General features: G+C 58.5%; 54 protein-coding genes and 3 pseudogenes (1 of these 57 running past the window's edge). 30 read left to right on the forward strand and 27 right to left on the reverse strand.

What is annotated here, in order from left to right; all coding sequences use genetic code 11:
* Positions 1-130 precede the first annotated feature (130 nt).
* The 4 genes from P2081_RS15915 to P2081_RS15930 all read right to left on the reverse strand — a co-directional run bounded on the left by P2081_RS15915 (position 131) and on the right by P2081_RS15930 (position 5,076).
* Complete coding sequence (locus tag P2081_RS15915; RefSeq protein ID WP_278923854.1) at positions 131-1,969, reverse strand: lysozyme inhibitor LprI family protein; 1,839 nt, start codon at positions 1,967-1,969, stop codon at positions 131-133.
* 152 nt (positions 1,970-2,121) lie between these two features.
* Complete coding sequence (locus tag P2081_RS15920; protein WP_278923855.1) at positions 2,122-2,532, reverse strand: hypothetical protein; 411 nt, start codon at positions 2,530-2,532, stop codon at positions 2,122-2,124.
* Positions 2,533-2,834: 302 nt separating this feature from the next.
* Positions 2,835-3,461: a thermonuclease family protein gene (locus tag P2081_RS15925; RefSeq protein ID WP_278923856.1), complete on the reverse strand. Its 627-nt coding sequence runs from the start codon at positions 3,459-3,461 to the stop codon at positions 2,835-2,837.
* Between the two features lie 679 nt (positions 3,462-4,140).
* On the reverse strand, positions 4,141-5,076 hold the full coding sequence (locus P2081_RS15930; RefSeq protein ID WP_278923857.1) for an SMI1/KNR4 family protein: 936 nt from the start codon (positions 5,074-5,076) through the stop codon (positions 4,141-4,143).
* 345 nt (positions 5,077-5,421) lie between these two features.
* On the opposite strand from P2081_RS15930, the gene P2081_RS15935 reads away from it, so the two are divergent.
* Complete coding sequence (locus P2081_RS15935) at positions 5,422-6,069, forward strand: hypothetical protein (RefSeq protein WP_278923858.1); 648 nt, start codon at positions 5,422-5,424, stop codon at positions 6,067-6,069.
* A gap of 276 nt (positions 6,070-6,345) precedes the next feature.
* Here the strand turns inward: P2081_RS15935 and P2081_RS15940 are convergent.
* Positions 6,346-7,712, reverse strand: a protein-coding gene (locus P2081_RS15940) for an IS3 family transposase (protein WP_278923859.1) whose coding sequence is annotated in 2 segments (ribosomal slippage) — positions 6,346-7,376 and positions 7,376-7,712 — 1,368 coding nt in all. Because the reading frame shifts where the segments join, the coding sequence is not laid out codon by codon here.
* A gap of 78 nt (positions 7,713-7,790) precedes the next feature.
* Positions 7,791-8,549: a recombinase family protein gene (locus P2081_RS15945; protein ID WP_278923860.1), complete on the reverse strand. Its 759-nt coding sequence runs from the start codon at positions 8,547-8,549 to the stop codon at positions 7,791-7,793.
* 566 nt (positions 8,550-9,115) lie between these two features.
* Here P2081_RS15945 and P2081_RS15950 point away from each other — a divergent pair.
* The 10 genes from P2081_RS15950 (at position 9,116) to P2081_RS15995 (ending at position 17,313) form a co-directional block, all read left to right on the forward strand.
* Entirely contained in the window at positions 9,116-9,823 is a 708-nt protein-coding gene (locus tag P2081_RS15950) for a hypothetical protein (RefSeq protein WP_278923861.1), read from the forward strand.
* Positions 9,824-9,858: 35 nt separating this feature from the next.
* Positions 9,859-11,031 (forward strand): TMEM43 family protein, encoded by a 1,173-nt coding sequence (locus P2081_RS15955; RefSeq protein WP_278923862.1) that lies wholly within the window; start codon positions 9,859-9,861, stop codon positions 11,029-11,031.
* A gap of 33 nt (positions 11,032-11,064) precedes the next feature.
* Positions 11,065-11,532: a hypothetical protein gene (locus tag P2081_RS15960; RefSeq protein ID WP_278923863.1), complete on the forward strand. Its 468-nt coding sequence runs from the start codon at positions 11,065-11,067 to the stop codon at positions 11,530-11,532.
* 11 nt (positions 11,533-11,543) lie between these two features.
* Positions 11,544-12,362, forward strand: coding sequence for a hypothetical protein (locus tag P2081_RS15965; RefSeq protein WP_278923864.1), 819 nt, complete (start codon positions 11,544-11,546; stop codon positions 12,360-12,362).
* Positions 12,363-12,445: 83 nt separating this feature from the next.
* Positions 12,446-12,988: a DUF4453 domain-containing protein gene (locus P2081_RS15970; RefSeq protein ID WP_278923865.1), complete on the forward strand. Its 543-nt coding sequence runs from the start codon at positions 12,446-12,448 to the stop codon at positions 12,986-12,988.
* Positions 12,989-12,996: 8 nt separating this feature from the next.
* Positions 12,997-13,413, forward strand: coding sequence for a hypothetical protein (locus tag P2081_RS15975; RefSeq protein ID WP_278923866.1), 417 nt, complete (start codon positions 12,997-12,999; stop codon positions 13,411-13,413).
* Positions 13,414-13,415: 2 nt separating this feature from the next.
* Positions 13,416-14,324 carry a hypothetical protein gene (locus P2081_RS15980; protein WP_278923867.1) on the forward strand — a complete coding sequence of 303 codons (909 nt, stop codon included), beginning with the start codon at positions 13,416-13,418 and terminating at the stop codon, positions 14,322-14,324.
* A gap of 119 nt (positions 14,325-14,443) precedes the next feature.
* The gene (locus tag P2081_RS15985) at positions 14,444-15,373 is read left to right on the forward strand and encodes a hypothetical protein (protein WP_278923868.1); all 930 of its coding nucleotides are present in this window, start codon (positions 14,444-14,446) and stop codon (positions 15,371-15,373) included.
* Positions 15,374-15,448: 75 nt separating this feature from the next.
* Positions 15,449-16,207 (forward strand): hypothetical protein, encoded by a 759-nt coding sequence (locus P2081_RS15990; protein ID WP_278923869.1) that lies wholly within the window; start codon positions 15,449-15,451, stop codon positions 16,205-16,207.
* A gap of 305 nt (positions 16,208-16,512) precedes the next feature.
* Positions 16,513-17,313 (forward strand): autoinducer binding domain-containing protein, encoded by an 801-nt coding sequence (locus tag P2081_RS15995; RefSeq protein WP_278923870.1) that lies wholly within the window; start codon positions 16,513-16,515, stop codon positions 17,311-17,313.
* Positions 17,314-17,568: 255 nt separating this feature from the next.
* On the opposite strand, the gene P2081_RS16000 is transcribed toward P2081_RS15995, so the two are convergent.
* The 3 genes from P2081_RS16000 to P2081_RS16010 all read right to left on the reverse strand — a co-directional run bounded on the left by P2081_RS16000 (position 17,569) and on the right by P2081_RS16010 (position 20,711).
* Positions 17,569-18,288: an SGNH/GDSL hydrolase family protein gene (locus P2081_RS16000; protein ID WP_278923871.1), complete on the reverse strand. Its 720-nt coding sequence runs from the start codon at positions 18,286-18,288 to the stop codon at positions 17,569-17,571.
* A 439-nt stretch (positions 18,289-18,727) separates the two neighbouring features.
* Positions 18,728-19,405 (reverse strand): MFS transporter, encoded by a 678-nt coding sequence (locus tag P2081_RS16005; protein WP_278923872.1) that lies wholly within the window; start codon positions 19,403-19,405, stop codon positions 18,728-18,730.
* A 358-nt stretch (positions 19,406-19,763) separates the two neighbouring features.
* Positions 19,764-20,711 carry an AraC-like ligand-binding domain-containing protein gene (locus tag P2081_RS16010; RefSeq protein WP_278923873.1) on the reverse strand — a complete coding sequence of 316 codons (948 nt, stop codon included), beginning with the start codon at positions 20,709-20,711 and terminating at the stop codon, positions 19,764-19,766.
* 156 nt (positions 20,712-20,867) lie between these two features.
* On the opposite strand from P2081_RS16010, the gene P2081_RS16015 reads away from it, so the two are divergent.
* On the forward strand, positions 20,868-21,893 hold the full coding sequence (locus P2081_RS16015) for a carbon-nitrogen hydrolase family protein (RefSeq protein ID WP_278923874.1): 1,026 nt from the start codon (positions 20,868-20,870) through the stop codon (positions 21,891-21,893).
* 43 nt (positions 21,894-21,936) lie between these two features.
* Here P2081_RS16015 and P2081_RS16020 read toward each other — a convergent pair whose 3' ends face one another.
* Positions 21,937-22,851 carry a GlxA family transcriptional regulator gene (locus P2081_RS16020; RefSeq protein ID WP_278923875.1) on the reverse strand — a complete coding sequence of 305 codons (915 nt, stop codon included), beginning with the start codon at positions 22,849-22,851 and terminating at the stop codon, positions 21,937-21,939.
* A gap of 135 nt (positions 22,852-22,986) precedes the next feature.
* Between P2081_RS16020 and P2081_RS16025 the strand changes: the two genes are divergently transcribed.
* The 3 genes from P2081_RS16025 (at position 22,987) to P2081_RS20975 (ending at position 24,594) form a co-directional block, all read left to right on the forward strand.
* Positions 22,987-23,757: an MBL fold metallo-hydrolase gene (locus P2081_RS16025; RefSeq protein ID WP_278923876.1), complete on the forward strand. Its 771-nt coding sequence runs from the start codon at positions 22,987-22,989 to the stop codon at positions 23,755-23,757.
* Between the two features lie 2 nt (positions 23,758-23,759).
* The gene (locus P2081_RS16030) at positions 23,760-24,161 is read left to right on the forward strand and encodes an ester cyclase (RefSeq protein ID WP_278923877.1); all 402 of its coding nucleotides are present in this window, start codon (positions 23,760-23,762) and stop codon (positions 24,159-24,161) included.
* Positions 24,162-24,267: 106 nt separating this feature from the next.
* Positions 24,268-24,594 carry an aspartate/glutamate racemase family protein gene (locus tag P2081_RS20975; RefSeq protein ID WP_369011409.1) on the forward strand — a complete coding sequence of 109 codons (327 nt, stop codon included), beginning with the start codon at positions 24,268-24,270 and terminating at the stop codon, positions 24,592-24,594.
* Between the two features lie 328 nt (positions 24,595-24,922).
* Here the strand turns inward: P2081_RS20975 and P2081_RS16035 are convergent, their stop codons facing one another.
* Complete coding sequence (locus P2081_RS16035; protein WP_278923878.1) at positions 24,923-25,939, reverse strand: LacI family DNA-binding transcriptional regulator; 1,017 nt, start codon at positions 25,937-25,939, stop codon at positions 24,923-24,925.
* Positions 25,940-26,089: 150 nt separating this feature from the next.
* Here P2081_RS16035 and P2081_RS16040 point away from each other — a divergent pair, with 150 nt between their 5' ends.
* The 6 genes from P2081_RS16040 to P2081_RS16065 are packed head-to-tail and all read left to right on the forward strand — an operon-like array spanning position 26,090 to position 31,983.
* Positions 26,090-27,103 carry a TRAP transporter substrate-binding protein gene (locus tag P2081_RS16040; protein ID WP_278923879.1) on the forward strand — a complete coding sequence of 338 codons (1,014 nt, stop codon included), beginning with the start codon at positions 26,090-26,092 and terminating at the stop codon, positions 27,101-27,103.
* An 11-nt stretch (positions 27,104-27,114) separates the two neighbouring features.
* On the forward strand, positions 27,115-27,642 hold the full coding sequence (locus P2081_RS16045; RefSeq protein WP_278923880.1) for a TRAP transporter small permease: 528 nt from the start codon (positions 27,115-27,117) through the stop codon (positions 27,640-27,642).
* On the forward strand, positions 27,639-28,916 hold the full coding sequence (locus P2081_RS16050) for a TRAP transporter large permease (protein WP_278923881.1): 1,278 nt from the start codon (positions 27,639-27,641) through the stop codon (positions 28,914-28,916). Before P2081_RS16045 ends, P2081_RS16050 begins: the two co-directional genes overlap by 4 nt.
* A gap of 7 nt (positions 28,917-28,923) precedes the next feature.
* The gene (locus P2081_RS16055) at positions 28,924-29,463 is read left to right on the forward strand and encodes a VOC family protein (protein WP_278923882.1); all 540 of its coding nucleotides are present in this window, start codon (positions 28,924-28,926) and stop codon (positions 29,461-29,463) included.
* A gap of 1 nt (position 29,464) precedes the next feature.
* Complete coding sequence (locus P2081_RS16060; RefSeq protein ID WP_278923883.1) at positions 29,465-30,727, forward strand: RuBisCO large subunit C-terminal-like domain-containing protein; 1,263 nt, start codon at positions 29,465-29,467, stop codon at positions 30,725-30,727.
* Positions 30,727-31,983, forward strand: coding sequence for a four-carbon acid sugar kinase family protein (locus P2081_RS16065; RefSeq protein WP_278923884.1), 1,257 nt, complete (start codon positions 30,727-30,729; stop codon positions 31,981-31,983). The genes P2081_RS16060 and P2081_RS16065 overlap by 1 nt, the downstream gene beginning before the upstream one ends.
* A gap of 216 nt (positions 31,984-32,199) precedes the next feature.
* On the opposite strand, the gene P2081_RS16070 is transcribed toward P2081_RS16065, so the two are convergent.
* Positions 32,200-32,556 (reverse strand): hypothetical protein, encoded by a 357-nt coding sequence (locus P2081_RS16070; RefSeq protein ID WP_278923975.1) that lies wholly within the window; start codon positions 32,554-32,556, stop codon positions 32,200-32,202.
* Between P2081_RS16070 and P2081_RS16075 the strand changes: the two are divergent.
* Together P2081_RS16075 and P2081_RS16080 are read left to right on the forward strand one after the other, a co-directional pair.
* Positions 32,536-32,709, forward strand: a pseudogene (locus P2081_RS16075) (IS481 family transposase); the annotation flags it as partial. The gene P2081_RS16070 and the pseudogene P2081_RS16075 sit on opposite strands and share 21 nt — an antisense overlap.
* Positions 32,710-33,049: 340 nt before the next feature.
* The gene (locus tag P2081_RS16080) at positions 33,050-33,718 is read left to right on the forward strand and encodes a TetR family transcriptional regulator (protein WP_278923885.1); all 669 of its coding nucleotides are present in this window, start codon (positions 33,050-33,052) and stop codon (positions 33,716-33,718) included.
* Between the two features lie 29 nt (positions 33,719-33,747).
* On the opposite strand, the gene P2081_RS16085 is transcribed toward P2081_RS16080, so the two are convergent.
* The 4 genes from P2081_RS16085 to P2081_RS16100 form a co-directional block, all read right to left on the reverse strand.
* Complete coding sequence (locus P2081_RS16085) at positions 33,748-34,527, reverse strand: ABC transporter ATP-binding protein (RefSeq protein ID WP_278923886.1); 780 nt, start codon at positions 34,525-34,527, stop codon at positions 33,748-33,750.
* The gene (locus P2081_RS16090) at positions 34,524-35,582 is read right to left on the reverse strand and encodes a dihydrodipicolinate synthase family protein (RefSeq protein WP_278923887.1); all 1,059 of its coding nucleotides are present in this window, start codon (positions 35,580-35,582) and stop codon (positions 34,524-34,526) included. The genes P2081_RS16085 and P2081_RS16090 overlap by 4 nt, the downstream gene beginning before the upstream one ends.
* Positions 35,583-35,644: 62 nt before the next feature.
* The gene (locus tag P2081_RS16095; RefSeq protein WP_278923888.1) at positions 35,645-36,682 is read right to left on the reverse strand and encodes an NAD-dependent epimerase/dehydratase family protein; all 1,038 of its coding nucleotides are present in this window, start codon (positions 36,680-36,682) and stop codon (positions 35,645-35,647) included.
* Between the two features lie 104 nt (positions 36,683-36,786).
* On the reverse strand, positions 36,787-37,602 hold the full coding sequence (locus P2081_RS16100; protein WP_278923889.1) for an ABC transporter permease: 816 nt from the start codon (positions 37,600-37,602) through the stop codon (positions 36,787-36,789).
* 248 nt (positions 37,603-37,850) lie between these two features.
* Here P2081_RS16100 and P2081_RS16105 point away from each other — a divergent pair, with 248 nt between their 5' ends.
* The 4 genes and pseudogenes from P2081_RS16105 to P2081_RS16120 form a co-directional block, all read left to right on the forward strand.
* Entirely contained in the window at positions 37,851-38,846 is a 996-nt protein-coding gene (locus P2081_RS16105; protein WP_278923890.1) for an ABC transporter substrate-binding protein, read from the forward strand.
* 509 nt (positions 38,847-39,355) lie between these two features.
* Positions 39,356-39,720: pseudogene (locus P2081_RS16110) on the forward strand (FAD:protein FMN transferase); the annotation flags it as partial.
* A gap of 5 nt (positions 39,721-39,725) precedes the next feature.
* Complete coding sequence (locus tag P2081_RS16115) at positions 39,726-41,633, forward strand: heavy metal translocating P-type ATPase (protein ID WP_278923891.1); 1,908 nt, start codon at positions 39,726-39,728, stop codon at positions 41,631-41,633.
* Positions 41,630-42,049: pseudogene (locus P2081_RS16120) on the forward strand (VIT1/CCC1 transporter family protein); the annotation flags it as partial. The gene P2081_RS16115 and the pseudogene P2081_RS16120, both read left to right, overlap by 4 nt.
* 335 nt (positions 42,050-42,384) lie before the next feature.
* On the opposite strand, the gene P2081_RS16125 reads toward P2081_RS16120, so the two are convergent.
* From P2081_RS16125 to P2081_RS16155, 7 genes are all read right to left on the reverse strand, one after another.
* Positions 42,385-43,857, reverse strand: coding sequence for an aldehyde dehydrogenase family protein (locus P2081_RS16125; RefSeq protein WP_278923892.1), 1,473 nt, complete (start codon positions 43,855-43,857; stop codon positions 42,385-42,387).
* The gene (locus P2081_RS16130; RefSeq protein ID WP_417701281.1) at positions 43,850-44,320 is read right to left on the reverse strand and encodes a GNAT family N-acetyltransferase; all 471 of its coding nucleotides are present in this window, start codon (positions 44,318-44,320) and stop codon (positions 43,850-43,852) included. Before P2081_RS16130 ends, P2081_RS16125 begins: the two co-directional genes overlap by 8 nt.
* Complete coding sequence (locus tag P2081_RS16135; protein WP_278923893.1) at positions 44,320-45,912, reverse strand: ABC transporter ATP-binding protein; 1,593 nt, start codon at positions 45,910-45,912, stop codon at positions 44,320-44,322. The genes P2081_RS16130 and P2081_RS16135 overlap by 1 nt, the downstream gene beginning before the upstream one ends.
* Positions 45,912-46,724, reverse strand: coding sequence for an ABC transporter permease (locus tag P2081_RS16140; protein ID WP_278923894.1), 813 nt, complete (start codon positions 46,722-46,724; stop codon positions 45,912-45,914). The genes P2081_RS16135 and P2081_RS16140 overlap by 1 nt, the downstream gene beginning before the upstream one ends.
* A gap of 12 nt (positions 46,725-46,736) precedes the next feature.
* Positions 46,737-47,684, reverse strand: a complete 948-nt coding sequence (locus tag P2081_RS16145; protein ID WP_278923895.1) for an ABC transporter permease — start codon at positions 47,682-47,684, stop codon at positions 46,737-46,739.
* Positions 47,685-47,689: 5 nt separating this feature from the next.
* Positions 47,690-48,103: a (R)-mandelonitrile lyase gene (locus P2081_RS16150; protein ID WP_278923968.1), complete on the reverse strand. Its 414-nt coding sequence runs from the start codon at positions 48,101-48,103 to the stop codon at positions 47,690-47,692.
* 110 nt (positions 48,104-48,213) lie between these two features.
* Positions 48,214-49,692 carry an ABC transporter substrate-binding protein gene (locus tag P2081_RS16155; RefSeq protein WP_278923896.1) on the reverse strand — a complete coding sequence of 493 codons (1,479 nt, stop codon included), beginning with the start codon at positions 49,690-49,692 and terminating at the stop codon, positions 48,214-48,216.
* Between the two features lie 162 nt (positions 49,693-49,854).
* Between P2081_RS16155 and panB the strand changes: the two genes are divergently transcribed.
* The 3 genes from panB to glpK all read left to right on the forward strand — a co-directional run bounded on the left by panB (position 49,855) and on the right by glpK (position 53,124).
* Positions 49,855-50,685, forward strand: a complete 831-nt coding sequence (panB, locus tag P2081_RS16160; protein ID WP_278923897.1) for a 3-methyl-2-oxobutanoate hydroxymethyltransferase — start codon at positions 49,855-49,857, stop codon at positions 50,683-50,685.
* An 8-nt stretch (positions 50,686-50,693) separates the two neighbouring features.
* Positions 50,694-51,545 (forward strand): pantoate--beta-alanine ligase, encoded by an 852-nt coding sequence (gene panC, locus P2081_RS16165; protein ID WP_278923898.1) that lies wholly within the window; start codon positions 50,694-50,696, stop codon positions 51,543-51,545.
* A 94-nt stretch (positions 51,546-51,639) separates the two neighbouring features.
* Positions 51,640-53,124, forward strand: coding sequence for a glycerol kinase GlpK (gene glpK, locus P2081_RS16170; RefSeq protein WP_278923899.1), 1,485 nt, complete (start codon positions 51,640-51,642; stop codon positions 53,122-53,124).
* A 353-nt stretch (positions 53,125-53,477) separates the two neighbouring features.
* Here glpK and P2081_RS16175 read toward each other — a convergent pair whose 3' ends face one another.
* The 4 genes from P2081_RS16175 to P2081_RS16190 all read right to left on the reverse strand — a co-directional run.
* Positions 53,478-54,737: a flavin-dependent oxidoreductase gene (locus tag P2081_RS16175; protein WP_278923900.1), complete on the reverse strand. Its 1,260-nt coding sequence runs from the start codon at positions 54,735-54,737 to the stop codon at positions 53,478-53,480.
* A gap of 124 nt (positions 54,738-54,861) precedes the next feature.
* Complete coding sequence (locus P2081_RS16180; RefSeq protein ID WP_278923901.1) at positions 54,862-55,404, reverse strand: isopentenyl-diphosphate Delta-isomerase; 543 nt, start codon at positions 55,402-55,404, stop codon at positions 54,862-54,864.
* A 162-nt stretch (positions 55,405-55,566) separates the two neighbouring features.
* Positions 55,567-56,028, reverse strand: a complete 462-nt coding sequence (locus P2081_RS16185) for a c-type cytochrome (RefSeq protein WP_278923902.1) — start codon at positions 56,026-56,028, stop codon at positions 55,567-55,569.
* 104 nt (positions 56,029-56,132) lie between these two features.
* Positions 56,133-56,300, reverse strand: the 3' end of a protein-coding gene (locus tag P2081_RS16190; RefSeq protein ID WP_278923969.1) for a P1 family peptidase. Its footprint extends 861 nt past the window's final position; only the last 168 of its 1,029 coding nucleotides appear in the window; its start codon lies beyond the right edge, outside the window; the stop codon is at positions 56,133-56,135.

Raw genomic sequence — 56,300 nt, forward strand, 5'->3', positions numbered from 1 at the left:
GCTGCAAAGAAAACAGGAAAGGAGACCGCAACATTGACCACATCATAAACTACAGCGCATAACTGAAGGTGGGTCAAATCTCGGTGAAAATACCGGGTCAGTTCTCAGTGACAATCAACAGGCACTCCTCTCAAAGCAGCCCACGGTCACGCAGCGCCCGCAAAACCGTCAAGTTTCCGCTTGTACGAGCTCTTTCGATGAAGTTTCGCGCACGGCTACCATACGGTTGGGCTACAGACACACCTTCATCAAGTAATAGGTTCAGGATTGCCATCGCAGCCAAAGATCTTGGGTCATCTTCCTGCCCACCTGTTGTAGGCCACTGCCAAACACTTAACGCACTATGAACGTTAGTTATCCTTCCATCTTTCCGCTGGATATGAAGCTGCTTTGCCGAGGCACCGAGCTCGATTAATTGCCGAACAGCGCTTGGGTCATTTGCAGAAATAGCGGCCCACAGCGCGGTAACTGGATCTCGTGAACTACCCACCCAATCAAAGTCGGCACCATGTCCTGCAAGGATGTCAAGGATACGAGGCAAAATGATAGACGCCTCTCCTCGAAGTGGTACTTTGTTTGCGGCACTTACGACGCAGCGGTAACCGATCTCACCTAGGATTTTTGGATCCAGGTTACTCGGATCTAAGTAAGATAACGCCCGGTCAAATCTGGAAACCAGCTCATCGGCGACAAAATCAAGACTGCGATAGCCTTGGTATTCTCTAGGAGCCAGAATGAGATCGCAAAATGAAGTATATGCCGGCCCGGAAACCCACTCAAAGAAGACGGTCTTCTTAGGAAAGGCGAAATTTGGATCATCATCCAAATAATCAAAAAAGAATGACAGTACTTCCGGTGAATATCGTCGATAACCTGTTGGCGAAAAATAAAGCTGCGAAAAGGAATACGGCTGCCGAGAGCGCAAATCCAGGCCCAATAACTCGGTAAGTTCCTTCGCCTCTGCAACCCTATCCCACTCCAATAGATCAATAACACGCCTTTCCTCTTGCGTGACCCCACTCCAAGCATTTGAAATCTCATTGGCGTCTATCAGAAATGCGGCGCGCGTATCATCGGACTCCATGACCCCATCAGGAGCGGTTTCATCGTTTGAAATGGCTTCCGTATTGTCAGCAACAAACCTGAAAGGATTGCTCGGCACTGCAACTTGGCCCACGCACTCATTTAGAGCACGGCTAGAGCCACGCAGCGCAAAGGTTGCGCTAAGCCCTTCGATTTCGACACCATGATGATTTTGCGCCTGAAACGTTACAGTACTTCCGCTGGCCAGAGAGCTCTGCGTGAACGCTGGAACCTCCATCAAATGGCCTGCATTGTTCGCGCCAGATTGAAGCCCAAGGGTGTTTTGAAGGTCTCCACCACCTGAATATACAAGGGCATTGATGAAGGAAGCGGTTTCAAATTCGTTTGTTTTACCAGCCTGCTGGAGAGTCCCCTCTCCCCTTGAGCACGCCACCGAAAACACCTGCCCTTGAAGGTTGCTCACGGATGTCCAGCCGTCTTGTACTTGCCACAGCCCCAGATCGGGCCTGACATCATTAATTTCCGGTATAGTACACCCTGAAACAGTGGCTCGGCTTGCAAGCTCAGTTGTTTTCCCCTCAACGGCTTCTAGGCGGCACAAGGCCCGCGAAAGTTGAGCGTCCAGGTGATTTCCCAAAGGTGTCGCGCAGTTCTGCTCCGTCTCAGAGATCCAAGCACGTTGCTGATCGCGCAATGCTTCTCCGTCTTCGGTTCGTTCTCGCAGACATTGATAAGATGCATTCAAAAGAAGGTCTTGTTTATCCGTTTCCGCGTAGAGGCAGTTTCGAACTGCAAACATGTCGCCTGCGCCATCGGCAGAAGATCGACAAGCCTGATAGTCACTCGAAAAACTCTGCGCATGTGCGGCAATTGGAAAAGCAAACGATAAGAAAGCGGTCAAATAGAATTGTGGTTTTGAAATCATCCCAATAGCCTCTGGAAACAGATAGAACTACACGCGAGGCGACCAAGAGACAACATCGCGCTTCCACAAAACGATACAATCGGAGGTTTTGCAAGTCACTCGCCCGCAGCGCGACACTATTTAATGCTTAATGCGTGCGTGAAATCGGAACCTCATGAGTTGGCACGCTCCAAAAACTGGTCGACCCGATCTGTTCCAGCCTGAAACTCGCCCCGGCTAGGGCGCAATCGCTGAGGATGACTGTTCCATTCTGCCCAAATGACGGCGAGCCGACTTCCCCACTCCTCAATCGTATGTTCGACCGCGTTTGAGACACCGAGAAGGTCATCTGGTGAGATCGGACCTTCCAAAAATTCAGAGTAGGTATCGATCAGCGCCTGTGCGTTTTCACGGGCATCTCCATTTAGGAGAGTGGCGAAGCCCGCTCTCAGGTTTGCATAATTAGGGAACGTGTTTTTGACAGACCACCCGGTTCTCTTCCCGACAACGCCCTTGGACGAACGGGAAAGAGCAAACTCACCTTCGACGCCATAGCGCAGGAACTCCGAAAACGCTTGATGCATCTATCCGCTCACTTTGATTTGGCGCACAACTACCTCAAATTTTCATTAACTGTCTGTAAAGCTTCCGAGCGGTGGCCAGATTGCCAAAACCCAAACGTTTCGAGCACCGGCGAAAACGACGGTTTGTGATGTTGGCATTTTCCTAATAGCTGACGTTGGCGGAGCTGCCGCGAAATGGCGCGTTGTCCCGCAATGCGGACGTTAGAGCTTTAGTAAAGCTGCAGCTACACACCAAAGTCCGCTTTGACGAAAGGGCCGCCGCACTGCGATGCTGTGACGAACGGCAGCTTCGGGCCGGTTTTTCATTTTTCTTTGCTTTCACCATTCTTTCGCGCGTCAAATTTTTCCAAAACATCTATGCGGCCTTTTTGGCGAGCGTCGGCAAGCCAAAGCTTATTACGGATGCCAGCGACCTCAAGATTGCTGTATTTACCACCTGAGAACTTTGGCCAGTCGATAGCTAGGCCTTGTTTAACTAGTTCCTCGGATAGATCACGACCATCGGGCAGGAAGCACTTTGCAACTGTACGGCCATATTCGTCTTCATCAGTGATCTCCGCGCGTATACGATGGCCCTTACACAGATGCACCATGGCCCACTTGGCCTTCTTGCCGTAGGGATGATGCAGTTCCGGTGCGTCTATTCCGTAAAGCCGTACTTGGGTCTTTTGGATCGTAATTGTGTCACCGTCTGTAACGTAAGCTCGCCCTTCCAGTACGCGTGGCAGTGTAACTGAGTGAGAGGTCGTTGCATCGAACGCATCGACCCTTTGGGACGCACTAGACTGCGGCGTTTTTGGTTGCGCCGAAGAAGCGGCAATACTGCGGCCTGCCTTATAGGCAAGCGTTTCTCTAACCGGTTTCTTGTGTGGCTTAGCCCGAGACCGATAGCTCGGCTTAAAAAGCGCTCTAAAAAGAAATTTGAACATCTCTAAATTGTATGAAGTAGTACCACTGAAAGCAAACGGATTACAGGAGCGCGCAGGGACACTTCGACCCGCGTTATCAACCCCTGCCCTAGTCTCCCTGGGTGAGCATGCCACTCCTATGCCCTACGGCAGTGTTTCTTTTTCACCACATTACCAAACGCGTCCCTATTGCTTCCACCGTGCTTCCACGGCTTTTGGATCGGAAACGCAAGAAGCGCCCCATGGGGCGCTATGCTACTGATATTATACAATATTATTGGTTGCGGGAGCAGGCAACCGCCGTATCCTACCTGCCCTCTCCGCAATCATATAAACCCATGATAGCTCGCAGCTAACGGCAAGTCTGCGCAGATAGCGACCTTTGCAAAGTCGGCGGATCTGGCGACATGGCGAGAGATCCATGCCGCAGGCGCACAAGGAATAGCTGACCTTCGCCACAGGAGCAGCCGCAGACCACCTTCGAACGGCGGGGATGCGGGACTTTTCAGACCTTCGCTGCTTCTAGGTTAATGTCCGGTTTGGCGAACCGTTCAGCTAACGACGGTTTTTGGGAGGTCGGCAAACGACCGGTCTGATCTGTGGTTTCCAGGGGTCGCCGCAACAATTTGATCTTTAGCCAAAGATGGCGTGATCAACATGAAATATCGCCACCCTAAACAGACATTGCAAAAAAGTGACCCTAAGGAACCAGTTCTTTTTTGAACAGGTCGTGCAGATGGTTTTGATCCAGAAACCGCTGCCCGCCTTCGTCAATTCTAGAAATTAACAGAGCCAAAAAACATTCCCAGTTCTCTGACAAGACGAACATATCTTCTTCGTCTCTACCAAAAACGATGATCTGTCCTTTGGTCCCTGCCGGTCCAGGGTCAAAGTCAATTCCAATAAAATTGTTGCCGCCATCGTGTATCAGTGGCAGCCATTTTCGATGGAAATACTTTCTTTTTATCGCATCTACTGGGTAGCTCGTTAAAGTCAGTTCATTTTCGAAATCATAGAATTTTCTTTCAATATTTTGATCGCCACTTCCAAAAAGCGTGACTTCCAAATTGTCCCAATTGTAACTTTCTTTTTCGAGTTCATGGAGTTGTCCAGCAAGGTCCCAAACTCTTTTCTCTTTATCAGTTGGTACCTTCAAGATTTCACGCTCTTGATCAGTCGTATAAATTCTTGGATAAAAATAGGGCCCGGCGCTAGAGCCTGGCCCGCACTCAAAGACAAGTTTGTGCCAAGGTCTTTTGAGCATCCCAAAACGTTTTTGGGTGGGTAAGATATCAAGGTAAATTTCAATAATCGACTGCAAAATCTGATTGGATTTTTCGATATCTTCCACGACGGGATTTTTAGGCTTTATCAACGTTTTGCAAAATAGAAGGTGTTGCTCGATGTCGTTTAAGCCCATGAAACTATGACCTAAAAATGAACCTAGGCCGCTGTCATTCTCACCATCGTATTTTTCATATAAGGTTTTGAGGTCGGCGGGAAGAACGTCACCCACCAAACCTTCTACCCGCTTGATCCGCTCACTTTTTTCCTGAGGCACCACCGAGCGAATGACGTCTTCGTTGACTTCGACTTGCCACTGTATGATGCGTTCGAATTTTAGTAGTGCAGTCATCAAATAGCGCCTTTCGCCTCTAGGAATTCTCGACTAATTTCTCGACAGTTGCGCATATACTGTATGATTTGCCAACGGCAACTTTTACGCAACCAACTTTCCCTCTTTCCGCACAGCGGCCCTTTGGTTGCGTTCCGCAAACCCCGTTCAAAAGCGGCCATTCGAACACGGTGCAGCATCCGTTAAAAGGGCTCCTAGCGGACATCTGGCAAGTTTGGTAGGGAAGCCCAGCGAGATTGTGGGGCCAACGGCGGCTGAGCGGACCGAAGCGGACTTTCACACCCCAACATTTCATGCTTCTTTACTCACGCGTATCCCTGATTCAAGAATTGGCAAGTTCACTTTATGGCGAAAACAATTTTCAACATCACTTGGCACCATGCAGTTGCTACCATGATTTCTTTCGCTACTGCTGTGGTATTCGCAGAGAAAGCGATTGCAGAGCCTGTCGATGACGTAATGGGCATATGTACCCGACTTGCTAACAACACGCGGGAGAGACTTGAGGAGTTCGAGGCTGCTGGATGGAAGTTATCCACCAACCTTGAAAGAGCTGCCCGCGCAATGGCGGATTCAAACGCCCTTATTCGCCTACCTTCAACCAACACAGAGGAAGATTGGACGGAGCAATTGGCCTTGCAGTTCAACCTTCAAGAACATTTGAATTGGCCCTTCGTATTAGAGCGCGGCGACAGCTTTGTATTTTTAGGCGATATCGCGCCAACCAACTATGAAAATTTCGCCACATGCGCTTTTGCGACGTCGTCCACTCAGCGGACCGCAGATATAGGCTCGGAAGCAGAAGCGCTCGGAACACTTACGTATGAAAAGGGTGTTTATCGGGGCAGGATCAGTCGAACGACGAGGTATGACGAAGAAAACGGTTGGATAACTGTTATCTTGCTTGCGGCAGTCGGACCGGACGCCAAATTACCCCGCAAAGTTGAGGCGAGCACGAGATTAACATTCGTCAATGGCCCGCTTAGAGATTAGCCTAGTGTAACTCTGGGCTCAGAGCCGCCATGCGGCGGTGCGGCAACATGTCTGCAGCGAAATCGTCAGGAAAACTGGCCGCTTGATGACCGCAGCCAGCCCTGAGCTGACATTCACCGACATGTTCGATGCAGCACTGCAGCTTTGCCAAACAGGCCCTTCGCTGCGCCCGCCAAACCAAATGAAGGGGGAAGTCACGCAGTTGTCCGTCGTCATATAAAATGGGACATCAGAGCGGCTTGAACATTGGAGGCTCTGGTTCGGTTGCGTGATTGATTATGCTGCTTGTTTTTGATGTTGCAAGCGGCGGCTTTGGATCGTCATTTTCTTGATCTTTTCCCTTTCTCTGATGATGGCTTTATCACGTCCAAAATAGACGTCAGCGGGTGTGACGTTGCTCAGGCTCTCGTGGTAGCGCTGGTTGTTGTAATAGTCGACGAAGGCCCCGATCTGGCGTTCAAGATCGCCGGGCAGGTAGTAGTTTTCCAGTAGAACCCGGTTCTTCATGGTCTGATGCCAGCGCTCGATTTTGCCCTGGGTTTGCGGATGGAACGGCGCACCGCGAACGTGATCCATTCTCTGGTCCCCCAGCCATTTGGCCAGGTCGCCGGATATGTAGCACGACCCGTTATCGCTGAGCAGGCGCGGCTTGTGCCGCACCACGGCTTGGTCGCAGCCAGACGCCGTAAGAGCCAGCTCAATGGTGTCTGTCACGTCCTCGGCCCGCATGGTCGTGCAGAGCTTCCAGGCAATGATATACCGGCTGTAATCGTCCAGGATCGTGCTGAGGTAATACCAGCCCCAGCCGATGATCTTGAAGTAGGTGAAGTCGGTCTGCCCCTTGCCCGAGAGGAGCATCTGATTGATCGCCGTGGTTTTGTCCGAGAACTCTTCGGCAGCCTTGATCACCACATACTCGGGTGCCGTGATCAGATCGGCAGCTTTCAGAATGCGGTAAGCCGATGATTCAGAGATAAAATACCGCTTCTCGTCGGTATATTTGACCGCCAACTCACGGGTGGTCAGCGCCTCATGTTCCAGCGCAAACTCAATCAGATCATCCCGTCGGCCCTGCGGAATACGGTTCCAGACCGACTTCGGCCGAGGCGCGCGGTCCGCCAATGCATCAAGGCCGCCTTCGACGTAGCGGTCATACCATCGATAAAATGTCGTGCGTGGGATACCCAGCATATCAAGGGTCGTTTTTGTGGGCAGGTGTGATCCCTCAACCGTGCGAATGATCTCAAGCTTCTCGGTTGCTGGATACCTCATTCCTCGAACTCCCCAGCCCCTGTCATGCTTTTTTTGAGTAGACGGTTCTCAAGGGTTAGGTCAGCCACGCATTCTTTCAGAGCCATGGCCTCGGATCGCAGATCCTTCACCTCAGGCGATGTCGCCTGACGCGCTGTGTCGCCGGAAAGACGACGCTTTCCAGCCTCAAGGAATTCCTTCGACCAAGTGTAATACAGGCTGTCAGAGATACCCTCGCGGCGACATAACGCCGAGATGCTTTCCTCCCCGCGCAATCCGGCCAAAACAATGCGGATCTTCTCCTCCGCCGAATAGGTCTGGCGGGTCTTGCGGCGGATGTTTTTGACCAGCTTGTCAGCTGCGTCTTTCGATGTTCCGGGCTTCTTGTTCATCTTCGCTCCTTAAAGGCTACGATGAACCAGAAACCCTCCGTTGTTCAAATCATCAAATCTGTCCCACAGGTGCTGACGTCAGACAATCAGGTTTGCGTGCCGGGACTCGAGCTGACGCAGAGCCTGGCTATGGAGCCGGAGCAAATCATCGCCTTCTTTCTCTTCAACTTTCTTGCGCGCCAGAAACTTCTCCCGAAACTTTGCATAGGCCTGGTCCTGCATCAGACCGACCTTTAGCCCAGACAGGATCGAGAGCGCGGCATCTTCTTCTTTCAGTCCGCGCATCCCAGTGCAGATGGATGCGCCTTTCTCTTTGGCGTTGGCGCAGTAGTATCGCCGCGTCTTGCCGCTGCCGGCCACGGCGAGGGTGCCGCCACACTGACCACAGGACAACAGGCCTGACAGCAGATACTTGCGCCGACGCATCCCTTGAGCCACGGAGAGGCCGTTGAGGTCGCTTGCGGCTTGTTTGGTGCGTAGCCGTTGTTGGGCTGTCTGGCGCGCCTTTGCCGCCTCCCAGACGGATTGCTCGACAATCCGGAGATCCGGGGCCTCGAACGTGATCCAATCTTCGGGCGGGTTCAGCCGCGAGACACGTTTGCCGGTCTCGAGGTGTTTGGAATAGCGCAGCCGATTCCACACGCGCCGTCCAATGTAGAGTTCGTTGTTCAGGATGCCGGTGCCGCGTTCACGATTGCCGTTGATGGTGGTCTGACGCCAGTGGCCGGAACTGTTGCCCTTGCTGCGCGGGGCAGGGATCCCGTCGGCATTGAGATCGGTGGCGATCTGGATCGGCGATTTCCCTGCGGCGTATTCCGTGAATATCCGTTCCACCACCAGCGCTTCATCGGCGTTGATGTCCTGCTCGCCCTTGATAACATCTCCGGCCGTCGTGCGGCGCGCACAATTCCCATAGGACAGGCCGCCTGCGCTTTTGCCTGCCTCGATTTTGCCGATCAGGCCGCGCCGGGTTCTGTAGGAGAGTTCGCCAGCGCGCCTGACGCGGGGTGTCTACTCTTTCTGTAACCGCATGCGTTCGCTTGTTTGCTTCTTTCAGACTGTTCCACCTGAGACATCTGAAAATGCAATCTTTTGGGAGCGTCTTTCGAATGACTGACGACAATGCGCTTGGGGACCAAGACATGGATCCTGACTGCCGGGAACATGGAGAAAAATCCATATGTTTCGTTCTCTGCCACATGTCTATCAGGAGCCGACGAAGAGTTAGATCGGTAAAATATCATGAAAGCCACGTTCGTTTTCACCGCCATCGCGCAGATGATATCAGCATCCTCCTTTACGGAAGATGCCGCACAAGCCAACACAGGGCATCAGGCGGTGCTGATGTAAGGAATTGATTTTGCAACGCATTCGGGGGGCTGTGAGGTGCGGTTATCTATCTCGTGCGTGCCGCTCAGACCACACCTGAATGCGTTGCAAAGCCTGTAACGAGTATGCCGTTTAACAGGGGGCGGAATTTCTCCGGACAGAACGGTGTTCGTCATTTGAAAAAAGTTCTTATAGTATCTGAGACCCACCATATGAAAATCGACCTGAACCAATCTGATCGTCTGATCCTGAAGGGAACAACCCGTGTAATTGCGACTGTGTTGTGCATCGTCCTTCTGGTCATCATGGGGATCAGCCTCAGCGCTGCCGTTACCGGTTTTACCGCCGGCTGGGGCGTCGCTCTGGGGGTTGTTTTCATTGGTGGGGGTATTTTGTGGCTGGTCTATCACAAGACAGAAGTTGTGTTTGATCGCGCCGGGAATCTGCTGACACTGCGTAAAACCATGCTGCACGGAACCCGCGAAGAGACAATTGCACTTGAGAATGTCAAACAGGCTGATGTTGATCTCAAACGCAATGATCGCAGCAACAACAGGCTGCATGCCAGTTATACCTACAGGCTCTGTGTGGTCACAGGTTCTGAGCAAAATAGGCATCGCGTTCCGATCTCGCATGGATACACCACAAGCAAACGCCATCTTTTGACCGCTCAGAATATCAATGACTGGCTGGGGGTCCCCGATGCGCCGATTGCGGTGGGGCCAAGCATGGCCGATGTGGCGGAAGTCATCAAAACTCTGGGTTTTGGCAAAGCCTCCTAACCCGTTCCCCTCATGTTTCCACAAAGGTTTGAAAAGTGTCTCAATTCACTGAAACGACACAGGTCGGGTTTTTCGCACGGCTGAAAAACGCCATCAAAGGTATCGGGCTCGGGATCAGCCTTGTCGGTATCGCCGTGTATTTTCTGTTTTGGAACGAAGGCAACGCCGTGCGGACCGCCCGCGCCCTGGCGGAAGGTGCCGGGCAGGTTGTGTCTGTCGACAGCGCAGCGCTGGATTCGTCACATGAGGGCCAGCTGGTCCACATAAACGGCCCGCTTACGCTTGCGGCGCCGCTGGCCGATGTGGCGTTGGGTGTGGTCGCTCCTGCACAGACCGTGCGTCTTGAACGCAAGGTGGAGCAATTTGCATGGATTGAGGACAAGCAAACCACGACGGACACAAAACTGGGCGGCTCGCAGGAAAAGACCACGCAATATACCTATCATCTGGATTGGACAGATGCGCCTGCAAGTGGGGCAGAGTTTCGGATCCCCGACGGGCATGTCAACCCGCCGATGCCAGTCTCATCGAAGGTTATCCGCCAGCCTGAGGGCGCGATCGGCGCCTTCACCGTCAATGATGAGATTTCCGATCTTGGCGGTGCAACGCCGGTGCTGTTAAACGCCAAGCATGCGCAAGCGGTCGCGCGCGCCCTATCATTGGAGCAGCCAGCCAAGCTGGTCGCTGGGCGGATCGTTCTTGGTGCAGATGTCACGGCTCCGCAGCTTGGCGATATCCGGGTGAGCTATCAAGTCTCAACAATTGACGAGGCCAGCGCAGTTGGCGTGCAGCGTGGCGACACTTTGGTTCCCTACACGGCACAAAATGGGCGCAAGATTTACCTGGTCGAAGAGGGGCTGAGGACTGCAGAGGAAATGTTCCAGACGGCAGTTGCCAGCAACACCTTCAAGACATGGATGTTGCGCATTGGCCTAATGGTGCTGTTGTTTCTCGGCTTCAAGGCGCTTTTCGGCGTGGTGGATGTCATCGCCAGCATTCTGCCCTTTCTGGGGTGGATCACCGCCTCTGTCACCTCGTTGATCAGTTTTGCCCTCACGCTGGTTGTTGGCGGCACAACGATGGCGATTGCTTGGGTCTATTTCCGTCCGGTTCTGGCGCTGGTGATCATTTCTGTTGCTTTGGCCGGTGCCGCCGCCAGCGCCTACTGGCTGCGCAAGTCGGCACCGGCGGCGCCCCAAACCACTTGAGTCTTCAACATTTCCATTGGGATAGGACATGAAATGAAAAAGCTTTATCTTTCGATTGCAATGATGTTCAGCGCAGGTGCGCTACAGGCCGGGCAGTTCTGCGAACTTGACGGTACTGAAATGTTCACATGCACGCTGAAAGGCGGCACGCGCGGTGTCGAGGTCTGCAATGCGGTTTGGGCGAATGGCACAAAGGCCGCCTATGGATTCTTCAAATCCAATGGAACGGTGGAGAAAGAGATCCTGCAAGATATGGCGACCATCACCGCGACGCCCTGGAATGGCATGGGGAGTTTCATGAGCGACTCCGTGACCTTTGACGGTGGCGGTGGCTATGCCTACGAGGTCTGGTGGGGCAGCGAACGCGGGGCAGGTGCAACAGAGATGGGCGGTATCAACGTGCTTAAAAATGGCGCGCTGATTGCCGATATTCCCTGTGACGCTGGCAGCGTAAACAGCGACCTGTCCTCGCTCATCGAACTGATCGAAGCCGCACAATAAGGGCTTTTCTCATGTACTACTCCCCCCTATCCATAGCTGCCGTCTTTGCGGTAGCCTGTTGGACCAGCGAAGCCACGGCGCAATCGGTTTGTGGCGGCGAGGTTCTGTTCCAATGCGTGACAGACAGTGCGGATTTTCGCGAACAGATAACCGTTTGCGCACAGGACCGGAGCTATGTGCTGACACGTCATGCGCTGTCGTCAGGCGATATGCACTATGACACACCCTTGACCGCGGAGGCCAATACCACATGGTTTCGCTGGTCCGAGGGCGATCAGGTGCAGGTGGAAATCGGGTTTTGGAGCACGGACTTGGCAGAGCCCGTGACCCTGCATGTAGGCCTGCCATGGGATGACATGAATGAAACTGTTGCCGATACGGGCGACCACAACATGTGGCTGCAATCGCCCCACTGGCGCGCGCGCGTAGATCAAACCCTGTGCGCTTCTGGCACGGTTTACGCCGACCCCGAGGCGCTCTGGTCCGCGCAACACGCGCGCGGCCCAATTGGAGCGTTCTTTTCCCAAAATGAAATCATACCCCGCATTGACACGGTGGGGATGGCGCGGGTGTCTGACACAGAAGTCACCCCAGAAGGCCTGCCGGTCTATTCTTCTGCGCGCCCTGCGGCCGCGACTCCGATCTGGTGGATGCTGCAGCCGGGCGAGACCGTCGATATTATTGATCGCGCAGATGATTTCGTCGCTGTTGCCATTCCAACAAACGGGCTGACGGACTGCTTCCTGCGTCCAGAAGACCTTGGCAAGCCCTACACCGGCCCCTGCGCCACAGGATGGGTCGATAGCGCCCACCTTCAGAGAACCCAATAAGGCAGCGCGCCTGTGCCGATTTGCCAATATCCCCTTTGGCGCAAGCCATGGAAACGCACCACACCTGTCCAAGGAGGCGACAGATGAGAACACTTATTCTAACTGCGGCACTGGTCTGCTCGGCTGGCACTGCAAGCGCCCTGTGCGAGGACGCGTGGTACTTGCGGAACATGGCCTTCGACAGAGCAGGCTATTGCTTTGGCTCAACTCTGGGTAAATCAGTTTTTGATGTAGCCTGTTCGACAAAATCCCCCACTCTCGATGATTGGGACCAGCGTATGGTGAGTACACACAAACAACTGGAAGCCAGTTATAACTGCAAGATCAATACCAAAGGTCGCAGCCTCGCCTCGTCATTGATCGGAAAGCTGGACGATGTCGACCTGTTGCCCACCCTTTCACAGTTTGAATCCTCCTGTGTTGGATACACCGGCGCCCCGGTCACCATGACCAGCGGCATTGGCATGCGCGACAGCTATCCGATCGGCACGATCGAGAGCGGCGATCGGGTGAATTTCCGTTTTGAGAGTTGGGAGGGTTTCGAGTTTGTCGAGACCGAGACAGCCGCAGGCTGGATCCCCGAGGGTTCGATCCCCCCCGATACATGTACGGCTTTTGCAGGATAAACAGTATCATGCGTACTTTTCTTTTGTGTGTCTTGGCCTTGGCTCCAGCCCTTGGTCATGCAGACTGCCTGCCGGGTGAAACCCCCGCGCTGTCCTGCGCCCTGTCGGGCGGGGGGCATCTGTCGCTGTGCTGGAGCCCGCAGCAGGCCCGACTGGCCTATGACAAAAAGCCCGGCCTGCCTGCCGAAGTCAGTGTTCCCTTGGGGGATGTGACGGGTCTGACGGCAACAGACTGGGCGTCATCCACGCTGCGCGGCCCTGGTTCCAGCTACGAGGTGTACCTCTCTGGTCAGGCGGGGGGCATGAACCAGATCCAAGACAGCGGTGGATCTTCTTCATTTGCCTGCACATTCGGCACCGTGAACGGATCGCTTGCCGCGCTGAACGATGCGGCAATTTACGCCCCAACCTCAAAGGAGAATTAAACGTGCGATTGTTGCTGACAACATTCGGGATCAGTCTGCTGTTCTCTGCAGGGATGTCCCAGGCTTTTTGCGATGACATCCTGGCGACAAAGGTGCTGTGTCTCACTGAGGAGGCGGATGAAATCAAGGTCTGCGCGAGTGAGCACCCCGAAACAGGAGCTTCTGTATTGGAACTCCATGTGACGCCGCAGATCTCGGATGGCCCGATCTACAAACTGGCAGCGGATATTCCCTTCGATATGACAACCGGCACCGGCGGGTTTCCCTGGGACATGCATGAATTTACCTTTGTGCATGAAGGCGGCAGGGCTGTGCTAAGTGTGAAAACGCCTATGGCTACGGATGACACCTCTGATGCGGAAATTTGGCTGGATCTGTTTGGGCGTGGGACCGCCCCTGATCGCAGTATTCAATGTATGCAGCCCGCGCTAAGTGCGGAAATCGCGGACATGCTAGCGTTGCGTAGGGTGTCAATGAATGCGATGCGGACTGGCCCCAGCGCCGATAGCGCAGCCTTTTATCAGCCCAACACACCCATCACCGGTGCTACGCCCTATGGCAGTTATGACTGTCGCGAGGTTGCTGGCGTTCTCAGCAACGAAGGCACCGAAAACGGGCAGATCGCGCTGTATGCGGCACCAACGGATGAGGCCGCGATCCTTGGCTATGCGTTCCCGACCGACCTCGGGTCCGCTTTTGAGTGTGCTTATGAGGACGGCTTTTCTGGCATCATCTGGATAGATCCCGATAAAGGCGACGGTGCCGGTGGCTATATGGCCCAACTGGACTACGAGGCGCGTTTGGCAGCCTGCGCCCTGACGCCAGATGATTGGCCGGCAAACATGGCCTACTGGGGCAAATGTTCCAGCGCATGGGTGAAACAAGGCAACGTTGCAGGTTTTGGGGGCTAACGCGGATGAAACGCTTTCTATTGGCGGCTACTTTGGCCGTTTCTGCGGCTCCGGCATTTGCCGACTGCGGGGCCAACGGAACTCGGATCTTTTATTGTGACACGGAGAACGCCTCCCGCGTGCAGGTCTGCCTCCAGGATGAGACCGTTCAGTTCCTCGCAGGGCCAGACCTGTCCAACCCGGTTTATGATCTGTCCATGCCCGTTCAGTTCATGCCCTATCTGTCGACCGGAATTTCGCAATCCGAGGACGACTTCAGCTACATCCGGTTTTACGAAGGAAAGCGGGTTTTCACCGTGGGTGTGGATCGTGATCTGGAGTTCGCCTCAGTGGCAATGGGGCTGGCGTATGACTTCCTGCCTGTAAACGAGGAGGCTTGCAATCCGGAGTCTATTGTCGATCACTTCCAAATGCTTGACCAATTCGCCCATACCACAGGCCGGGTCGCCCCGGTTGTGTCCGTTCCTGCCGTGTCACCGGACTGTGGGCCAGTCCATGCGCTGCGGCCTGCGGAGTGGATGGAGGACAAGGACGTCAGCCCAATCCACCTGAGGCCTGAAGCGGTCACAACCGAGGTCATACCGGTTGATCAGAACGTGCGTGTCTGTGGAGCGCCGGTCGATGGGTGGCAGGGGGTACGGTTTGAGTCTTATGGGTTTGAATGCGACCTGAACGCACCGGATGCAATCGGCGCTGTGTGTAGCTCTGGTTTCGTGCGCCTGTCGCAACTGCCGGAGATCTCTGAACAGGCGCCGCCCCCCTCCCGTCCACAAGCGCTTGCTTGTCAGGCCGGGGGCTTTCGGTTTGTAATGGTGCGCGCCGACGACGGGGCAGTCACAATCGAAAACGATCAGCTGCGCCTGACCCTGCCGCCGGGATCGGGGCCAGGTACCACCACCGATACCGGGTCAGAACAGGTCATGCGCTTGAACGACAAGTTGACCCTTTCGCTCTCTCACGAAACTCTCGATCTGAATGTGTCCCACAGCGAGCAAGGCCAGCAATCCGGCATCTGCGTACCGGTTGATCTGAGCGAAATTTCAAAATGATTTGAGCCTTTCCCCTGCCATGGGGGAACCCATGGCAGGCCTTGCCTTTTCCATCCAGTTTTCAGGAATACCTTGATGATATTCAATCGAGCTCTTGCGGCAGCCGTCGCAGTGACCTTGTCATATGGCGCGGCCTCTGCCGCAGATCTGGCAGCCATCGGCAATGCAAATTTCACCCAGTCTGTCGGGCAAATCCGCGCAACTTTTGAGGCGCAGGGGTATCGCTGTGAACGCCTGGGCATCATGGATCCTGACGATGGTAGAATTGATGAAACGGGCTGCGCGCTTTGGAAGGACGAATTTTCCTTTCCCGACGCGGATACGCTTTCAATGTGGACCATGCGTTATCAGAAAGACCACGAGATGCTGATCGTCGTCTTTGGCGAGCAGCAAGGCGAGGATCGCGTGTTGATGATTGGCCAGGCCACGTTTTTCGAAGATGCGACCATCGAGATGTCCTCCTCGGATTTTCTGCAGGATACGCTTTCTGTATTTTCCGAGGTCACTCCAACATTTGGCACCTTCGATGCCTCTGAAGACACGTTAGATCTGTGCATTCTGATGACGAAAGAGGCCTCCGTGCTGCCCCCCGCAGAACTGCCGGTTTCCGCATTGGAAGAGAGCCAGAGTTTTCTTGGCTCCCAGATCAGCCCGGCAGCCATCCTCTGCGAACGCTGGATGAACCAAAAACGCGATGCAGTTGCAGAATTCGCCCAATCCGACGCCGGGCCGGCCTATGCGCGTAAGGTCCTATATTACGCTCAGGATGGAAAGGCGCAGCAATACATGGATTTGCTGTGGGACGTTCAGGCGGTCGTAGACTGGCACCAGTAGCCCCTTCTGGCCGAAGAAAAATCGCCTTCATAGTGTCACATGCGGCAGCGTGTTGGGCATGAAAAGGGGCCGCTTGCCTCGGGTCTTTCATGCCCGTTTTTTTGAGGGCTGTTATGTGTGTCTATCCGGTTTTCCGTGTCGGCCGGCGCCTGGGTCATTTCTGCGGCGTGTCCAAATGAAGCGGTTACACCCAAAGGATGAACCGCTGATGTGGCGAAAAAATTCCCCTTAACATCATAGAAGTAATTGCTATTTCAATCTGCGAATTTAGGCGGCAACGCCGCAAGCAACCTGAAGATTGATCTATGCATGCCCCCTTTGACTTGATTAACGATATTACCGAAGCGCAGACACTTGATGCAAAGCACCAGCTTTTTGCAGGCTTCATGGAAGCGGAATACGGCTATGTCGGTGTAAACTACGGTCTTTTCCTGGACACGCGGTCGCTGCACGCCATTCACAACAACCATGTCTCCAAACGGTCGGGCCTACCCGACGAATGGCGTGAAATCTATCAGCGAAACAACTACGCCTTGGATGACTTTGGTATGCGGATGGGGGCTCTCACACGTCAGCCCATCCTGCAATCCAGTTTTTACCGCCTGTTGGAAGAGGGTGAACTTCCTGGAAATTTTGCCCGTGTCGTTTGTGGGGTCCGCAACTTTGTGTCCTCCGGTGTGGTGCTTCCACTGTACGCCAATGGGGTCAGAGGGATCGTAGGGCTTTTCGATCCCTCCGGGGACATCGTCAAACACGACGCCAGATTTAACCGGGACCGGTCCGTCATCCAGGCGCTGGCCAATCACCTGCACCTGTGCAGCGACTGGTCCGCCGAAGTGGTCATCCAAATGGGTCTGAGCGAGATGAACCTGCAGGTGTTGCGCCTGAAAGCGCAGGGGCTGCGCGTCAAGGAGATCCTGTATGAGATCCAGCGGGAAAACCCCAAAACCGTTGACAATCACATGCTGCGGGTTCGCAAGGCTCTGGGCACGCGCAACGACATGGAAACTGTTCAGCGCGCGGCAAAGCTTGGGCTGCTAAAAGAGGATGGTCTACATGCGCAGGAGGTAAACCCCCAGCTGTATGACGCGCTAAGGCTTCCGTAAAATCAGACTGGAACGCTGTCGATGGAAGGGATTTCGGATCACCTGAACTGATATGGGTTTGACCGAGTGTGCCGCGCCTTTATTGCACAGCCATCATATCGTGAAAGACGCGTCAGAAACTTGGCGAACAACGGGTGTTTCGGTCTCGCGTCAGCCCATGAACAGGTTTCGTTGCTAAACAAACCAATGTCAGCTTTCGTAGCGCCGCGTTTGCAGCTACGGGCCTGAGGATGAGTGCCCGGTATGGGCCGGCTGTTACGTTTTGCCGAGCTGCTTGATATCGCGGCGGATTGCACGATAGACCTTGCGACCCCACTCTGAATAGATTTTGGGACCAGGATGAAAGCCGTCAGGGCTCATTTGTGAGACGTTAGGTTCAAAATCCATTTCAATAAACCGACATCCAGTACGATTGGTGACAAGTTTGCGAAGCGCCCGATCAAATCGTGCTGCCTGTGCACCCAATACCCACCGGAGCGGTTGTGGGAGCAGCGGGAAATGGTGGATTGGCGGAATACCCGATATGCAAATGACATCGGCCTGAAATTTCAGCTCTACCAACTGAAGCAACATCGAAAAACGCTGCAGCCATTCCGATAGAGGCACGCGTGCAGTGATATCGTTTACGCCAAGCGAAACGGACACGATATCAAATTTCTGTGGTGCGCGCTCCTGCAGACGGGCGATCGTATCGGCAGTGGTGGCGCCGGTCTTCGCATCTACAGACCAGTAGACTGTATTCGTCTGCGAAAGCCTTTTGCGCATATGCCCCAAGAGCGCTTCTTCTTGATGCGAGGTGCCGACCCCGACAGCAGAACTGTCGCCGATGATCAATAGACGAAGGTCAGGGCCCTGCCCGCTGACACCATCGCGGCGACCGGAAGGATCAGCCAGGTGCAACGCTGAACGGCGCACAAATGCGCCTTGAGCGACCAAAACTGGAAACAACAGAATTCGTACTGCATGGTCTAACATGTCAGGCTCCAAAACGAGACGCGTTACGGCGAGAGTGACACGGAGAGAGATCATACCGAGCTTCCGTATCGTCCAGAAACTCGTCCGCAAAGCTCGAGAAAATATTTGTTGGTTCTATTGTATATGCTATCGCGTCATGCGGAATTGACGGTAATCAATCGCATGCGCTCGTACCCAGAATTGGCAGTCGTCTGCGCAGGTTGCAGCACCGATAAGTTCAGGCTCCTGACCAGCCATTCGCTGCGGTCTGATCGAATGCGCGCAAAGGGCCGACCAGGCTCGTACATAGTGTTTTTTGGCCAAGAGGACTGGCGTGCTATACTGTTACAAGTGGGCCAATCGGCTATTTTTCTGGGAGGATATCGTCAGACAAAGGCAGTTGTTCTGCCTCTGGGCTGACTAGCCTGGCAAGATAATCGCTCGTCGGGTTTGGGTCAGGCTACATTCGGAAGGCTGAGAAAACTTGACAATGCCCATCGGCTCTTTGTCTCAGCGCATCAACATAATGAAAACCCGGTATAATAGAAGTTGCGACGCGACCAGCACTGCTGCAAAGACTAGTGGCGCGGGTTGCCACCCGGTCAGTTGTTGCATCCAGCCAGCAATCGGCGGCATGAAGGTCGTCCCGAAATAAAGCCAAGTCTGAAAAATTCCCATTCCGATGGCTCGGCTTTCGGGCCGCAGTGCCACGGCTGGCAAAACTAGGATGACCGCTACCGGCAATCCGATCAACAGCCCAGCCCCCAACAGCGCTGCAACCGCCAGACCCGGATGGTCCAGCAAGGGCAGACAACTCGCCCACCCACGACAACAACCGGCCGACCATGAGCCCCGTGACGTCCGGGGAAAGAGCGGCGACGGTAGCGCCCAGTGTCATCGCGAGCAGGCTTAGAACGATCACACGTTTGTCGCTGAACCGCTCTCCCAGCATGCCTGACGGGAAAGCCAAGAAAATTCCCGGCGCGTAGTAAAGCCCAATCAGCATGCCGATTTCGCCAAGGGACAGACCGACTTCCATTTCTAGGCTCGGCCCGATAGCAGCAATTGATTGCACCTGAAATCCAAGGCTCAATCGTGCGACGGTCAGAATCAGAAGCGCCCGCCATCTTTTCGGCATTCAAATAACCACTCGGTGAGAGGGATTTAACGGCGTATGTTGAAGCCAATGCGGTTTCAAGGGGCAGGTTATGCGCGCTTTCAAGACGCCTTCGACCGGCGCCAATCCGCAGCGGTTCACGGGAATTGAATACGAAAGGCAGAAATCGCGCAAAGGAAGACTTTTGTTTTGCGTGGTGCGACTTAGGCCTTCGCTGCAAAAGCGCACCTTGCGAGTGGTTCGAAATCCGATGCCGCTGAGTGAAGTGCGGCCTAGCAAGTCAATCGCGGAAAACAAGTCACGAAATTTGGCAGTCTCTGCCGCCAAATTTTGGCGCAATCGGTTTGCTATCAGGACAGGCTAAACCGCGTAAAGTTCGTCAAGTGTGCCGTGCAGCGCGTGGCGATTGCCCGAACCGGGCTTTGAAGGCACGACTGAAATGTGCCATGTCGTTAAAACCCCAAGAAAACGCAATGCTCGTCAAGGTGCGGCTCGATTGCCCGGGGTCAATCAGATCGCGCCGCGCATTCTCCAGCCGCTGCCCCCAAATCCAACGACTGACCGTTTCGCCCTCTGTGTCAAAGGCACGGTGGACCGTGCTGACATCGACCCCTTGCGCAGCCGCTATCATACCGACACAAAGCTCCGGGTCGCACAGGTTTTGCAGGACATAGGCCTTGATCGCGGCGCGGCGCGCCCCTGACGCGGTTTCCTCCGGTCGGGCCTCGGCGCCGGGCAGCGACAGCAACCCGGCGGTCAGCAGCCCGCGCAGCGCCTCTTCCATCGGGCGTGCGGTCGCGCCGTCCGAAACACTCTGTGCATTGGCCACGGTTTCAACGGCGTGTAGCACGGCGCGGCCGATGCTGGACCCACCCGGAATGCGCCGGGCGGTCAACCGATCCGGCGACGTCAGTTGCGGGCGCAGGACATGGCCTGGTAGAGCAACGACATACTGAGAGAAATCCTCGTCGAAAGTCAGGTCGTAGGGCCTCTTGGTGTCATACAGCACGAAATCCCCAGGCGCGAGCGTCGCCACACGCCCGTCCTGCACAACGGTGCAACGCCCGCGTTTCTGGATGCTGAACAGCAGCTTGTCCTCTTCGTGGCGGGCGATGCTGCCCAGCGTGCGGCGGACCTTTTGCGCGGCGGCGCGCACCTGCGTCACACCGATTTCACCGACTATGCCCGACTCGATCTGGCCATAGAACGGTGCCTCTTGGTTGCGGTGTTCGCAGTCGAGCGAGGTGTATGTTCGGCAGACCGCCTCGATCCAATAAGACAGGCTTTCCCTTGGTGCGACCGAGGATGTGGTCCAAAGCGTTTCCATGACAAAAGTCTATCCGAGCCGCGTTTCCTGTCCAGCAATTTGCAGTGGGCTGCAACTCTCAGTCAAGTTTTGCGCGGCGGGTAGACAAGCTGGGGCGACGGCTCTCCGATTAAGATGGTCGCGGAACATAAAGATATGTCCGACAAGGAGACCCAAATGACCAAGCAAAACCCCAAGTTTCGCGCCGCCGCGGTTCAAGCCGCGCCGGTCTTTCTCGACCTCGAAGCGACGGTGGACAAAGCCATCGGCCTGATTGAACAGGCCGCGCAGAACGGCGCCGAGCTGATCGCCTTTCCCGAAACCTTCATCCCCGGCTACCCGTGGTATATCTGGCTCGACAGCGTCGCGTGGCAGATGCAGTTCGCGCAGCGCTACTTCGACAACTCTCTAGAATACGGCTCACCACAGGCCGAACGCCTTGCCCGCGCTGCGCGCGACAACAAAATCATGGTGGCCCTTGGGCACTCCGAACGCGACGGCGGCAGCCTGTATATGGGCCAGTGGCTCATAGGTCCCGATGGCCGCACCGTCTCCAAACGCCGCAAGCTGAAACCCACCCATGTGGAACGCACGGTGTTCGGCGAGGGCGACGGGCGTGACCTGTCGGTGCATGACAGTGAACTGGGCAAAGTCGGCGCGCTGTGCTGCTGGGAGCATCTCCAGCCGTTGACGAAATACGCCATGTTCGCTCAGAATGAGCAGGTCCATATTGCCGCGTGGCCGAGTTTTTCGATTTTCCCGGGCGGGGCGTACCAGCTTGGACCCGAGGTCAACACCGGAGCCAGCCGCGCCTATGCGGTCGAGGGTGGCTGCTTTGTCATCGCGCCGACCGCCATCGTCTCTCCCGAGATGTCCGAGATCATGTGCGACACCGACACAAAGAAGGCACTTTTGGCCGTTGGGGGCGGCTATGCGCAGATCTATGCGCCGGACGGTCAGATGATCAGCAATACCCTGGCGCCCGAGGAAGAAGGGCTTGTCTACGCCGATATCGACCTTGGCATGATCTCTTTGGCCAAAGGCCCAGCGGACCCGGCAGGGCATTATTCGCGCCCCGATGTCACGCGCCTTGTGCTTGATCGCAGGCCGCGCGACGCGATGTCGGTCCTGAGTTCGGACAGTCCGGCGCGTGACGCCACTAACGAGTTGCCCGAGGAAGAACCTGACCTGAAGGCAGTCTGACAAATGCGTGCATAACCGGCGCATGGGATTTCTCATGCGCCGGTTATGCATGAAATCGGCGGCGATAGTCGCCCGGCGTCAGTCCAACGATTCGGTGAAACACCTTTCGGAAAGAGCCGGTGTCGGAATAGCCGACCTCCCACGCGATGCGCTCGATAGGCTGGCGGCCGAATTGCAGCAGCTCCTGCGCCTTGGCGATCCGAAGGCGTTGGGCGTATTCGGTGGTCGTCAGGCCGGTGGCCTTCTGGAAACGCCGCAGGAAGGTGCGCTCTCCGAGACTGGCCAGATCGGCCAGCTTTGCCAGGCGCGCGTCGCGCCCTTCGTTCGCCTGAAGGAAATGCTGCGCCTTCAGGACCTCGGCATCGCCATGGGTCATGCGGGGCACGAAGCCGCTGTAATAGCTTTGCTCGCGCCCCGGCGGGTCCACCAACATCATCCGTGCGGTCTGCGCCATGACCACCGGGCCGAGGAAGCGGTCCACTAGTTTGAGGCCCAGATCGGTCCAGGACATCAGCCCGCCCGCCGAGATGATATCGCCCCCGTCAATGATCAGGCGGTCTGGGTCCAGCGGCACATCCGGAAAGCGGTCGCGAAAGGCATCGGCATAGGCCCAGTGGGTCGTCACGGCCCGCCCATGCAGCAGCCCGGTTTCCGCCAGCAAAAAGGCCCCGCCACAGACCGAAGCCAGCACTGTACCCTCGGCATGGCACGCGCGCAGCCAGTCGGCCAACGGCGCGGCGGTTTCGGGTGCAATTGGTGCTTCGAGTGATGGGGGCAGGATCAGCACGTGACAGGGTTCGTCACCCGGCCTGTCGGGCGGCGCGTCCAGCGTTCGGACCAAAAGCCGGTCCTTCTGGCTGACCATTCGGCCAGCCACGTGGAACAAGTCCGCCAGCCCCATCGCCGCCGACGTCTGCACCCCCGGATACAGAAGGATGCCGATTCTGAGCTGCTCCATTTGTCGATATCACCCCGCTTTATGTCGATTGCGCCAATAGCGAAAACCGTGACCTTTGGCCAGATTGGCGTCAAGAGACGCGCGAACGGCCCGAAACGGTCACGCGCGCTCATTCGGCACAAAAGGAGACAGCCCATGAAAATCCACCAGATCCGCAATGCCACCCTGATCGTGACCTATGCCAAAAAACGCTTCCTCGTCGATCCCTACCTGGCCGACAAGGACGCCTATCCCGGCTTCGAAGGCACGTTGAATAGCGAGATCCGCAACCCGCGCGTGGCGCTCAGCATGCCGATGGAGAAGATCCTCGACTTCGACGCGCTGATCCTGACACACCTGCACCCCGACCATTTCGACGAAGCCGCGATCAAGCTGCTGCCACGTGACAAGCCGACCTTCGTACAGGACTATTCGGACGCAGAACTGATCAAGGCCCTTGGCTTCACCGATGTGCGCCCGCTGGGCATCGAGACCACCTTTGAGGGTGTCACCCTGTCGCGCACCTGTGGTCAGCACGGCTCGGAACAGGCCTATGTCTACGCCGCCGAACTGCTGGGCAACGTGATGGGCGTGGTGTTCCGTGCCGAGGGCGAAAACACGCTGTATCTTGCCGGTGACACCGTCTGGAACCAGATGGTCGCGACCAACCTCGAAATGTTCAAGCCGGATGTGATCGTGCTGGCCGCCGGTGACGCGCAGGTGCCGGGCCTTGGCTCGATCATCATGGGCACGGACGACGTCAAGACGGTGCATGATGCGGCGCCGACCGCGCAGATCGTCGCCAGCCACATGGAAACCGTGAACCATTGCGCACTGAGCCGGGCCGACCTGCAGGCCTTTGCCGAGGTCAATGGCATGACCGACCACCTGTGGATCCCCGCGGACAATGACGTTCTGGAGTTCTGAGCATGACCGAAGCGAACAAAGCGACCGTCCGTGCCTTCTACGAGGCCATCAACGAGCAGCGTTTCGACGATCTGGCGCAGTATTGTCATCCCGACTTCGTGTTCTACCACCAGGTGGACACGCCGCACCCCGGCGTCGCAGGCTTCCGGGCGTCCGAAGAAAAGAACTTCGCGGCCTTCGATGACTGGCAGATGCCGATTGTCGAGCTGATCGCCGAAGGGGATCAGGTTGCCTCCTACATGATTTTTGAGGGGATCCACGCACGCGACTGGGCGGGAATTCCCGCGTCGGGGCGAAAGCTGAGGTTTTCGCTCTTCATGAAGTTGACCCTCAGGGATGGCTTGATTGTGGAAAAGCGCTCCCATTTCGACCGAGCCGATATCCGGCAACAACTCGCCGGATGACAGCGGCATCCGACACGAAGCGGTCTCGATTCCGCCGCCCGAGCCCCGTATCCGCGCAGTGACGGCTCCGTTTGGTCCTACCGGGATCTAGACGCCCAAGGACGCGGTGATCGCCGCCAAGGCCACTTGCGCGGCGATCACCGAGGCGCTGGTCCCTGATGCGGCCACCATCGCATGTCTCAGCGATCCAGGCCTTCTCCGTATCCGGCAAGGGGGGATCTTCCCCGTTGTTGGCATCGCAGCGGTCGCAATGAGCAGGGCTGTAGAACTCGGTCCCCGATACTCGATCCTGACAGTCGCCCCGACGACAGTCCCCGGCATACGGGCACTTGCCGAAGCCTGCGGAATGGCGAAACATCTAACAGGCGTACACGCCTTGCCGACCGGGGTCTCCAGAGCCAACACACCGGTGACCAAACCCCTCGTGACATGACCGAGTTGGCCCGGAAGGTCCTTGTCTCGAACCAGCCCGACGTGATTGTCCTGGGCGGCGCGATTACGGCAGGTATATCACACCATCTTGCGCCGGAGCTTTCGATTCCCGTGCTGGATGGCCTGTCCTGCATCATTCGACTGGCTGGAAGCCTGGCGACGCACGAGCAGCGGCTTCGGATATGACCCAAGGGTCAAGACGTACCCCCCCTGAAAAGCTCACAGTTTGAAGGCGCACCAGGCCGGGATGGGATGGAAACCAAGGGACTGTGCCGCTCAGCATGAAGGTACCAAACCCCTGCCTCGAAAAGAGAGCACTTATGGGAACCTCAGGGCAGGTTTTCCTTGAAATAGATATCGAACTTCAGAGGATCGGGCGGCACTTCAGGTGCAGCCAAGGTTCTGATCGCTCGGTCTATCAATGCATCCGGGTCCTGATCGAAAACCGCATCCATCGTCCCGTCTAAGAGCGCTCGCCGTGTGTCGGTAGTCAGCCCATGGCCCACGAAAACCACGTCGTCTCGCCCAAGTTCACGCAGCGCCCGAGTGATCCCGCTGGACGACCCACCGACATTGTAGATCCCAACTAGTTCCGGCTCCTGCTCAATCAAAGACTGCGTATGACGGTAGTTTTCGCCCGCATCGTCATGACCTTCACGCAGACCGACCAGCCTGAGCCCCGGAAACATCTCTTCGATCACGCTCAGAAAGCCTGCCTCGCGATCACTGTGCGCACGGTAATTTCGACTACCCGCCACCAGCGCAACGGCACCGTTGCCGCGTCCGGAAAGCCGCCCGACGAGCAATCCCCCAGTGCGGCCAACGGCATAGTTATCCAGCCCAACATGAGCGACACCGGTTCGTTCACCTAGGTTTGATACGATGGTGACAAGATTTACACCCTGGCCTGCGATTTCGGCCGCCGCCGCCCGGACCTCAGGATGTTCGATGGCGAAAAACGCGATGCCATCGGCCCATCCTGCGCTCTTGCGCAGTGCAGTTGCAAGCGCACCGGCATCGAAACTGTCGATGAAGTAGCAGCGCAAGAACGGATCGGTCGTACCGGAGCGCCCGATACGGTCGCGCACCCGGTCGCCCAGAAGCCGCAGATAGGGATTGGTCCCAGCGGGCAGCAGAACAGTCACGTTCATCGGCCTCGCCGCTCCGATGTGCGCGACCTCGTCCTCACCAAGATAGCCGACCGCGCGCGCCGCATCCAACACCCGGCGACGAGTGCGCTCCGCCACGCCCTTCCGCCGGTTTATAACCCGGTCCACCGTTGCCATGGAGACACCTGCGCGTGCAGCAATGTCTACAAGAAGCGGCTTTTCCCCAGTGTCAGGCATACCAACCCCTCATAATCCATCATTTCAATTTTCTGGACCAATCATGCCTCAGATCACTAAACTCGTCAAAGCTGTCGTATTTTGGGAGGAGGCGCGTCATTTTTCGAATGACACCCCTCAAAATACATCACATACTCTGGGAGGAGAGAGATGACACATTCATTCAATCTGAACCGCCGGTCCATGCTCGCCTTGGGCGGTGCGGCCCTTGCCGCCCCCCTGGTCGCTTGTCCCGCACTAGCCGCCACAACCCTGCGCTACGGTCACAACAATGAAGTCGCCTCGGTCGCTGGCGCTCAGGCCGACTGGTTCGCAGATGCTTTAGGCCAGACTTCGGGCGGCGATATTGAAGTGCAGGTATTCCCGAACTCGCAGCTGGGTAAACTGCAGGAACTGGCAGAGGCGGTGTCGCTTGGCACCATCGCATTTTCCCACAATACCGCAGGCGCGCTCGGCTCGCTTTACCAGCCCTTTGCCGCGCTCGACACGCCGTATCTTTATCGTGACATCGACCACCTGATGGCAGTGACGGACGTGGAAAGCCCAGTGATGCAGGAGCTGAACAAGGGACTGATCGAAGCTGCAAATGTACGTGTGATCTACGCCCACTATTTCGGACGCCGGAACCTGACGTGCAACAAAGCGATCATGAGCCCTGCAGACCTTCAAGGCACAAAGATCCGCGCTGTGCCCTTCCCAATCTACACCACCGCCGTCGAAGGCATGGGCGCCGTGGCCGTGCCTGTCGACTGGTCCGAAGTTCCCACCGCGCTGGCCACCGGGGTCGTGCAGGGGCAGGAAAATCCTGTCAACGTGGTCCTGAACGTGAAACTCTATGAGGTGCAGAGCCATCTCATGCTGACTGGCCACATGTCCAACGCCGAAGTCGTCGTAATGAACGAAGATGTCTGGCAGGGCATGTCTGCCGCCGAACAGGACGCCGTCCGGGAAGCAGCAAGCCAGACCCGCGAGAAGGCGACCAAGGCCATTCTCGACAACGAAGCCGGCGAAACCCAACAGCTGCGCGATCTCGGCATGACCGTAATCGGCGAAGAGGACGGTCTCGACATCGCGGGCTTCCGCGACGGCGTGTCCAAGCTGGTCGACGCGCGTTTTGGAGCGGAATACGGTGACCTTTACGCCAAGATCGCAGCGGTCGGCTGATGACACGGAAGATGCCCACTCTTCGCATCGCGCTCGGGCGGGTTGCGGGGATCGGGGTGGGGCTTGGCCTCACCCTGCTTGCCCTCATGGCCAGTCTCGTGGTCCTGCAGGTCGCGGCGCGCAATTTCTTCGATCTCGGACTTCCATGGGCCGACGAACTGGCGCGATTTTGCGGAATTGGACTGGTATTTCTGTCCGTTCCTGCACTCGCTGGCCGCCAGGCGTTGGTGTCGGTGACACTGCTGCCCGACCTGTTGAGCAAGCGTCCGGCCCGCTGGCTGGCGCTCCTGTCCGACATCGCCACCCTCGCTTTCGGTGTGCTGCTCCTATGGAGCTTTGCCGAATTCTTGCCTCGCGCCGGTAAGTTTCTGACCCCTGCAATGCGTGTGCCGAACTGGTTCTATTATTCGCTTGCTCTGACCGGATCGCTTTTCATGACACTTGTCGCCCTGGAACGCACAGTCGCCACCCTGCGCGGCAGGTGCCCGTCGGCACCCTATGGCGAACCCTCTGCCGAAGAGGCGCTGGAGACCACATGACCGCCCTGCTACTGACCCTCTTCGTTGTCTTGCTCGTTGCAGGCGCGCCAATCGCGGTTTGCCTAGGCCTCTCTTCGGCGATTGTGATCGTCACACAAGGTCTGCCGGTTTCAGTGCTGGCACAACGCAGTCTGAACGCACTCGACAGTTCGCCATTGCTGGCCGTACCACTCTTTATCTTCGCCGCTTCGCTTCTGAACGCGACCGGCGTAACCACTCATCTTTTTGACCTCGTGCGCATGGTTCTGGGCCGTATCCGCGGCGCTGTGGCCCAGGTATCGATCCTCGTATCACTGATTTTCTCAGGCGTCTCCGGTGCCGCGCTTGCCGATATCGGCGCATTGGGCAAGATCCAGATCGACCAGATGACGCGCCAGGGCTACAAACCCGAATTCGCCTCTGGCCTTACCGTTGCCGCCGCCACCATCGGTCCGATTTTTCCGCCTTCAATCCCGATCATCATCTACGCCAGCGTCGCCAATGTCTCGGCCGTGCAGTTGCTGCTCGCCGGAATCGTACCGGCGCTGTTGCTGACCGTGTTCCTGATGATCCAGGTCGCCATTGTCGCCCGTACCAAATCCCTGCCGCGCGACGACATCGCCGCGCGCCCCGCAGATATAGCAAAAAAAGCCGTCATCTCGTTCCCGGCGCTTCTCGCCCCCATACTGCTTATTACGGGCCTGATGTCAGGCTATTTCGGTCCAACCGAGGTGGCAGGCGTCACTGTCGCCTATGCCACACTGATCGGAATCTTCATCTATCGCAGCCTGACACTGCGCGGTTTCATAACCGCCCTACGGGAAACCACCACAGCCACCGCGAACATCCTCTTCGTCGTGGCAACTGCAGCCCTCTTCGCCTGGGTTCTCACGCTTGATCAGGTCCCGATGAAGGTCTCTGGCCTTCTCCTTGGCCTGTCCGATAACCCACTCGTGCTGCTGCTTTTGGTGAACGTGCTCCTGCTGGTCGTCGGCATGATCCTCGAATCGATTGCAGCGATCCTCATCATCGCCCCCATCGTGGCTCCGGCCCTGACCATGGTCGGCGTCGACCCATTACAGCTCGGGATCGTGTTCGTCCTGAACCTGATGATCGGGCTGCTGACCCCGCCGGTGGGAATGTCGCTCTATATGATCACCATCATTACGAAAATGCCGATCACCCGCGTCATCGCCGGCGTGATCCCCTTCTTCCTCCCACTACTCCTGAGCCTCCTGGTTGTCACTGCCATTCCGGCACTGTCCACATGGCTCCCTAACACACTGATGAAATGAGGCGCGCATGAGCAATCTACTCGGCCCGATCCGCCAACTTGGTATCGTCGTGGACGATATCGAACAGGGAATGAAGCACTGGTCTGACGTCATGGGCGTTGGCCCGTGGTTCTATAACCCGCAGGTTCCGATCGTGGATTATACATATGATGGGCAAAGCTACGAACCGCACAACTCGGTCGCGCTGGCCAACTCCGGCGACATGCAGGTTGAGCTGATCCAGACACGCAACGACGTACCTTCGATGTATCGCGACTACATGCAAAAGGGGCTGCGCGGACTGCAACACGTCGCTTTTTGGACCAAGGATTTCGATGCCGACCTGGCCATGATGAAGGAGCGAGGCTTCACCGTGAAGATGTCAGGCTGCGTCGGCGAAAACGGGCGCTTCGTTTATTTCGCCGAGGAACATCACCCCGGCACCTGTATCGAACTATCTGAGGTGATGGGCCCCAAAGGGCGTCTGTTTGACTTGATCCGAGCAGCGTCTGTCGATTGGGATGGTACCGATCCAATCCGCCCGTTCCCGGACTTCTCGGCTATCTGACATGAATTGCATCGTCGCAGAGTATCTTTTGGAAACCCCGTTCCCCCTGGCCGATGTCGCCGCAATGATGGCTGGCGAACAATCTTCCGGCACCTTCGTGCGCGTCGCGGGCGAAACCGACGAATTGCGTGCGCGATCAGCCGCCGAGGTTCTTAGCATCGAAGAATTGGGCGAGCTGCCCGCCCCGACGCTTGCCTCCGCCTATATCGACCGCAAGGGCGCGCCAGGTCCGGCGAAGCGGGCCCGCGTACGTATCGCCTTCCCTACAAGAAATATTGGGCGCAACTTGCCCACGCTGGCGGCGACCGTCTCGGGAAATCTTTATGACATCGGCGAGATCACCGGGTTGAAACTCCTGGATATTTCAGTTCCGGCGGAGTATCGCGCGCGCTTCCCCATACCCGTGCAAGGGATCTCGGGTACCCGGGCGAGTCTCGGTGTGACCGGGCGGCCCGTTTTTGGCACCATCATCAAACCCAACGTCGGCATGCACCCGGATGCCATTGCGGCGCTGGTCGGCGACCTCTGCGCTGCAGGCGTGGATTTCATCAAAGATGACGAGGTCTGTGCCAACCCTGACATCGCACCGCTGTCCAAACGCGTCCCCCTGGTCATGGAGGCAATCAAACGGGCAGAGGACGCCTCGGGCCGCCGTGTAATGATGGCCTTCAACATTACCGACGAAGTGGACGCAATGCGCCGTCACGCGGACCTCGTGGTCGCACATGGCGGCACCTGCGTCATGGCTTCGCTCAACTGGTGCGGTCTTTCGGGAATCGAGAGTCTGCGCAACCATACTGACCTCGCCATTCACGCTCACCGGAATGGCTTTGGTGCCATGAGCCGTCACCCAGCGCTCGGAATCGCGTTTCCGGCATATCAGGCTCTGTTCCGGCTCGCCGGTGTCGATCATATGCACGTGCATGGGATCGGTGGCAAATTCGTGGATAGCAGGGACGAGGTGACCGAGGCCGCACGCGCCTGTCTCGCCCCGCTGACCCCAGGTGCCGACGACCGGGTCATGCCCGCGTTTTCCTCTGGCCAATGGGCCGGCACGCTGCCTTCTGCAATGGAAGCCTCGCAGAACGAGGATTTCATGTTCATGTGTGGCGGAGGCATCCTCGCCCATCCCGGCGGCCCGTCCGCCGGCATCGCCTCGCTTCGTGAAGCCTATGCGGCGCTTGCAGCCGGCGAGGACCTCGCGACTGCGGCAAAGGACCATGCAGCTCTTGCCAGCGCTCTAGATTTCTTTGGGGCAAGCTGATGGGCGCGCGCATCGTTTTCATCGGTGACGATTTCACCGGGGCCTCGGACAGTCTCGCATCCTACGCACGACGTGGGCTGCGGACACGGCTTGTCACGGGTCATACCACACCGCAGGGCAACCTCGATGTATTGGGCGTTGCGACGGACCTCAGATCGCTCTCTCCGGTACGCGCGCTGGACACCTTGCGCACGCTCTGGCCGATGATCGAAGCTGAAAAGCCCGAGGTTATCCATCTCAAGGTCTGTTCGACCTTTGACAGCGCGCCTGGGGTTGGCTCCATCGGGGCCATCGCGCGTGAGATTCAGCATCTTTTCGAGCCTGAAACGTTTGCCGTCATCGGCGGACAGCCGAGCTTGGCGCGATACTGCGCTTTTGGCAATCTCTTCGCCCACGGCCCGGGTGGCGCGGTGCATCGCATTGATCGCCATCCCGTCATGGCCCGCCATCCCGTAACACCAATGAACGAAGCCGACCTGGGGCTCCACCTCGCGGCACAGGGACTGGATCTGCCGGTGCGGATCCTTGTATCCGACCTTGATGAGTCTGCAACAGTGGCTGAACGCTTGGGCGATGGTCCTGCGCTGGTCGACAACACTTGCGCACTTGATCAGCTTCACATTCGGGCTGCACTGGACCGAATACCGGGTCGCAAGCTGCTCGTTGGCGCCAGTTCAGTAGCGGAGATCCTCGGCGATCAGATCACTGAACTGTCTCCCGTCACGCTGCCCCCGCGCGACGGCAGCACCCTAATCTTTGCCGGGTCTCGCTCTTCGGTGACAGCGGCACAGGTTGCAGCGGCCACCGAGTTCGAGTGCGTGGCTCTGTCCCCAGATCTTCTGTCCGAAGATGGCGCAGCGCAAAGGATTGCCAGGAGCTACCCCAAGAACAAGGATTTGCTCCTCCACCTTGTTCCGGACGCCGATTATTGCTGTGAACCGGCAGTGCTTGCTGACGCCTGCGCAGCTTTTGTGCAGGATTTCGTGGCAGCCCGTCCTGTGCGTGCGCTCGGGCTTGCTGGGGGCGACACTTCGAGCCGTATCGTGACTCGGCTCGGGTTCGACGCACTCGATTTCCACCGGGATCTTGGTCAGGGCGCTTGCGTTTGCATTGGACGCCACGGGGATCCCTCACAAGATGGCTTGCCCGTGATGCTTAAAGGCGGACAAATGGGGGCAGTTGGCTTGTTCAATGATTTTACGGCCCAAAGCAAGGCAGACCTAAAGGATGTGTCTGCGAAGGCCGACAAGAGTTGATCCCTGTTGCCGCACCTGCAGTTAGGCATCGCTGCACCTTGCACGAATGCCGCGAAGAGCTGTCAGCGGACATATGTCGCACCCAGGGAACTCGACGACAATACTGGGCGCTCAGAGCAATAAGAGCTGCGCCCAAAGCCCATGCGTGGAAACCCCAGGCAGTGTTCCGCCTGGGGGGCGGTCTACCCGTACATCCGCAGAGCGCAGTTGGTGAAATCAAACGAACTCGAAGTATTCCCAGATCTGCCCATGCAACACAGTTTGGTCGAAACTGATGGTGATGGCATCACCGGTTGTGCCAAAGCCGATTTCGAAATTGCCGCTACTGGAATCCCGGGTGACATGAATACCTTGGGTGGCCATTGCTGCTTCTACTTCCTCGGCGCTTGCCGTCGAGGTATCAACATCGACACCAAATCCCTGCAGGCGTAGGATATCGCCGCCGAAACGCTGCATGGTGATCCGATAGGCGTGCGGCACAATGACCGTCACTTCTTCGATCTCGATATTCGCGGTGCTCTCGACCCAAGTGACGTTCTCGCCAAGTTGAGACATGATCAGCTGCGCACGCATCTTGCCGACTTCATGGACGCATACAACTTCGCACGCAGTTTAAAGACCCTGAACGGCCTCACACGCTGCGAATACATCTGCAAAATCTGGACTTCAGAGCCAGATCGTTTCATCCTAAATCCGATCCACCAGACGCCGGGACTGAACACCTAGGACGCAACAAGGGCGCTTTGGCGCGGAACCGGACTTGCGGCGGTGCGGCACGCAAATCTTGACCTTGCAGGCTTCGGCGCGACTACCCGGATGACCGGTTCCAGCCCCAAAGCGGACGCGGCAGCTACCACCGCTCGCTCTCGACAGCTCCAGCAGGGAGGGCGGTTGGACTAAGCCGCTCTGCGGCAGGGGCGCTTTTGGCTGATGGCGTGCAAGCCCGTAGCGGGGGGGATGCGACCTTTCTGACCTGCCTAATGATTGGGGTCTTCTCATGACCCTAGAAATAGACAGTACGATCAGGTAGATATCTAGAAGCTCTATTCATCAGTTGGCGCATCCTATGTCAAAGCCGAGACCACCGCGAAAGCCACGTTCTGATGCGTCAGAAACCACGCGTTACAATTTGCTGTTAGCTGCGCGGGAAGCCTTTGCCGAGGCGGGGCTGGAAGGGGCGCGGGTGGATGATATCGGGCGGCGCGCCGGATCCAACAAGCAGCTTGTGTATCATTATTTCGGCAACAAGGATGGGCTTTATACTGCCGTTCTTGAACAGGTTTATTCCGAGATTCGCGAACGGGAGGCCGCACTTGACCTAAGTGCCTTTCCTCCCGAAGAAGCGATGCGGCGGCTGATTGATTTTTCGTTCGAACATCTGCGCGACAATCGTGATTTCGTGCGGTTGCTGGCTGACGAAAACACCCATGGCGGGCGGCATTTGATCGGGCTGGACACGGTGCGGGACGCCAACTCAACGATCATCGAACTGATTGGTGAAACCCTTGAACGCGGCGTGCGCGATGGCGTCTTTCGGCGGGGTCTTGATCCGCTGCATGTGTATCTGTCAATTGCCGGGATGTCGTTTTTCAACTTTGCGAACGTTCACACACTGAGCCGGATTTTCGACCGGGTTCACGACACGCCGGCTGCCCACGCCGAACGGTGCGCCCATATTGTGGATTTTACCCTGAACGCGATCAGGGTGCGTACCGATCCCGGCCTTACCGGCTGAGGGGTCGTTTTGCCGGTAAGGCCACGGGTTCAATCGGCCACGCTTTCCAGATCAAGAAGTTTGTAAATCCGTTGGGTATAGACGCCAAAGGAATCCTGCGTTTTCATCGCAAGTTTGCGCGGGTAAGGCAGGTCGATGGGAAAATTATCGGCCATGCGCGCAGGGCCAGCCGTCAACACCGCGCAGCGAGAGCCCAATAACACCGCTTCCTGAATGGAATGGGTTACAAACAGGATCGTCTTGTTCGATGCTTCCCAAATGCGGAGGATTTCGAGGTTCATCTTTTCTCTGGTCAGCGCATCCAATGCGCCAAATGGTTCGTCCATCAGCACCATTTTAGGGTCGTGAACCAAGGACCGTGCAATTGCGGCGCGTTGTTGCATGCCGCCCGACAATTCGTAGGGGTAGCGGTCTTCGAATCCGCCAAGACCGACCATCTGCAGCAGATCGCGGGCGCGTTCGCGGCTTTCTTTTACGGGCAGGCCTATGATTTCGGCCGGAAGCATCACGTTGTCGATGATCCGCCGCCATTTCAGCAAAAGCGCCTGTTGAAAGACCATGCCGATGTCACGACTGGGGTCGAAGGGAGCACCGGGAGTTCCGATTTGAACGGTCCCGACATCAGGCTTTATCAGGTCGGCAAGGATTTTCAGCACGGTCGATTTACCACAGCCGGAGGGGCCAACCAGCGATACAAACTCGCCCTCGTTCACATCGAGCGTGACATCGGACACCGCCAGAACGTCGCGATCGCGTGTGTGGTAGACTTTGCGGACGTTTTCCATCCGGATGATCGGAGTGCCGGTCATGTCAGCCACCTTTCGAGGTTTTCCGCGACAAAGGCATCGTCGGTTAAATGCGGGTGATCCCGGGCGACTCGGGCGATTTCATCAGCCTGGCCAGAGCTTAGCACCTCATTGGGGCTGAGGCATCGGGTGTGGGTCAACAGACCTTGTTTGCGCAACACTTCGTGGCATCCGGCGATGGCGCCGCGAAACCCGTTGGCCACGTCAAAGAGCGCGGCGTTGCAATCGGTGACTTCGCTGTCGAGCGCGAGCAAATCTGCGGGTATCATGCCGGTTTGGGTGGCGTCGCGGCAACGGGCGTAAAGGTCGACAGCCGCTTTGGTCCATACCGACCAATGGCCAAGAAGCCCGCCGCGTATGTGCAAGGTCAGCGGCGCGCCATCGCGGGCAAGGGTAAATGGGGTGAGCAGGTCGCCAACGATGTGATCGTCGTTGCCCGTATAGAGCATTACGCGGTCTTCGGCGCGCGCGGCTGCGACACCGCGTATCACGTCCAAGGTTGCGTAGCGATCAAAGGGTGCCATCTTGATGCCGATTACATTTTCGATTTCGGCAAACCGGCGCCAGAATTCATAAGGTAACTTCATGCCGCCCACCGCGGGTTGCAGGTAGAACCCAAACAGCGGAATTTCCTCTGCGACGGCCTGACAATGGGCGATGATGTCATCAATGCTTGCGCCTTTGAAGGCGGCAAGGCTGATGAGCCCAGTATGATAACCAAGCCCGCGCGCGATTTGTGCTTCGCGCTTGGCCTGGTCTGTGCGCCCGACAATGCCGGCAACGCGCACAAGGGGTTTGTCAGTCCATTCATCTGCGGCTTTGGCACAGGCGTCCAGCACCGCCTCATAAAGTCCGTGTTCGCGGATTTCAAACTGGGTTGTATGTACGCCAACAGCAAGCCCGCCTGCGCCTGCGTCGAGATAGTAGCGGGTCAATGCCCGCTGTCGAAGGTGATCAAGTTTGTTGCCCTCATCCAGCGCCAGAGGGTGGGCGGGAATAACCGTGCCCTTGCGCAGCAAATCTAGTACGGGAGGGGGGATGTCTGTCCAATGTGTCATGTGGAACTGCCTTGTCGGGAATGGGGTTTAAGCATCAATTCTTGTGATGCCGTTTTGATCGGTTAGTAGCGCCCATCGCGGGCCTCGAATTTGGTGGGTTTTCCAAGGCTTGGCATGTCACGCGCTGTCCAGTCCGCCACCCAATCCAGCAGCCGTGCCAGCGGGACAGTCGGATAGCCGAAAAGATCAAATGCAGCGGCGGAATTGTTCAGCCACGCGGTGGGCGATGGGGTGCCTGCAATAATGGCCTCGCGCCCCATGCGCCGGGCCAATTCATTTGCCAACCAAGCCACAGGCAGGGTTTCCGGCCCGCTGACGTTCAGCGGAGTTGTCGGCGTGGTGGCATGTGCCAGTGCGCGCAAAGCATAGCGGTTTGCATCGCCTTGCCAGATCAGGTTGACGTGGCCAGTGCCGACATTGACAGGTTGGCCCGCGCGAATGGCATCAGCGATATCGCACAGCACACCGTAGCGCAGGTCGATTGCGTAATTGAGACGAATGATCCGCCCGGGGGAGCCGTGCACCTTTGAGAAATGTTCAAACATCCGCTCGCGTGCCACGCAGGATTGCGCATATTCGCCCGGTGGGTTGGGGGCCAGACTTTCGTCGGCACCGATGTCTTGGATCGGGACAAAGGGATAAACGCACCCTGTGGAAAAGGCAGAAATGCAAGCGTCAGGGAATGTTTCGGCGACCATGCCGGGCAGATAGCTGTTCATCGCCCATGTCAGGCCCTGGTTGCCGGAGGAACCGAATTTGTGACCCGCCATGAACACAATATTCCTAACGCGCGGCAGGCGGGTCAATGCGTCCCGGTCCAGCAGATCAGATTTGATCGTTTCGACCCCCCAGGCATCCAATTTCTGGCGTGTCTGCGCGTCAGAAAATCGGGCGACACCAATCACGCGCCGGTCGGGCAGGGCGCGTGCGGCCATACGTGCCAGGCTGGGGCCAATTTTTCCGCCGACACCCAGCACCATGACGTCACCGTCGAGCGTTTCCAGATCGCGGATTGTCGCAGCGTCCGGCCGGGAGAGGAGTTCCTCCAATGTTTCCAGGTCAGGTATCGTTGCGGGGAGGTGTTCAGTGATGGTTTCCATAAGGAATTTCCTTCTTGGTCAGGCGGCGTGATCGGGGCGGCGTGGCACCCAACAGTGGAGGATTTCAGATATTTGGAGTGATTTCGGGGTGGATCGTCGCGCGGTTATGTCGGAGCACCGTCAAGGCGCGCGTCCTTGACCACGAAAATCCGTTCCAACAGCATGACAAAGCCAAAGAGCGCGACGCCAAGTAGGCTTAGCAGGATCACGGCCATGAACATTGCTGCGGTATCCAGCGTCGATTGGACCTGTATCATCAGATAGCCAAGCCCCTGACTGGAGGCCACGAATTCACCCACGATGGCACCGGCAACAGCAAGGATTGCGCCGACTTTCATGGATGAAAAGATATAGGGCAGCGCGCTTGGAAACTGAATTTTGCGAAAGATCTGCCAGCGCGTGCCGTTAAGGGCGCGCACCAGATCCAGAAGATCGGGTTCAACTTCGCGCAGGCCGCGGGCGGTGGTGATCAAGATGGGGAAAATCGAAATCAGGAAGGCAAAAAAGATATTGGTGGTGATGCCATAGCCAAACCAGACAATGAGCAGGGGCCCCAAAGCAACCTTGGGTATCATGGAAATTGTGATGAACAAAGGGAACAGCGCCGCCCGTAACAGCCGAAACCATGAAAAGAGCATGGCCATCAACACACCCGTCGCGATGGCCAGTCCGTAACCGACAAAAATTTCCGTCGCGGTGACCAGCGTGTTGTTGCCCCATTGATAGACAGGGTTGGTCAAGGTGGACAGGGTTGCGCCGGGCGAAGGCAGGATGAATGCCGGCACAGCGCCTGATGCCGTCACTGCCCACCAAAGCGCAAAGACCGCAATATGTGCCGCTGCCCCCAGCGCCCAATTTGACCACCCTTCCGGCAGAAACGGCTGACGACGTTTTGGCGTCAATTTACTAGCGTCGGTCATCGGCTGATCCTTTTATCAAACGTTTGGTTGACAATGTAGAGAATAATTTTGCCTGTCAATATTGTATTATATCGAATATCCGCTCTGTTAAGTGGGGTCGCAAAGGGATCTGTGGGAATTACATCAACCATTTGGTTGAAGTTTGTTGACAGATTCATATTTGCGCGTCTAGCGTCGGTAGAGACAGCGCGGGCTAAGTTCTGAAGCGGCCCGCGCAGTCGATGAAATCGCAACCGGGAGATTGCAAAATGAAGCGCATGTATTTGAAATTGGTAGGGGCCTGTGCATTTGTGCTCGCGCCGATGACCGCTGAGGCCAAGCCTGTCAGCCTCATCCTCAATTGGCAGGCAGGTGCGGACCACGGGCCGATTTATTATGCGCTTGCGCAGGGCTGGTATGAAGAGGCCGGGATTGAGTTGGAAGTCGAGCCAGGAAAAGGATCGGGCATGTCTGCGCAGAATGTTGGGGTCGGTGCCAACGATCTGGGCATTGCAGAGCTTGGCACCGCCTTTCTGGCGAAATCCAAAGGCGCGGAAATCACCGCGATTATGGCCCTTTATGCGAATTCGCCGTTTGCTTTTTACTGGAAAAATTCCAGCGGTATCGCAGGCCCCGAGGATTTTGCGGGGCGGACCTTGGGCAACCCATCAGGTGATGCGGCACGGGTGATGTGGCCCGCATTCGCCAAGGCGGCAGGGGTTCCCGAAGACGGGCCAGAGTTTGTGAATATCGCGCCTGCGGCTAAAATCCCGACCTTGGCGGCGGATCGCGTGGACATCATAAGCGATTTTTACAATGCGCATGACCTAAAGCTGAAAGAGTTCGGCGACGATCTGGGTTTCTTGCGCTGGAGTGAGATCGGCCTGAACCCATACGGCAACTCTTTTATCGCCAACAACGAATTTCTTGCGGAAAACGAAGACCTTGTGCGCGCCTTTACCGAGATTACGCAAAAGGCCTATCGCGCCTGCGTCGAAGACCCATCGCCGTGCATGGATGCCTTGCTGGAAAATGCCAGCGGCTTGCAGCGTATAGATTTGGAAAATACCTGGGGCCGCGTTACGGAATTGATGACCACAGAGGCCACGGTGAACGAGGCGCTTGGCTGGTTCGATCCTGAGCGGATCTCCGAGACTTATGAGCTTGTTGATACTTATTTTGGCGTCGACACCCCGTTTGATATCGAAACCGCCTACACCAACGATTTTCTGTCCAAAGAGATCAAGATGACCGCAGCAAAGTAGGGCGCAGGCGCAGCCCTAGTGCTGCGTTATTGCAGCTTTGTTTTTGTATTGGCAGAACTTTCAGGCGGTACCGTTGCTGACTGAGCTACCCCCGAAATTCGGGCACTGACGTAAGCTGCGATTTGCTGTCCGTTGATCTTCCACACGAAGGAGATCGACGATGTCGAAAGGGAAACAACATCACCCAGAGTTCAAGGCCAAGATCGGGGAATGAGCCATGTCGCGCCACTGGTCCGAGCGACAATGGCGAATGCCGTCGCCAATGATTTCTTGGCCAGAAAGCTCAAATCCTGGACCGGCAAGTGAGGCGCAAGATGATCGAGCCGAACCTGCCGGGCTTGTCTGTCGGCAAGCAATGCGCGTTGCTGTCGATCGCGCGGTCGTCGTTTTACTATGAACCGAAAGGCGAAAGTGAGAAGAGGGTTGCCGTGGGCTGGTCAGCATCGATGGCTATCACGGCAAGATTGGATGCCGTATTTGGGAACCCCAGGGGGCCGGTCACCTGTCCGGCCGAGACACTGCGCGACCACGGAATCGCCGAGGCCCTTGTCGGGATCGATGGCGAGATGCGCGCGATGGGCCTCCGACCCGATGGGAAGGCCTGGACCATCGCGGTCGAGGCGCCGGACCCGGAGCGCCATTGATCGCGTCGCTGGGCTCCGTAACTGTTGTCGCCCGCACCTGTGCCGAAACCGATGCCTGGGCGACGGCCCTCATGGTGCTTGGGCCGGACAAAGGCGCGACGCTCGCAAGACAAACCGGGCTCGACGCCCTGTTCCTCCTGCGCGATGATGATGCCAGCCTAAGGGGCGTGGGAGTCGGAGGACTTTTCTCCGAAGAGCCAGCGGCAATCGCCTCCGCAGGAGAAAGATGAGCAGCATGGAAACCACCCGCACCGATCACCTCAAGACCGCCATTCTGCTGCTGGCCGCGGCCGGGTTGACGTTGGGACTTGCCTTCTACTTCGCGGGCCGGACCGACATCGCCGACCTGGTCTGGATCGTCGGTGTCTTTCCCGCACTCGCCGCGCTCGTGGTCGAAATTCTGCGCAGTCTGCGTTCCGGCGAGGTGGGCCTCGATATCGTCGCTGCGCTGTCGATGTCGGCGGCGCTTCTCTTCGGCGAAACGCTTGCGGCGGCCGTCGTCGCGGTGATGTATTCCGGGGGCACATTCCTCGAGGCCTTCGCCGAGGGCCGCGCCCGGCGCGAGATGCATGACCTCCTTTCCCGCGTGCCGCGGAGCGCGACCCGGCACCGCAACGGTGGGCTGGAGGAGGTGCCGCTCGGCGAGATCGCCCCGGGCGACCGCCTGCTGATCCGGCAGGGCGACGTGGTGCCGGTGGACGGCACGGTGGTCTCCGACACGGCATTCCTCGACACCTCGGCACTGACCGGGGAGTCCCTGCCGGTGCGGCTGGCGCGCCGGGCCGAGGCGATGAGCGGTGCGACAAACGCGGGCGAGGCCTTCGACCTGACGGCGACCCGAGAAGCGAAGGACAGCACCTATGCCGGGATCGTCCGGCTGGTGGAAGAGGCGCAGGCGTCGAAGGCGCCGATGTCGCGGCTGGCCGACCGCTGGTCGCTGGGCTTTCTCGCGGTCACGCTCGGCATCGCCTTCGCAGCGTGGTGGCTCACCGGGGATCCGATCCGGGCCGTTGCCGTGCTGGTCGTCGCCACGCCCTGTCCGTTGATCCTGGCCGTGCCTGTGGCTCTGGTCGCCGGTCTTTCGCGCGCGGCGCATTTCGGTGTGCTGATCAAGGGCGCCGGGCCGCTTGAGACGATGGCGCGCATCCGCACGCTGATCCTCGACAAGACGGGGACCCTGACGGATGGCCGTCCTCAGATCGTCTCGATCGACAGCCACGATGGCATGAGCGAAGACAACATCCTGCGCCTCGCGGCTTCGCTCGACCAGGCGTCGAAGCACCCTGTAGCGCAGGCCATCGTAGCCGCCGCGAAGGCACGGGGCTTCACGCTGCCGGTTCCGTCAGACGTGGCCGAGATACCGGGCGAAGGCGTCGTGGGCCATGTCAAGGGCCGGAAGGTCATCGTCGGTGGAGATGCCTTCGTCGCGTCCCGCGTCGGACGGCGGCCGGACGATCATTCGGCAATCGCAGCCGGTTCGGTCCTCGTCGCCGTCGCCGTGGACGGGCACATGGCAGGGTACCTCGTGATGTCCGATCCGTTGCGCGAAGGCGCGGGCCAGATGCTCGACGGTCTGCGCCGCGAGGGGATTGCGCGCATCTTGCTGGCCACCGGCGATCGCGCCGATGTGGCCGAGCGCGTGACCGAGGGGCTGGGCCTCGACGGTCTGCGCGCGGGTCTCACGCCCGATCAGAAGGTTCTGCTGGTGCTGAGCGAGCGCAAGAACGGGCCCGTCATGATGGTGGGCGACGGCGTCAACGACGCGCCAGCACTCGCGGCGGCAGATGTGGGCGTTGCGATGGGCGCACGTGGGGCAGCGGCCTCGGCCGAGGCGGCGGACGTCGTGCTCCTCGTGGACCGCATTGACCGGCTGGGCCCGGGCATCGAGATCGCGCGAGGTGCGCACCGCATCGCCGTGGAAAGCGTCGTGGCCGGGATCGGCCTGTCGGTCATGGGCATGATCGCGGCCGCTTTGGGCTATCTCACCCCGGTTCAGGGCGCACTCCTGCAGGAGGCAATCGACGTGGCGGTGATCCTCAATGCCCTGCGCGCGCTGCGCATCGCACCCCATGAACCCACCATTCCGAAACCAAAGGGTGTCTCCGCCGGGCAGGCCGAGATCGCGCAAGGAGCCAAGCCATGAGCCGCCTCTCACATTCCGAGATTCATATGGCGCATCGCATCGGCTGGCTGCGGGCGGCCGTGCTGGGCGCCAATGACGGACTCGTGTCGACTGCGAGCCTGGTTGTCTGCGTCGCCGCGGCAGGATCTGGAAAACCCGAGGTATTGATCACGGGCCTCGCCGGGCTCGTCTCCGGGGCGATGTCCATGGCGGCAGGCGAATACGTCTCGGTCAGCTCGTAGACCGACGCCGAACAAGCCGACCTTGCGCGCGAGACCCGTGAACTCGCAGAAACGCCCGAGGCCGAGATCGAGGAGTTGACGCAGATCTATGTCGACGGGGGACTCGACCGCGACCTTGCTGAAGAGGTGGCCGTCCAGTTGACCAAACGCGACGCGCTCGGACCGCATGGGCGCGACGAACTCGGCGTCTCCGAGGGCAGCTTTATCCCGCCCTGCTGCGCTCAAACCCAATAAATTCGCCGCAACTCTCATCAATGGCAGCTTCTCACGCGGCATCGCAGCGGTCACATGCTGTGTTCCCAGGCCGTGAGGCGGACTTTGCAAATTCTGCTATTGCACAGATTGCTGCCATTTATGCGTACGGCAAGATTCACCACTTTGCGCTCAAACGTTCGTTTGCCGCAATCGCAGTATTTGCCGAAACGGGCAGGCCGCGCCATAGGCGCGGCCTGCCACTCACGACGGGCTTGCGCGGCGCAAACCCTCTGATACAGCCCGTTCATCACGACCTGTGGGTTGGTCAAGCGTCTCTAGCCGTGATGGGCGGCCACGGTCTTGAGCTGGGAAAACCCGTAGAGCGCCTCAAAGCCCTTTTCGCGGCCATGGCCGGATTTGCCAACGCCGCCAAAGGGCAGCTCAACCCCGCCGCCGGCGCCATAGTTGTTGAGGAACACCTGACCCGCATGCAGCTTCTTGGCCAAGCGCATCTGGCGGGCGCCATCGCGGCTCCAGACGCTGGCAACCAGGCCGAACTCGGTGGAATTGGCAATGTTGAGCGCCTCTTCCTCGGTATCAAAGGGGATGAGTACCTGCACCGGGCCAAAGATTTCTTGCTGGGCCAGTGCGTGATCGGCTGGCACATCGGCAAACAGGGTGGGGCGGACATAGGCGCCGGTGTCCGGTGCGCCGTCAACGATGCGTCCCTGGGCTGCCAGTTGCAGATCTGCGCCCTTGGCAAGGAAGCCCTCGACGATCTCTTTCTGGCGGTTTGAGATCAGTGGCCCAAGGCGCAGATCATCGCCGGCCGGGCCAACAGTCAACTCGTCATAGGCTGCAGCCATGCGGGCCTTGACCGTTTCATAGACGCCGCGCTGCACCAGAATGCGCGAAGAGGCAGAGCAGGTCTGCCCGGCGTTCTGAATGCCGGCATTGACCAAAAACGGCAGCGCCGCGTCCAGATCGGCGTCGTCAAACACCAGCTGGGGGGATTTGCCGCCCAGCTCCAGCGTCACAGGTACCACATTCTTGCCCGCAGATTGCTGCACCAGCGCGCCGGTGGCTACCGACCCGGTGAAGGAGATGTGATGTACGCTTGGATGCGCGGTCAGCGCCGCGCCTGCCTCGGCACCGATACCGGGCACCACGTTCAGCGCCCCGGCGGGCAGCCCGGCTTCCTGGGCGATATGGGCAAAGGCCAGCGCGGTCAGGCAGGCCTCTTCTGCTGGTTTCAGCACACAGGCATTGCCCATGGTCAGCGCCGCCCCGACCGAGCGCCCGATGATCTGCATCGGATAGTTCCAGGGAACGATATGGCCGGTGACACCGTGCGGTTCACGCAGGGTATAGACGGTATAGCCGTCCAGATAGGGAATGGTCTCGCCATGTACCTTGTCCGCCGCACCGCCGTAAAATTCGCAGTAGCGCGCCAGGGCGACGGCATCGGCGCGGGCCTGGGTCAGGGGTTTGCCCACATCCATGGCCTCAAGCGCGGCCAACTCATCCACCCGTTCCAGCACCAGCTGGCCAATCCGGGTCAGGATGCGGCCACGTTCCAGTGCGCTCATCCTGCCCCAGTCACCTTCCAGCGCTGCTTTGGCGGCCTGGACGGCGGCATCGATATCGGCGCTGGTGCCACGGGCGATCTGGCACAGGGCGCTGCCATCGGAGGGGTTGACCAGCGGCAGGGTTTCACCGTTGGTGGCGGGTTGCCAGTTGGCGCCAATAAGGCACAGGCTGGGGTCGAACCAGAGAGGGCTTGCGTCAGGGGTCTGTGGGTTAGGCATGTTCGGGTCCTGCAATGTCAAATGTGTAGCTTTTGGTTTGATGTTCGGTAAAGGGCGCGCCAGTCTTCAGATCGCTGAGACCGGGCACCAGGCTGAGACAGGTGCCCCAGAAGGCGGCGGCCTGCGGTGAGCGCTCGGATATGCCCATGCGCCAGCGGCCAGGGAATTCCTGCAAGATCAGGCTGGCGGCCGCCCGGCCCAGCCCCTGCCGCCGCAGCTGCGGCGAGATCCGGAATTCCGATAGCTCTCGGCGGTCGTCGGGCAGGTTCAGCACCAGCGCAAACCCGATGCGGGCCGCGCCCTGGTGGATCCAGAATGCGGTCACGTCGCGCCGATTGAGCATCTGCTCGGCGCGTTTCACCGGATCAATCTTTGCCTCTGGGCTGACCTCGTGGAAGTAGGGTGCCAACACCGAGGCAAAGACCGCCTGTTGGCGGGGTAGTATCAGCGACAGCGTTACCATCAGGCAGCGCCCTGGTTCAGATCCGGCAGTTGCGGTGCTGCTGCAATCAGCGCGCGGGTATAGGGATGCTGGGGGGCGGAAAAGATCTCTTCCGTTGGGGCCGCCTCGACGATTTCGCCCTTTTGCATCACCAGACAGCGGTCGGTGATGGTCCGCACCACGCTGAGGTCGTGACTGATGAACAGGTAGCTCAGCCCGTAGGCCTCGCAGAGTTCGGCCAGCAGATCGAGGATCTGCGCGCGCACCGAAACATCCAGCGCTGAGACCGCTTCGTCAAACAGGATCAGTTCAGGCCGGGTGATCAGGGCGCGGGCAATGGCGATACGCTGGCGCTGGCCGCCGGAAAACTGGTGAATGTATTTCTGCGCGTCGTCGGACTTCAAGCCCACGGCGCGCAGGGTTTCAGTGATCAGATCGCTGCGGGCCATGCCCTTGGGCGGGTCGGTCAGGGTGTGAAAGGGTTCGGTGATCAGCCGGTCCACCCGGTGACGTGGGTTGAAGCTGCCAAACGGGTCCTGGAACACCACCTGCATACGGCGGCGGATTTCCGGGTTCTGTTCAGTGGTGATGGGCAACCCATCCAAGCGAATATCCCCGCCCTGCAGCGGCTCCAGCCCCAGAATCGCCCGTGTCAGGGTCGATTTTCCGCAACCGGATTCCCCTACCAGCCCCAGGCGCTCGCCCCGGTACAGGGTGAAGGACACCTCCTTGACGGCGCGAAAATGCTTGGGCTTTGCAAACAGCCCGTCGCGCGGCAGCGGGTAGTCACGGATGGCGCCAGACACCTCTAGCAGTGGCTTGGGGGCGGGGGCTTGCGGCAGTGTCACCTGGTGGTTGGAGGCGGCAAAGAGCATCTTTGTGTAGGGGTGCTGCATATTGTGCAACAGCTCTTGGGTAGAGCCTGTTTCGACCAGTTCGCCGTGGCGCATCACCACGATGCGATCGGCGAGGTCCGCCACCACCGCCAGATCATGGGTGATGATCATCAGCCCCATATCGAATTCGCGCACCAGATCGCGCAGCAGATCAAGGATCTGCGCCTGGGTTGTCACATCCAGCGCCGTGGTGGGTTCATCGGCGATCAACAGCTTGGGGCGCAGGGCGATGGCCATGGCGATGACCACCCGCTGACGTTGCCCACCGGACAGTTCATGCGGGAACCGGCCCAGTGGAAAGCGGTCTTCCGGCAGGCCGACCCGGTCCAACAGGGCGCGGGCGCGGTCGCGGGCCTGATCAGGGGACATCGCCTTGTGGATCAGGATGGTTTCCATCACCTGATCGCCAATGGTTTTCACCGGGTTCAGCGCGGTCATCGGTTCCTGGAACACCATGCCAATGTTCTTGCCGCGCATGCCGCACATCTGCGCCTCACTGAGGTCCAGCAGGTTCTGGTCTTCCAGATAGAGCGCGCCGCTGGCCTCGGCGGTGTCGGGCAGCAGGCCCATGACGGAAAAGGCTGTCATCGATTTGCCGGATCCGCTCTCACCGGTAACGGCGACGATTTCACCAGGGGCGACGGAAAAAGAGACATCCTTGAGGATCTCAAAAGTACCGATGCGCAGGGATAGGTTGGAAATGTTCAGCAATGTCATCAGCGTGCCAGTCTCAGTTTGGGGTCAAGCCAGTCACGCAGACCGTCGCCCATCAGGTTCAGCCCCAGCACCGTTACCACAATGGCAGAGCCGGGAATAAGGGCGAGATGCGGCGCAAAGCTCACCATGGTTTGGGCATCGGCCAGCATCCGGCCCCAGCTGGGGGTGGGCGGCTGCGCACCTAGTCCGACATAGGACAGGCCTGCCTCGGCCAGGATGCCAAGGGAAAACTGAATGGTGCCCTGTACGATCAGCAGATTGGCCACATTTGGCAGGATATGTTCGGCCGATATGCGCGCCGCGCCCTTGCCGGAAACCTGAGCTGCCAGGATGAATTCGCGTTCCCACAGGGACAGCGCCGCACCGCGGGTGATGCGGGCAAAGACCGGTATGTTGAAGATGCCGATGGCGATGATGGCATTTATGGCACCAGCGCCAAAGATGGCTGTGATCAGGATGGCGATCACCAGGGACGGAAAGGCAAAGACCAGATCATTGGCCCGCATGATGCCTTCGTCCAGCAAGCTGCCTTTCTTGGCGGCTGCTGCCAGGCCCAGCGGCACCCCCAGCCCCATGCCGATGCCGACGGCCACCAGGGCCACGGCGATAGAGGTCCGCGCACCTACCATGATCATGGAAAAGATATCGCGGCCAAAGTGATCGGTGCCCAGCCAGTGGGTGCCATTGGGCGTTTGCAGCTTGGCGGGAATATTCATCGCCGTGTGGTCAAAGGGGGTCCAGACAAAGGAAATCAGCGCCGCCAGAACGACCACGCAGGACAGTCCCAGCCCGAAGATAAGATTGCGGTTCATCGGCAGGCTCCTTTACGTGCGGCTGCGCAGGCGGGGGTCAACCAGCGCATAGGCAAGATCGACCAGAAAATTGACGCTGATCACGGCAAAGACCAAAAGCATCACTACGGATTCCACCACGATCAGGTCGCGGGCGGAAATGGCCTGGAACACCAAGCGTCCCAGACCGGGCAGGAAAAACACCTGTTCGATGATGATGGCCCCGGCCAGCAGAAATGAAAACTGCAGGCCGATGATGGTCAGCACCGGAATCATCGCATTGCGCAGCCCATGCCGCCACAGCGCCTGACGTCGTGTCAGCCCCTTGGCGCGGGCGGTGCGCATGAAATCTTCGCCAAGAATATCGAGCAAAGCCGAGCGCATGACCCGTGCCAGAATGGCAGCCTGGGGCAGGGCCAGGGCAATGGCAGGCAGGGTCAGCGACTTCATCGCCGGGCCAAAGCCTTCGTCCCAACCGGCAAAGCCGCCGGCCCCAAACCAGCGCAGGTTGATGGCAAAGATCAGCACCAGGATCATCGCAAACCAGAAATTTGGCACCGCGACGCCCAGCTGGGTGGCCCCCATCACTGCCATGTCGCCAGGCTTGCCGCGGCGTGCGGCGGCGTAGATCCCTGCGGGAAAGGCGATCAGCGTCGACAGGGTCAGCGCATAGATTGCCAGCGGCAGGGACACCCACATGCGATCAGTGATCATTTCTGCCACCGGGGTGCGATAGGTATAGGACATGCCAAAATCGCCGGTCAGCATACCGCCAACCCAACCGAGGTAGCGCTGAAGCTTGCTTTGATCCAGCCCCAGTTCGGTGCGCAGGGCGGCAACGGTATCTGGCTCGGCATTGATGCCCAGCATGAAGGAAGCCGGATCTCCCGGCGCGATCTCGATGACAAAAAAGATGACAAGCGAGGCAACGGCGAGGCTTATCGTCAGTGACAGCCCCCGTTTCAGTGCATAGCGTAGCATGGGTATTAGTCGCTCTTTGTGGGGCGTAGATAGTCGGTGTCGCTGACGTGCTCTAGCCATTCAGCGGCAGAGCCATCAAGGCCTTCCTGGATGGCCAGATGCACCATGGCAGTGTCCGGTGCGGCACCATGCCAGTGTTCGACGCCGGGTGGAATCCAGATGGTATCGCCCGGGCGCATCTGGCGGGGGGCTTCATCGCGCAGGGCAATCAGGCCCAGGCCGCTGATCACCTGTAGGGTCTGTCCCAGGGGATGGCTGTGCCAGGCGGTGCGTGCGCTTGGCGCAAAACTCACCCGCAGGGCAGAAACACGGGCAGGGGCAGGGGCGTCGATGATAGGATCAAGCCAGACATCGCCGGTGAACCACTGCGGCGGGGCTTTGCGGCTGGGGCGGCTGCCGGCCGGGTAGAGATCAATCATCATGTCTGTCCTGCAAGATTAAGGCTGCCGGGCGAGAGATGTCGCGCCCGGCAGAAGGCATTGTCCAGTTGCAGCACTGAGCCTTGTCAGGCTCTCTGCGCATAGGGGGTCTAGTCAGCCCAGCTGACGGCGGTCAGGTCAATGGCTTGGGTCGGCGCATTTGCCCAAAGTCCCTGTAGATCGGCCTTGGCCACGCTGAGAGAGGCCATCTGGAACAGGTATCCGTTCACATAGTCATTTGCGATGGTTTCCTGCGCCTGCTTGAGCATCGCCATGCGCTGATCTGGATCCGTGGTTGCGTTCAGGCTGGTCATCAGCTCTTGGAATTCAGGATTGTCATACTGAAAGTAGTAGTCCGGGCGCGCATAGATGCCGATGTCCATTGGCTCGGTATGGCTGACGATGGTGAGGCCAAAATCCTTGCCGCGGAACACGGTTTCCAGCCACTGGGCCCATTCCACATTGATGATTTCAGCCTCGATGCCAACCTGTGCCAGCTGGGCGGCGACGATTTCGCCACCACGACGGGCATAGGAGGGCGGCGGCAGGTGCAGGGTGGTCTTGAAGCCATCCGCCAGGCCAGCCTCGGCCAGCAGCGCCTTGGCCTGTTCCGGGTCATAGGCGGATTGGCCGGTCAGATCGACATAGGCGGGATGATGCGGCGCAAAATGGCTGCCGATTGGGGTGCCATAGCCAAACATGGCACCGTCGATGATGGCCTGGCGATCAATCGCATGCGCCAGCGCTTGGCGCACCCGCAGATCATCAAAAGGCGCCTGCTTGTTGTTGGTCGACAGGATGGTTTCCCCCTCGGTCGAACCAACCAGCACCTGGAAACGCGGATCGGCGTCAAACTGCGGCAGGTTTTCCGGCGCCGGGAAGCTTGCGAAGGCGTCCACATCCTCGGCCATCACTGCAGCAAAGGCGGCGGTAGGGTCCGAGATGAACTTGAAGGTGGCGTTGTCGAGCACAGCAGGGGTGCCCCAGTAGTCGGCGTTCTTTTCCAAGGTGATGCTGTCGCCCTGCACCCAGCCCGAGAATTTGAAGGCACCAGTGCCAACAGGGCTGGTCTTGATGTCATCGATGCTCTCGGGGGCAACGATGACGGCATCGCCCCAGGCCAGGTTGAACAGCATGTTGCCATTGGGTTCGCTCAGGGTGATCTTGACTGTTTCGGGGTCAACCACATCGACGCTGGCGATATCGGCAAACAGGGCCTTTTGCGCATTGGTGCTGTCTTCGGCGCGGGCGCGATCCAGCGAGAATTTCACATCTTCGGCGTCCATGCTGCTGCCATCATGGAATGTGACACCACTGTTCAGATGAAAGGTATAGCTCAGCCCGTCTTCCGAGATTTCCCAGCTATTGGCGAGGCCTGGCACAACCGATCCATCGCCCATAAACCGGGTCAGCCCTTCAAAAACATTGGAATAAAGTACCTGGTCAATCGCCCCGGCGGCAGCGCTGGTCGGGTCAAGGTGAGGCGGCTCTAGCTGCAGTCCGATGATCACGGAATCCTTGGCCGATGCTGCGCCTGCTATCAGTGCCAGTGTAGAGCTAGCGGCAAAAACGATTGATCTGAATGTCATTTCCAGTTCCCTTGTTGCGATGGGTCCCCTGTTGCCGGGGGCTTTGCGCTAAGGTTTCCTCTTTTCCGTGGGGTAATCAAGGGGTGAGAGACAATTCGTCGCCTAGAAGCGCAGGGCTTTAGTTGATAGCCGTGCGCAACCCGTACAAACCCAGGGAAATTCATGAGCGCGAACTCAAAAAAACCTGCCGTTACCGCAGGAGATATCCTTGCGAAAAAGGGCAAAACGCCAATTGTCAGCCTGACAGCTTATACCACGCCGATGGCGCAGATGATGGATCAACATTGTGATTTTATTTTGGTCGGTGACAGCGTCGGCATGGTGCTGCATGGCCTTCCATCGACGCTGGGGGTCACGATGGAGATGATGATTCTTCACGGCGCGGCGGTTGCGCGCGGCCTGTCGCATGCGATGCTGGTGATTGACATGCCGTTTGGGTCCTATGAAGAAAGCCCGGCGCAGGCCTTTCGTAATGCCGCCCGGCTGATGCGCGAAACCGGGGCGGCTGCGGTCAAGCTGGAGGGCGGTGTCGAGATGGCCGCGACCATCCGCTTTCTGGTAGAGCGGGGCATTCCGGTCATGGCGCATCTGGGGCTTACGCCACAATCAATCAACACCCTTGGCGGGTATAAGGTGCAGGGGCGCGATGCCGCCGGCGCTGCGGTGATCGCGGGTGCCCATGCGGTGGCCGAGGCCGGTGCCTTTGCCGTGGTGCTGGAAAAAGTGCCGCAAACACTGGCGGATGAGATTACCGCTGCCGTGGCGATCCCGACCATTGGCATTGGCGCCTCGGTCGGCTGTGATGGCCAGATCCTGGTGGTGGATGACATGCTAGGGCTGTTCACCGCCTTCAAACCAAAATTTGTCAAACGCTATGGCAACCTGGGCGCTGATGCCGAGGCCGCGATTGCGGCCTATGCCGCCGATGTCCGCGCGCGCAGCTTTCCGGCCGCCGAACATGTTTTTGCCGATCAAACAGCCGCCAAAGGGTGAATACGTTCATGACCGTTCCGATTATTCGCCGCCTCGCCGCGCTGCGCGCCAAACAGAGTGACTGGACCCGTGCCGGCGAGAAGGTCGGTGTTGTGCCCACTATGGGGGCCCTGCATGCAGGGCATCTGTCGCTGGTCGAGGCCGCCAAAGCCGCCTGTGACCGGGTTGTCGTGACAATTTTTGTCAATCCAAAACAGTTCAACAATCCCGAAGATCTGGCCAATTATCCGCGCACCGAACATGAGGATGCCATCAAACTGGCCCCCTATGGTGTCGATGCTATCTATGTGCCGGACCCGGACCAGATCTACCCCGATGGCTTTGCCTCCAATGTTGCGGTGGCCGGGGTGGCGGATCAGATGGAGGGCGCCTGTCGCCCCGGTCATTTTGACGGGGTTGCGACGGTGGTGGCCAAGCTGTTCTTGCAAACCGGGGCACATCAGGCGTTTTTTGGCGAAAAAGACTATCAGCAGCTTCTGGTGGTGCGGCGCATGGCGCGGGATCTGGATATCCCGATAGAGGTGGTGGGCTGCCCAACGGTGCGCGAGGCCTCTGGCCTGGCGATGTCCTCTCGCAATTTGCGACTGTCTGCGGCTGGTGTGAAACAGGCGGGGATGATGCATCCCATTCTGACCAGTCTGGCCGCAGAGCTGGCCGCAGGCGGGTCCTTCGCGCCGCTGGGCAAGCAGGCCGAGGCTGATATCCTTGCTGCCGGGTTCGACGAAGTGGAGTATCTCTCGCTCTGCTCGGCAGTGGATCTGCGCGCCCTGGAGACCGCAGGTGGCCCGGATCACCCTGCGCGCCTGTTTGTGGCGGCCTGGCTGGAAGGTGTGCGGCTGATCGATAATGTTGCGGTCTAGCCGATTTCGTGAACTAACTATTTAGTAAGCACTGGCAGCGGTAACATCTTGCCGTTAAAGTCTCGCCCTGAGGAGATCCATCAAGGGGCGGGACATGAGTTACATTCTGGCAATCGACCAGGGCACCACGTCAACACGGGCTGTATTGTTTGATGCGGAAATGCAGGCCGTGGGTACGGCGCAGCAGGAATTTCCGCAGTATTTTCCCAAGGCAGGTTGGGTAGAGCACGATCTGGAAGAGATCTGGCAAAGCACGGTTGCCACCTGCAGCCAGGTGCTGGCCGATTGCGGTATCAGCGCCTCTGATCTGGCGGGTATCGGCATTACCAATCAGCGCGAAACCACAGCGGTTTGGCACAGGGACAGCGGCAAACCGGTACATAGGGCGATCGTCTGGCAGGACCGGCGTACCGCCGAATTCTGCGATAGCCTGCGCGCGGCGGGCCATGAAGATCTGATCCGCCAGCAGACGGGGCTGCTGCTGGATCCCTATTTTTCAGGAAGCAAGGTTCGCTGGATCCTGGATCAGCAGCCCGATGCACGGGACCAGGCAGAACGCGGTGCTCTGCTCTTTGGTACCATCGACAGCTTTCTGATCTGGCGGTTGACCGGCGGCAAAGCGCATGTGACCGATGCCACCAACGCTTCGCGCACCATGCTGTATGACATTCATACAGGCAGCTGGAGCAGCGAGATCTGTGCCTTGATGCAGGTGCCAATGGCGATGCTGCCCGAGGTCAAGGATTGTGCCGCTGATTTTGGGGTTGTCCAGGCCGATATTCTGGGGGCAGAGGTGCCTATTCTGGGCGTCGCGGGCGATCAGCAGGCGGCCACCATCGGCCAGGCCTGTTTTCAGCCGGGGATGATGAAATCCACCTATGGTACGGGATGTTTTGCCCTGCTGAACACCGGCGCAACGCCGGTTTTGTCCAATAACCGGATGCTGACCACCGTGGCCTATCAGCTGGATGGGCAGCCAACCTATGCGCTGGAAGGGTCGATCTTTATTGCCGGTGCCGCAGTACAGTGGCTGCGCGATGGGTTGGGCATTATCGATGATGCCGCACAGACGGGGGCGCTGGCCGCGCAGGCTGATCCGGAACAGGATGTTCTTTTGGTGCCCGCTTTTACCGGGCTGGGCGCGCCCTATTGGCAACCCGAGTGCCGGGGGGCCATCTTTGGGCTGACCCGTGGCTCTGGCCCGGCAGAGCTCGCCCGTGCGGCGTTGCAAAGTGTCGCCTATCAGACCCGCGACCTGTGGGAGGCAATGCGGGCCGACTGGCCGGAAGAGGCCCAGGTGAGCCTGCGGGTTGATGGCGGCATGAGCGCAAGCGACTGGACCATGCAGAGTCTCTCGGATTTGTTGGGCGCAGCAGTGGATCGGCCCAGGATGCAGGAGACCACGGCGCTGGGGGCAGGGTGGCTCGCGGGTATGCAGGCCGGGCTTTACCCTGACAAGGCAGGGTTTGCGGCCACCTGGGCGCTGGACCGCGAATTCACCCCGCAATTGGACCCGGCGCGTCGCGACGCCGCCTATGCCCGCTGGCAGCGCGCGGTGCAGGCCGTGATTGGCATCTAGAGGTCTGCGTCGGCCCTGGCAGGTCGGCGCAACCTTGGTAAAGCCTACTGTGGAGCGGTTGACTGGTTGACTGCGTACACCCGGATATCGAGAGGCAAGGGGGGGCTCCCGCGCCCGCAGGTCATCGGCTGGCGCCGAAAGACCTTGGCGGCCTTGGGCCTGGCGCCGCGCTGACGCGCGGCGCGGTTGCGTCTGGATCAAAGGGGGGTGGGGAGGCCCACGCCGGGCTCCGGCCCGGCGCCCGGCCCAACGGAAAGAGGGCCCCTTGGGCCTGATGACGGGCGGGAGCCCTCCCTTGCTGGGGGCTCACCGTTGCCTGTGCCCCCGTGCTGCCCCTTTGGCCCCCCGTGTTTCTAACCCGCCATCCGTGCGCCGGGTGCGATGGTGGCAGGGCGGGCGTTCAGGTCCTCGATCGAAAAGCCGGAGATGGATTTATAGCGCGCCGCATGGGCGGCCAGGTCGGCACGGGGGATCACCTCGTCAATGGTGGTGAAATCACCGCCGCAGAGGTCTTCGACCTGTTGCAACACCGCATCCGGCCCCTTGCCTGCCCGGTTCGTCTGGCCGATGCCTGTTGCAAGCGGGCGTACCTCTGCCTCATAGGCGGCGAGGGCGGCCGGGGTGACGCCCTGCGCCAGCAGTTTCGCCCCGATCACCCGGGCATCCAGGATCGCCTGGCTGGCGCCGTTGGATCCCACCGGATAGGTCGGGTGGGCGGCATCCCCTATGAGAGAGACCGCGCCAAAGCTCCACTGTGGCAGCGGGTCGCGATCCACCATGGGGTATTCATACACCACGTCCGCGCCGCGGATCAGCCCTGGCACATCAATCCAGTCGAACTGCCAATCTGCAAAATCCGAAATGAAATCATTGATATCGGCGGCGCGGTTCCAGTCTTCCTTTTTCCAGGGGCTGGCGGGGTCAAAGCTCTTTTCGGCAATCCAGTTCAGCGTCACCTGGCCCGCGGCATCGGGGCGCGAGATCGGATAGGCCACCAGGCGCAGGCTGTCGTGGCCGATCATGACCATGGCGGCCTCCCCTTTCCAGGGTTGCCCTTGCGTCGTGGCGCGCCACAGGATGCGCCCGTTCCAGATGGGCGCGCCTTCTTCTGGATACATCTGAGCGCGCAGCGCCGAATGAATGCCATCCGCAGCCACCAGCAGGCTACCGTGTTTACGGCTGCCATCGGCGAGCAGAAGTTCCGCGCCGTTGTCACTGTGTTCAAAGCCACAGGCCCGCGCCCCAGTGGTAATGCAGCCTTCCCCGGCCCGCGCGATCAGCGCCCGGTAGAGCATCATCTGCAATTCACCGCGATGCACCGAATATTGTGGCCAGGCATAGCCCGCCTGCATTCCGCGCGGCTCTTCCCAGATGGTTTTGCCCAGCTTGGAATAGAACCCCAGCTGCTGGGTGCGAATGCCGATGCTGTCCAGCTCTGCCTCAAGCCCGAGATCAAAGAGTTCCCGCACAGCATTGGGCTGCAGGTTGATGCCAACCCCAAGCGGGCGCAGTTGCGCCGTCGATTCGTAGATGTGAAAGGGCACACCAATCTGATGCAGCGTCAGGCCGAGGCTTAGCCCGGCAATGCCACCACCTGCGATGAGAATGGACATAGTAAGTATACCTCCTATTATTTGACGGCACAGAACCACATGGCCTGCCCACATGGCAAGGAAAAAGCGCTGAAGGCCGCGCCAGAGACATTTCGTTGGCAGGTAGATCCGGGATTTGGCGGGATCAATCTTTGGAGGCGATGATCAGATCAGGGCCAAAGATGATGTCTGCATAGTGACGCAGATAGATCTTGAGCCAGGGGGTAAAGCGCTCTGGGTGGCGCTGCACCTCTGCGAGGAGATCGTGATAATCCATCCAGCAGGTTTCCATCACCTCCGCCGGGTTGGCCTTGGGCACGAGCGGGCGATGGGCATGGGCCAGAAAGACATCTACGACTTCGTGCTCGATCAGACCATGGCCTACATCGGCGCGATACTCCAGCTGATGGCGGAATTCAGGATAAAGCCCGCTGATGCCCAGCTCCTCCTGCATGCGCCGCACCGCACAGGCCGAGGAGGCTTCTTCCCACATCGGATGGGTGCAGCAGGTATTCGCCCAGAGCCCCGGCGTGTGATATTTGCCCAGGGCCCGGCGCTGCATCAGGATCTTGACGCCCTTGACCACAAAGACCGACACGGCCTTGTGTTTCAGCCCCTGTTCATGCGCCAGGAGCTTTTCTACCGGTGTCAGTTCGCCGTTAACCCAGGCCGGGATCATATGGGGCATTCAAGGTCCAGGATGAGTGCCGTCAAGGCCAAGCCCACATTGGCTAGCGCGGCGCGCGGCGCAAAGCAACTGTACGAAAGGCCGCGCCCCTGGGGACACGGCCTTTGATGCCCAAGTTTCGAGCAGATTTACTGGCTGACGCAGGGTCAGCCAGTAAGCGCCTTATTCCGAGGCCGCTTCCTCGGTGGTGGCCTCTGGCGCGGGGCCATACTGCGCCAGAAAGGCATAGAGATCCTCGGCGCCCTTCTTCAGCTTGAAGGTCATTTTCGATTTTGCCTTGCTGTCGTCCAGATGGCTGCGCAGAAATTCGCGGGGATCAGCGGTAAAGCTGGTGAAGTTTTCCAGATCCCAGACCAGACCACCGGCGCCGGCAGCGGCCAGGTCATCGCCGTATTTGAAGCCTTCAGAGCTGCCGGCGGTACGACCAGCGATGCCCCACAGGTTCGGACCGGTGCGGCCACCCTTGACGATATTTTCGCCGCTATCCGACACAATAGTATGGCAAGATTTGCAGCGGTTGAAAACTTTCTCACCCTTGGCCGGATCGCCTTCGGCAAAGGCGGGGGCTGTGAAGGCCGGGGCGGCCAGCAGGCCAAGAAGGGTGGCTGTCAGGATGTGTTTCATTTGCTTGCTCCAATTGTTGAGTTGGCGAGAGGATACGGCGACGAATTGGTCAGATGGTCAACGGGTGACTTTGCCGCATGAAGAGGATCAGCCTGCAAGTCGCGTCATGGGTTGGGGCTCCAGCAGGGCAGAAGATCGTTTTCCTGGGGGGTGGCGCAATAGACTGCGCGGGCGATGGCGCGGCTCAGGCAGAGCGAGGCCGCATGGCCGATCTGGCCCAGCTCTGTGTCGATATCATCCAGCACGCGCCCGCCGGTGCTGGCAGCAAAGAC

Origin of the sequence: Pseudophaeobacter profundi (assembly GCF_029697505.1) — a bacterium.
Taxonomy (GTDB): Bacteria; Pseudomonadota; Alphaproteobacteria; order Rhodobacterales; family Rhodobacteraceae; genus Pseudophaeobacter; species Pseudophaeobacter profundi.

What these genes read in the sequence shown, in the direction of transcription:
- P2081_RS15915 (WP_278923854.1), bottom strand. Translation starts at nt 1,969, where the DNA reads ATGATTTCAAAACCACAATTCTATTTGACCGCTTTCTTATCGTTTGCT.
- P2081_RS15920 (WP_278923855.1), bottom strand. Translation starts at nt 2,532, where the DNA reads ATGCATCAAGCGTTTTCGGAGTTCCTGCGCTATGGCGTCGAAGGTGAG.
- P2081_RS15925 (WP_278923856.1), bottom strand. Translation starts at nt 3,461, where the DNA reads ATGTTCAAATTTCTTTTTAGAGCGCTTTTTAAGCCGAGCTATCGGTCT.
- P2081_RS15930 (WP_278923857.1), bottom strand. Translation starts at nt 5,076, where the DNA reads ATGACTGCACTACTAAAATTCGAACGCATCATACAGTGGCAAGTCGAA.
- P2081_RS15935 (WP_278923858.1), top strand. Translation starts at nt 5,422, where the DNA reads ATGGCGAAAACAATTTTCAACATCACTTGGCACCATGCAGTTGCTACC.
- P2081_RS15960 (WP_278923863.1), top strand. Translation starts at nt 11,065, where the DNA reads ATGAAAAAGCTTTATCTTTCGATTGCAATGATGTTCAGCGCAGGTGCG.
- P2081_RS15965 (WP_278923864.1), top strand. Translation starts at nt 11,544, where the DNA reads ATGTACTACTCCCCCCTATCCATAGCTGCCGTCTTTGCGGTAGCCTGT.
- P2081_RS15970 (WP_278923865.1), top strand. Translation starts at nt 12,446, where the DNA reads ATGAGAACACTTATTCTAACTGCGGCACTGGTCTGCTCGGCTGGCACT.
- P2081_RS15975 (WP_278923866.1), top strand. Translation starts at nt 12,997, where the DNA reads ATGCGTACTTTTCTTTTGTGTGTCTTGGCCTTGGCTCCAGCCCTTGGT.
- P2081_RS15990 (WP_278923869.1), top strand. Translation starts at nt 15,449, where the DNA reads ATGATATTCAATCGAGCTCTTGCGGCAGCCGTCGCAGTGACCTTGTCA.
- P2081_RS15995 (WP_278923870.1), top strand. Translation starts at nt 16,513, where the DNA reads ATGCATGCCCCCTTTGACTTGATTAACGATATTACCGAAGCGCAGACA.
- P2081_RS16000 (WP_278923871.1), bottom strand. Translation starts at nt 18,288, where the DNA reads ATGTTAGACCATGCAGTACGAATTCTGTTGTTTCCAGTTTTGGTCGCT.
- P2081_RS16005 (WP_278923872.1), bottom strand. Translation starts at nt 19,405, where the DNA reads ATGCCGAAAAGATGGCGGGCGCTTCTGATTCTGACCGTCGCACGATTG.
- P2081_RS16010 (WP_278923873.1), bottom strand. Translation starts at nt 20,711, where the DNA reads ATGGAAACGCTTTGGACCACATCCTCGGTCGCACCAAGGGAAAGCCTG.
- P2081_RS16015 (WP_278923874.1), top strand. Translation starts at nt 20,868, where the DNA reads ATGACCAAGCAAAACCCCAAGTTTCGCGCCGCCGCGGTTCAAGCCGCG.
- P2081_RS16020 (WP_278923875.1), bottom strand. Translation starts at nt 22,851, where the DNA reads ATGGAGCAGCTCAGAATCGGCATCCTTCTGTATCCGGGGGTGCAGACG.
- P2081_RS16025 (WP_278923876.1), top strand. Translation starts at nt 22,987, where the DNA reads ATGAAAATCCACCAGATCCGCAATGCCACCCTGATCGTGACCTATGCC.
- P2081_RS16030 (WP_278923877.1), top strand. Translation starts at nt 23,760, where the DNA reads ATGACCGAAGCGAACAAAGCGACCGTCCGTGCCTTCTACGAGGCCATC.
- P2081_RS16035 (WP_278923878.1), bottom strand. Translation starts at nt 25,939, where the DNA reads ATGCCTGACACTGGGGAAAAGCCGCTTCTTGTAGACATTGCTGCACGC.
- P2081_RS16040 (WP_278923879.1), top strand. Translation starts at nt 26,090, where the DNA reads ATGACACATTCATTCAATCTGAACCGCCGGTCCATGCTCGCCTTGGGC.
- P2081_RS16045 (WP_278923880.1), top strand. Translation starts at nt 27,115, where the DNA reads ATGCCCACTCTTCGCATCGCGCTCGGGCGGGTTGCGGGGATCGGGGTG.
- P2081_RS16050 (WP_278923881.1), top strand. Translation starts at nt 27,639, where the DNA reads ATGACCGCCCTGCTACTGACCCTCTTCGTTGTCTTGCTCGTTGCAGGC.
- P2081_RS16055 (WP_278923882.1), top strand. Translation starts at nt 28,924, where the DNA reads ATGAGCAATCTACTCGGCCCGATCCGCCAACTTGGTATCGTCGTGGAC.
- P2081_RS16060 (WP_278923883.1), top strand. Translation starts at nt 29,465, where the DNA reads ATGAATTGCATCGTCGCAGAGTATCTTTTGGAAACCCCGTTCCCCCTG.
- P2081_RS16065 (WP_278923884.1), top strand. Translation starts at nt 30,727, where the DNA reads ATGGGCGCGCGCATCGTTTTCATCGGTGACGATTTCACCGGGGCCTCG.
- P2081_RS16070 (WP_278923975.1), bottom strand. Translation starts at nt 32,556, where the DNA reads ATGCGTGCGCAGCTGATCATGTCTCAACTTGGCGAGAACGTCACTTGG.
- P2081_RS16080 (WP_278923885.1), top strand. Translation starts at nt 33,050, where the DNA reads ATGTCAAAGCCGAGACCACCGCGAAAGCCACGTTCTGATGCGTCAGAA.
- P2081_RS16085 (WP_278923886.1), bottom strand. Translation starts at nt 34,527, where the DNA reads ATGACCGGCACTCCGATCATCCGGATGGAAAACGTCCGCAAAGTCTAC.
- P2081_RS16090 (WP_278923887.1), bottom strand. Translation starts at nt 35,582, where the DNA reads ATGACACATTGGACAGACATCCCCCCTCCCGTACTAGATTTGCTGCGC.
- P2081_RS16095 (WP_278923888.1), bottom strand. Translation starts at nt 36,682, where the DNA reads ATGGAAACCATCACTGAACACCTCCCCGCAACGATACCTGACCTGGAA.
- P2081_RS16100 (WP_278923889.1), bottom strand. Translation starts at nt 37,602, where the DNA reads ATGACCGACGCTAGTAAATTGACGCCAAAACGTCGTCAGCCGTTTCTG.
- P2081_RS16105 (WP_278923890.1), top strand. Translation starts at nt 37,851, where the DNA reads ATGAAGCGCATGTATTTGAAATTGGTAGGGGCCTGTGCATTTGTGCTC.
- P2081_RS16115 (WP_278923891.1), top strand. Translation starts at nt 39,726, where the DNA reads ATGGAAACCACCCGCACCGATCACCTCAAGACCGCCATTCTGCTGCTG.
- P2081_RS16125 (WP_278923892.1), bottom strand. Translation starts at nt 43,857, where the DNA reads ATGCCTAACCCACAGACCCCTGACGCAAGCCCTCTCTGGTTCGACCCC.
- P2081_RS16130 (WP_417701281.1), bottom strand. Translation starts at nt 44,320, where the DNA reads ATGGTAACGCTGTCGCTGATACTACCCCGCCAACAGGCGGTCTTTGCC.
- P2081_RS16135 (WP_278923893.1), bottom strand. Translation starts at nt 45,912, where the DNA reads ATGACATTGCTGAACATTTCCAACCTATCCCTGCGCATCGGTACTTTT.
- P2081_RS16140 (WP_278923894.1), bottom strand. Translation starts at nt 46,724, where the DNA reads ATGAACCGCAATCTTATCTTCGGGCTGGGACTGTCCTGCGTGGTCGTT.
- P2081_RS16145 (WP_278923895.1), bottom strand. Translation starts at nt 47,684, where the DNA reads ATGCTACGCTATGCACTGAAACGGGGGCTGTCACTGACGATAAGCCTC.
- P2081_RS16150 (WP_278923968.1), bottom strand. Translation starts at nt 48,103, where the DNA reads ATGATTGATCTCTACCCGGCCGGCAGCCGCCCCAGCCGCAAAGCCCCG.
- P2081_RS16155 (WP_278923896.1), bottom strand. Translation starts at nt 49,692, where the DNA reads ATGACATTCAGATCAATCGTTTTTGCCGCTAGCTCTACACTGGCACTG.
- panB (WP_278923897.1), top strand. Translation starts at nt 49,855, where the DNA reads ATGAGCGCGAACTCAAAAAAACCTGCCGTTACCGCAGGAGATATCCTT.
- panC (WP_278923898.1), top strand. Translation starts at nt 50,694, where the DNA reads ATGACCGTTCCGATTATTCGCCGCCTCGCCGCGCTGCGCGCCAAACAG.
- glpK (WP_278923899.1), top strand. Translation starts at nt 51,640, where the DNA reads ATGAGTTACATTCTGGCAATCGACCAGGGCACCACGTCAACACGGGCT.
- P2081_RS16175 (WP_278923900.1), bottom strand. Translation starts at nt 54,737, where the DNA reads ATGTCCATTCTCATCGCAGGTGGTGGCATTGCCGGGCTAAGCCTCGGC.
- P2081_RS16180 (WP_278923901.1), bottom strand. Translation starts at nt 55,404, where the DNA reads ATGCCCCATATGATCCCGGCCTGGGTTAACGGCGAACTGACACCGGTA.
- P2081_RS16185 (WP_278923902.1), bottom strand. Translation starts at nt 56,028, where the DNA reads ATGAAACACATCCTGACAGCCACCCTTCTTGGCCTGCTGGCCGCCCCG.